We start from the raw sequence: 57,671 nt of genomic DNA on the forward strand, positions 1-57,671 counted from the left end.
TTCATGACGAAAATTGTCGTCGGGTTGAGCGAGCTAGAGGCCGCAGGAGAGATTACGGGCAGTCCGGAAATCGGCAGGAAATGGCCTTGCTTCTCCGGATTGATGTCGACGGCATGATCGATGAGCTCGCCCGCCGGATCGACTAGCAGAGTGAAGGTCACACCCTTTGCACCCGCACCCCAAAGTGCAACCCGACCTGCCGCCCTTGCGGCACTAACGCGATCTCGCCATCTCTCGATGAACGCACTCTTGAGATTGCGAATTTCTGCTAGGCCGCCATCAAGACCCTCGGCATCCGAACTTCCGGCATGTGCTTCAGCCCATAGATATTGCCCCCCAAAGACCCGCTCGACCCGCGGATTTTGAAAGCCCGAGCGACGAAGCGCAAAATCCAGCGCCTGCGGCGTGAAGATCGAGCAGTGCTCGTAGAAGAAATCCTGGATCGCGCCATTCGCGATAATCCACTCCACATCCGGGGTTTCGACGCAGATTGCGGCACTCGAATCGTTGCCTAGCGCGTTGCGTATCGACCGAAGGAAGGTGACCGGATCAGGCACGTGTTCGATGGTGTGACGACTTACCACCACGTTGGGCCGATCCTGCAGCAACCCCGCTGTCGATCGATCAAAGTAATTCTTGTAGAAGCGTGCGGGGGGTGTGACAGGTCCCCGATAGGCAGGATCGAAGCCATTGGCGCTTTGAAGACGTGAGCCTGCCCTTTGCGCAACGCAGGTTAGAAATGTTCCCTGACCACAACCAACTTCCAGATAGCTGACCGGCTCACCTGGCGGCACTGCCTTCAGCACCGCATCGGCACGCGCCAACATATGCTCCCAGAAAACCTTGGAGTGCCCCTGGTTGTTCTCGTAGCTTTCGTCATACTGAAGCTTAGTCGGATCGAAGGCCGCATTCCAGACAAAGCCGCACGAGCGACAGCGGTGAAGGTCAAGTGTAGCTATCTGCGCCCCGCGAGCCTGCTCTGCGGTCGCGTAGAGGCGATGCATCATGACCGGCACGTCTTGCGGATCGAACAACTGCTGATGAATGGAAGACAGGCAGACTGGACATGTGACGGTCATTGAGATGCTCTTCTTTCCTGCCAATAGCTCAATGCATTGCGCAAGCCCTGTTCGAGCGAATGCGCCGGCTCACACCGGACTTCCTGCCGGAGCCGGGCGATGCAGGCCGAGATGCGAGGGGGATCGCCGGGGCGGTCTGGAATTTCGCCGAGTGCAATCAGATCTGGACGCTCCGCAAGCTTGCCGATGGCGAGTACTACGTCCCGAATCAGAACAGCCTCGCCAGAGGCTATATTAACAGGCCCCTCAATGTGTGAGACCGCCAGCCGCGCCAATGCTGCACCGGCATCTCTCACGTCCATGAAATCGCGCATGGCCCATCCGGACGAGCATCGGGCCTTTTCACCGGCGAGCACGGCCCGGCAAACTGAAGCGACAAGCCGCTCAGGATGTTCAGCGGGGCCATACAGGTAAAACAACCTTGCCCATGAAAAGGACACTCCCATCTGGCGCGTGATCTGGGCCAGGACCCGATTGCAAGATGATTTTGCTGCGTCATACAGCGTATGAGTTGCCGTGTTCGTGTGAACCTCGTCGCAATCCCTGTCTTCAGGCCAGTCATACTCGAAGCATGTACCGGCGACACAAACCCGACGTGTTCCGCGTTTCGCCAGCGCGGTCACAAGTTCGACAGTTGCCGACAACCATTCCAGATTGACCAGATCATTCCAGTATAAACCATGACGCGTCGTCCATGCCAAATGGAGCAGCACATCGGCGGATGCGCTATTTGCGATCGCTTCGACCCCACCCGGTGCCAGTAGATCCGCCTTGATCCACTGGCAATCGTCCGACGGGGGACTGCCCCGACCTACGGCGATCACCGAATGACCCAAAGCATGCAGCGCCGCCACCGCCTGCCGTCCGATGAAACCCGAAGCACCCGTGACAATCACACGCATGGCGAGCTCGAGCACATGATCTTTGTCAAAGGCGGATGCCCTTATGGGTTTCCGGGAGCGCCCGATCCCGATCCGAAACCACCATCACTGACGACGGCCACTGGATGGCCAGCGCGGGATCGTCAAATCGAAAGCCCGCGGCGGCGCCGGGCACGTAGGCCGGCGTGATCTCATAGTCGACTTCGGTACCGTCTACCAATGTTTGAAATCCGTGGGCGAAACCCTTCGGGATGTAGAGCATCGTGCGATTGTCGGCACTTAGCCCCTCGCCGTGCCATTGGCCATAGGTTGGCGAGCCGTCCCGTAGATCGACCATCACGTCAAAGATTGCGCCACGCGTGCAGCGCACGAGCTTGGTCTCAAGATGGGGCGGCGCCTGGAAATGCATTCCGCGCACTGTCCCCGCCCGGGCGTTCAATGAGATCGAGCGTTGCACCAAGTCGCTCTCTAGACCTTGAGCGCGAAACGTATCGGCACAAAACCGGCGCGCAAACGCTCCGCGCTCGTCCACAATCGGCTGCGGTTCGATACGATAGGCTCCAGCAAGCTTGAGCGAAGTAAAGATCATAAAAGCTGCAAAGCTCACGATCTCTTGCTACCGGTTTTCCATCGACCGAGATCGACAAAAATCGTGTTAATGTACGTATCGCCGAACGCGAAATAGCCGTTGTCCGACATTAGCTGCGCGATTCGCGTATCCTTCACTTCTTCGCGCGTTTCGCTGTATTGAAGCGTTTCAACACAGATGATCGCCGGTCGGTACTTGTTAAGATTCAGCGTCGACAGCACATCAAAATCGAGACCCTCGACGTCGATCGACACCAATGTAGGCTCCTTGTCAAGAAAGCGATCCGCGAAAATATCGTCGAACGTGATCAATGGAACGGGGAGAACCTTTTCGATACGCTGGGTCCCCATGGCTTCGTATCGCTTGGCCTCCGCTTCCGAGAACGTGTTCAAGGTTCGCGTGCTCATTACAAAGAACTGAGCCACACGCGCCGACGTCACGCCGACGCCTGCTTCTATGCACACGTCGCGCGGCCTTACGCGCTTTATCGAAGCCATCAGTTCAGGATCCGGTTCGACCAGCACTCCCTGAAACCCCCGCCTATAAAACAGATAAGTGTTACTGAACTGGCTAGGATGGTGCGCACCGATATCAAGATACGTCACCTCCTCGATCTGCATCGCTTTGGCAACAAAATCGATAATCAGGTCCTCGCCGGCCTGAGAATAGGAATGCTTCGCGTCGCGCCAGCGCCACGGCTCGAACAGCTCAATCATCGAAAAGCACCGCCAATCGCAAGGACGCGCGCAGTCTCCCCAAATTGGCGCATGTCACGAACTTCGGGTCGCATGATAGCTTCTAAGTGTACGCACCAGCCGCAACAACCTCAAGAGTAGCCTGACTTTTTCCAGGTTCGACAAACGCGAACAGCGCGCAAGAGCGATGGCGGAATGCAAGAAAAATGGCCAAAAGTCTAACCCGTTTTTCTTGGCATCTGCATACTTGACTTCGTACGTGGGTGCATCAACACCGGCACCGTAGAGATTTTGATCGATCGTTCGAAAGTCGTTTTCGAGGATGATGCGAAGGACGACATAACAATCGTAAAAATCAAAATAGCTACCTTTCAGGGTAAAAAGAATCGACCTGCGGGGATGAAGCCCGTAGAAAAGGCTGGGCTGCATGATCGAAAAGTAATTCTCCACGTTCTGGAACACCTTCGCATTTGGCGACAGCTCGGGAATCGGATTCTCTTCGTAAACATTTCGTGCCCTGAAGAGCGTATTGAACTTGGTCATGACAGAGCACGACGGGCTTGCAGCGGCAAGACAGGTTTCGACGAACCTTGCATCCCATTCGTCATCATCGGCCGCCCACATGAAGTATTCTCCCGACGCATTCGCAAGGACGAAGCGGAAGTTAGCAATCGGTCCGATGTTGGCGGGTTGACGGAAATACTTTATCCGCGCATCGACCTCGGAGAATTCTTGAACAGCCCTCTCTGTTTCCGAACCGGGTGAGGCGTTATCCGACACCAGGATTTCGAGATTCGAGTAAGTCTGACCGCAGATGAGCTGCAATGTCCGACGCAGACCCGCCGGCCTATTGAAGGTCGGAATCCCTATGGACACCAGCGGCCTGTTTCCGCCGGACAAATCGACAGCGGAAGAATTTGGGGCCATGACGTAACCCTGCATTCATTTTTCTCGAACGAAATCCCATTCGAGGTCCGGACGAACCACGCCTGGAAATTCCTGAATGTAATCGTTTCTACTTGCGTCAAACAAATCGTCGATGACGTGGAAGCGAAGCGCGTCCCGCTCGAAGAAATGAATAACGACCGGGCTCATTGAGCTCACCGCGACCCCGACAACAAACAGGCCGTTGTTGAGAAAGCGCGGCGGAATCCACATTAGCGATCGATAGATTCCGCGCGAAATTACGTCATTGTTGGGCAGCGAACTCACGAACGCATATTGGTCCTGCAAGAAGATATGGAAATTTGGGACAAGTCGGTGTCCATCTTGCAGGACCTCAAACGTCATCTCGATTCCTACCGGCTCGTCGCGACCTATCGCATCAACCTCATCAAATGTGCTGTTTACAACCCGAGCGCCGCACAGCCGAACAATGTCGTTGCCTGGACGCGCAGTATTTTTCTCGTAACCCAGTGCTGGTCCGCTGCTGGCCCCTTCCGAAAAATACAAGTCGGCAATTTTATGCGAGGGTCCGAGTGCACGGATTTCGCCGTGCTCGAGAAGAATGCACTGACTGCACAAGCTCGTTACCGTAACCATGCTGTGACTGACGAAGACAACTGTTCGCCCATCACTGGTCACATCCCTCATTTTGCCGAGGCATTTCTTCTGAAATTCAGCGTCGCCAACAGCTAGCACTTCGTCAACGATGAGAATTTCAGGATCCAGATGTGCCGCAACCGAGAATGCAAGCCGAGTTTGCATACCGCTGGAGTAACGCTTCACCGGCGTATCGATGAAAGCTTCGACTCCCGAAAAATCGACAATCTCGTCAAACTTGCGAGCGATCTCTGCACGGCTCATGCCGAGAATCGCACCGTTGAGAAACACGTTTTCGCGCCCGCTGAGCTCGGGGTGGAAGCCGGTGCCAACCTCAAGCAGTGTACCGGTGCGGCCGGTTAGTTGCACCTCGCCGGTCGTAGGCGCGGTAATCTGAGCGATGATCTTGAGAAGCGTGCTCTTGCCTGAGCCATTGCGCCCTATAATGCCAACAACCTGTCCTTGCTCGATTGTAAATGAGATATCCTTGAGAGCCCAGAAGGGCTCTACCTCGCGCCTAGCGGGACTGTTTCCCTGCTTTCCGCCGACAAGCCCCCGTCCCCACTCGGTGAGCATCTCGGCGATTCGAGTATGCCCTGCCGAGTGAACACCTCGGAAGTATTCCTTGCTGACGCCGCGCACTTCGATCGCTTTCGTCATGACGTGGAGCCGACCGGTCTCGAAAAGTTAAGTAACGTCCCCTGAGGTCCGGAATCAGATGCGATCAATGAGATTGCCTTCCATTCGTCGAAACAATTCCGAGCCGCCCCAGAGCAACAGGACCGTCAGAGCTCCGAACATTCCAATCCCGATGAGGGATGGAGCATTGGTGCCAAGCACCACCCAACGCATCGTGTTCACCATCACAGCAATTGGATTCAGTTCGTACAGCCAGCGGATGCGTTCCGGAACCAGCGATGCCGGGTAGACGATTGGGCTCATATACATCAAGACCTGCATGATCGATGGTAACGCGATGCCAACGTCGCGATAAACTGCGTTCATCGGAGCGACCCAAAGCGCGATCGCATAACCGAAAAGCCCGACGACAACAATCACGAGAGGTGCGAAGAATACAGTCCAGCTCACATGCGCGCCTACAAGCTTCGCAATTATGACCAGGACCAGGATTGCAATCAGCGCGTCAAGCGCGGCAGCCAATGGCGAGACTAGGGGAATGATCAACCGCGGAAAAGAGACTTTCGTGATCAGCGCGCTGTTCGCGACTAGGCTACCGCCTCCCTCTGCTACAACTCGATTGAAGTATTGCCACACTGCAATGCCCGCAAAGGCGAACAGCGGATATGATTGTTCCTGCACGGGAATACGCACGAACACAACGAATACCGTAGTGAAAATGACCGTGGTCAGCAGCGGCTGCAGCACCACCCACAATAATCCTACGACGGCTTGTCGGTACCGAACCGATATCTCGCGGCGCACCAGCACCATCAAGAGTTCGCGGTGCGCCCAGATGTCAGCCAGATCCTCGGCGAAAGACCGTTCGCTATGCGGCTTGATGACTTTGATTGTCGTAGAGGTCATTGAACTGTCAGCTTCCGTTCCCAGGCGAGCGCATGCCTGACGATTGTGTCGAGATCGTCATAGGCAGGCACCCACGACAACGCCCGCCGGATCAGCGCACTGTCGGCAACAATGGCGGCCGGATCGCCCCCACGCCGTGGCCGCGGGATCGCGGCAAAATCGCTGCCTGACACGCGTTTGACGGCCTCGATGATTTCGCGCACGGAATAGCCGTGCCCGTAGCCGCAATTGATCGTCATGCTTTCGCCTCCGCCGCGCAGATAATCAAGGGCCTTGATATGGGCGCTCACGAGATCGCAGACGTGGATGTAGTCGCGGATGCAGGTGCCGTCGGGCGTCGGATAGTCGGTTCCGAAGATCTCCATTCCGTTCCGGACGCCCAGGGCAGCTTGCACTGCGACCTTGATCAGATGGGTTGCCCCGCGGGTCGACTGGCCGATCCGCAACAATGGATCGGCGCCGGCGACGTTGAAATACCGCAGGATAGCGCAGGTCAAGTGGCTTGTAGACGCCACATCGCCCAGCATTCTCTCCGTCATCAACTTGGATGCGCCATACGGCGACATTGGTTGGGGGATGAGGTCTTCGCCCACCAAGCCCGCCGTGGGACTGCCGTAAACTGCAGCGGTTGATGAGAAAACGAAATGCCGCACGCCACCGCGCACTGCGGAGTCGATCAGCTTAAGCGAATTCACCGTGTTGTTTCTGTAGTAAGCGATCGGATTAGCGATTGACTCAGGTACGACCGAAGACGCAGCGAAATGCATAATCGCGCTGACCCCATGTTCCGCGATGATCGTCGATACGAGACTTTCGTCTCCGACATCGCCGACAATGAGCCGCACCTGCGCCGGAACGGCCTCTCGAAAGCCGGTCGACAGGTTATCGAGTACGACAACCGCGTGCCCCTGCTCGACGAGCCCCTGCACGACGTGGCTGCCGATGTAACCCGCGCCACCCGTTACGAGAATTGTCATTTGCCAAAAAATCCCATGCTACCGCACTCCGGGTGAATCGACTGTCACCCGGATGCTCCGTTAAGGAGCGAAAGACAAACTACGGCGCTCGGGCACCGCCCGATACGCGACCGCTCTTAGAAGGCGGCTACGACCATATCCGCGTCAAGAAGGACGCGGACCTTGCGACCAAGCATCTCGAGCAAAATAGAGACCCGATCACGGTCTGCCATTGCGTTGAACGAGCCAGCACTGTCCAGGAACGCACCGGCCAGCACGCGAACCCTGTCTCCGGGTGCAAAGGCAGGTTGCGATTCCAGCCTAATGAATCCCTGCTCGTCCTCACGCGCCTTGAGCTCAGAGACAACTCCTTCTGGCACCGCTGCCGGGCCGTCGCCATGGCCCACCAGACCTGTCACTCCGTACGTCGACTGAAGCGATCGCCAGCGCTGCGTCGCCATGTCGATCGCGACGAAGAGATAACGCGGAAACAACGGCTTCGCTATGATATCGAGCTTGCGCGCGTGGCGCCGCCGCTTCTGATATCGTGGCAGGTACACGTCAAAGCCCTGACGCAAGATGTGCTGCGCGGCCTTATGTTCACTATTGACCTGCGTCTGAACGACATACCATCGAATCCCGGGCGCCCGGCTCATGCGCGACTCCCCGTTTCAGCGGACGATCGCAGGCCAAGTAGAGCCGGCACCATGACTCGATCCGCGCCACAGGCGGCGACCGCATCGTCGAACGCCGCTTGCGCGTCTGTCAGATCGGTCACCAACACTGCGTCGAATTCTCCCAAGATATCCGCGTAGGAGCGGATCAGATCGACTCCCGCAAACTTGCCGTCCTCGCCGCCCCGATCGACGATAGCGACGACGGTTACGGCAAGCTCCGCGGCACAAAGAATGGCAATTTCGGCAAGATCGGACCTTCCAGCAAGCACAACACGGTTGAAATTATTGGTCCTAGCTGTTGCCAAGGCGCGGGCACAATCCTCTTTGGCAAGGCGAAAGAACGAAAACGAGTCTGAGAGATACTGGATCGTCAGCCGCGACTTCTCGGCAAATCCGGTCGGAGTTAGATAATAGACGTAACGCCTGGCTGGCGCATTGTGCACCTTGACCAGTCCCTTCTTGATGCAGCGCTTCAGGTACACGTTGACGAGGCCGAGCGCGACACCGAGTTCGGCCGCGATGTGACGCTGCGATTGCTCGCCGTTCTGGTGAACGGAGGTTAGAAGATTGAGCAGTATGCGCTTGTTATCTTGTTCGCTGTGCAGCAAGCGGTCCATCGTCGTCTCTATCGGGCCATTGGAGATACTCGTACCCTGTTCACGGCGTGAACGTCAAGGCCCTCGTTCACGGAATGAACACAAGCATCTACTTGTAAATGCTTGGTTTTTGCCTCGAACAGAGGACCTCACCTTTCGCACGAGGCGCGTGAGGCCCGAATGCGTGAGGCCGTGAATGGTGGTCGCGGGCGCCGACTTCGAAATTTGACGAGAGTGACCTTGCCCCAGTCTTATCCAGTCCTGAATTCGTGCTGGCTGTTGGAGTTGCCCGGCTGGGCGGTGGCTGCCTCGGGAGCTGACGCGAAGCCCTCGATATCCGTACAACTGCCACAGCCCACAAATTGCGGCACCGAGACTTGCTGGCGCGACATCCCTCATCAACCTCTTTCAATAGCATTCCTTGCTACGCCGGTACCTACGTGCTGTCCGGACCGCTCTCGAACCATTGCTCGGACGGCCGACAGTGACTAAGAAAGCGACCGACGCCGTCCTTTTCGGTTCCAGTCTCTCGTCAAGCTACCTCGATGCCCCCCGTGTACACATGACCGTTGGCTGCGCCACTGATCCGCGACGTATATTGTACGTTACAAATGAGGACTGGGCTTTCTTGCTGGGCCGACTACTCATGGCTCGTGCGGCGAAGAAAGCTGGCTTCGAAGTTCATGTCGCAACGCGAACTAACGAGCATGGTCCCGCGATTGAGGCAGAGGGCTTCATTTTGCACAGCATTCCATTCAGCCGTGGGCGACTGTCTGCGATTGCTGCAATCCGGACAATCTTGGCACTACGACGCCTTGAAGGCGACATTAGACCGGACATCGTACACCAGTCTGGGTTGCAGTGCTGCTTCTACGGTACGATTGCCGTGATTGGGCGCAGCATCTCACAAGTGAATGCGTTCACTGGACTTGGGTATATCTTTACGTCGACAGCTCGGAGGAAGCGCATTCTAAAGGCCATCATCGGCTGGATGCTGCCTCCGCTCCTGAACCGCCGAACCAGCGTAGTTTTGGTTGAAAATTCGGATGATCGAAAAGTTCTCGCCGATCTAGGAGTGGACGAGAAGCGCCTTGTCGTCATCCCCGGATCGGGCGTAGACACCGATCTCTTTCAGCCGCTGCCCGAGCCTGAAGGACCTATCACCTTCGGCTTCGCAGGACGATTGTTGGCCGATAAAGGCATTCGAGCCTTGGTATCGGCTCACCAAATTCTGAGGGATCAAGGACACGACTTCAGGCTCGTGATTGCCGGCAAGCCAGATCCTGCGAATCCTGCATCAGTCTCTTATGAGGAAGTCGAAGAATGGAGTAGACGTCCTGGGGTCACTTGGCTGGGACACATCGACGACATAGCCTCGCTTTGGAGGCGCTGCCATTTCGCAATACTGCCGTCCCACCGAGAGGGCCTGCCCGTTAGCCTTTTGGAAGCAGCCGCGTGTGGCCGAGCACTGATAGCAACAGATGCACCAGGTTGCCGCGAGATCGTCATTGACGACGATACCGGATTGCAAGTGCCCGTTGAGAATCCTGCAGCGTTAGCGAACGCTATTCTGCGCCTCGCCAACTCGGCACAACTCCGAACACGGTACGCTCGGTCAGCCCGCAATCAAGTAGTATCCAAACATTCGGCAAAAATCGTGGGAGCTTCGATTGTGGAGCTTTACAACGAACTTACACTTCCGGCGCACGGTTGAGCTGCACGGCGTTGCCATTGCCCCACAAAAATCTCGGGTTAACCCAACTGCATCTCGGACCATTTCCGCCAAGGATCGCGCGGGCTCTTCCGGGACGCATGCGATGTTCGGTAGCTCGTACCCTCTTCGTCAACGGATAGATGATCCCGTCTCTTACGTCGAAGTTGTAATGTGGCATCGCTTCATTCCAACTTGCCCTGGCAGGTCGGGATATCTCACGCGGAAGCCCCTGTCACTGGAGATGATTGTTCCGTGAGCCGGGCAGCGTAGCCTAGGAACAGGAACAGCAGGCCGGACGATACCAAACTGCCGTAGGCAAGGTCGTTCACCAGCACAAAAACCAACGCGCTGAAAACAAAGGCGCCTTCACGGTCCATTCTCGCTACCGTCCAGATCCGGCGTAGCGCAAACACAATCATCAGCACAAGCGCCGCTCCACCGAGCCAACCGAACTCGACCGCAGCCTGCAGGACAACATTATGCGGGAACATCTTCAGGCATGACGTGCGCTCGAACGAAGAGAGGCCGTGTCCGAACAAACCAGCATCCGGCATCCTTGAAACCGCGGAGCGCAGCAATGTCTTTCGCATCTCGACCGTGTTATAGGACTCAGCACATTCTTCCGCTTCAGATCGCGTGTGACCGTTGAACGGATCAATCGCGGCGCGAAGGGATCCCATCGAGGTTTGATGCCGTGCGGCAAACCCGATCGTGCCCGCCAAGACAAAGATACCAACGATGACTGAGACGGCCACCCGCTGCCTCGACCGAGCCACCAGTAACGACGCCAGCAACGCAATCAACAGCGCGACGAATACAAATCGAACCTGCGCCGCAGCGAATATCACGATCGGACCGCAGGCAATGGCACATGCGAAAATCGCCCGGTGGATTGTCAGTTTTTCCGACGTGGCAATCACGATCAGCAGGAAACCGAGTGACATCAGAAAGACCGTCGGGGCATGCCCGAAACCGAGTACGACAGGACGCCCGCGCAAGTCTACCGCCGCCCCATAGAGAGACCCCGCGACCACAATCGCCCCAAGCAGAACAATCGAAATCGTTATGGCTGAAAAGGCCCCGAACGGCTTACCTAAGGGCACGGCACGGCAGGCCGGATAGGCGGCAAGTGAGAGCGCAAACAACGCTGCATCCCGCGCCGGCGGCAGACCGTTGAGCGCCACAGAGACCGCAACAGTCGCAACAAAGGCCGCAAACAGAACGTCGATCTCGCGGAGCACAATTCCCCGGTAACGGCCGAACAGCCCGATCACCGCCGTCGAGCCAACCAGCACGGCCGCCGTCAAAACCGGGTTGCTGGTCGAGCCCAGCGCCCCGTTGATCAGGGCGAGGATCGGGCCGCTCGAAATCAGAATCGCAAACGGAATTCGCCACGTCATGCCACAGCCCCGGTTACCCCATCCCGACCCGTCGGCAGTTTTGACAGTCGCCTCATGAGTAATATTGCAGCGCCGCAAAGCAATAAAGGAAAGTGACCAGGCTATCCAGATTTGATTTTGTTCCTCGATCAGGCGCTTTTCGACAAACTGTCACTCGATCTCAGTCAGGTTGGTTTGTAATAGGTTGCGGTAGCGCTGAATGGCGGGGAACATGAAACGCAACAGGGAGGCGCTGGCCGCACATGCTCACCGACTGTGGCGATGATAACAATGGGCGCGAGACTTCGGTCCCACGCCTGATTGTTGGCCGACGCTTGGCCTAGTCCGACCCCATTCTCGACACCGTCCTGGGCAAAGCTTGTGCCGAGTGACGGAGGGGACGATGTGTAACAACGCGGAAGAATATCGCCGGTGGGAGCGCGTTTGTCTGGAGCAGGCCGAGCTTTGCCAACAACCGGAAGCTCGGGCGGCCTACCGGAGCTTGGCCGGCAACTACCGCCTCGCGGCCGCTAAGATCGAGGCCCAAATCGCCAGCCCCATAAGTTTGTGGTCCAAAATTTGGAGAACACCCTATTTCTCAAGATTGGTAGGCCGAAAGGACTACGTGTCCCGCACTCTACCTATGTAGTGGCTGCGCATCGACTTGACCGCTCGCTGCGAAGCGTCACCGCAGAGAGGCCTGCATCGCACGCTGAACCGTATTGCCAAAATCCGCCGCAAAGGCCGCCACGCGGTCGTACTGATACGGAACCAGGTTTCGAATTATTGAAACTTCTGAATCCTGCGATACCCGCATCAGGTGATCGGCGAGGGTCGCGGGATCATCCGTCCCGAAATAGCTCGCCGTGTCGTTGGTCTGTTCGCGGTGGACGTCAAGATCAGACAGTATCATCGGCACGCCAAACGACTTCGCTTCCTCGACGGTTGTGCTCCATCCCTCCGATCGCGACGGATTGATCAGCCCGGTGCACGCCCGAAGCAACGCGTAAACGTGCGAAAGCGGAATCATTCCCAGATGACGGAAGCGTTTTTCGAGCCCCCGACTTCGGACCCCCGCCATGACTTCATCGAAATAGCCTCGCTCGCGCCGATCTTCGGTGCTGCCCGAGGCGCACACGACCGCATCGAACCCTCGCTCCGCCAGGATGGCCAGCGCATCGACGACCACCTGGTGATTCTTGTGCGTGTAGAACTGATTTGGCAGGTAGAAATATTTTTCAGGCAACTGATACTGCGCAACGATCTCAGCCGGATTTGCGCTCAGGAACGCCGGCGACGGCCCGGTCGCGAAACGAACCACACAGACCTCGTTCTTCGCTCCGGGATAGAACTTCCGGAAGTCGCGATGCGAGCTTTCGCTGCTCAGCATGACGGTGCGCCCCGATGCGATCTGCATTCGGAAGCCGGCTTCGCGACGCCACCGCGCCGCCGCCGGAAAAAGCTGCGGCAATCGTCGATGCTGAAAATCGGGAAACCAGGCAATTGCGGGATAAGGCAGTCGCCAACCAAAGAAGCGGGCAGCTTCGAAGATGGCATCGATGCGGTGCGTCCGGAATTCGGCCACCGCCTCCCGGTCCAATCCCCATGCCAGCGCGGCAGCCAAACCGGCACGGCCGTCGAACGCCGCCGATCGCACCACCTCCACACCAGGTATCGCGGCAAGCGGCGCAAGATCGGCGTCATCGCCACCGGCCCCGGCAAACAGGATGGGCGCAAACTCGCCGCTGCGGAACTTGCTCAGCGCCTGAAATAGATTGCTTTGATAGTTGTAACCGCCAGCCCAGAGCCTGCGGGGAATATGCGTAAAGGCGAGACGCAGCGGCGACCCCTCGTTCACCGGCTCTGACCCTTGAACCACGAGACATAGTCCGCAAAGCCCTGTTCAGCCGAGATCGTCCAGTCGAAGGTCAGAGCGCGGAGCGTTGCGTCGTCCGCCAGCAGACTTGACGGATCGCCGGCGCGTACAATGCCTGAAAAGTGTACCGATACGCTTCCGCCCCAGCATTCTGCAAGCACGGCGGCAACCCGTGCCACGGTCGTTCCAAGCCCGGAGCCAGCGTTGATCACTTGAAAGGTCTCCGCCTGCGGCGTTCCGCCGATCACGGCCAACAGCCGGGCGACGTCGCGAACGTCGGTCCAGTCCCGCACCTCCGCACCTGTTCCTCCCAACACCAGGTTTCGCTCACCAGCTTGCAAGCGGGAGCAGATGTCCCATGGCAATTGCTTGCGCAAGTTTGGGCCGTAGACCGAGAACAGCCGCGCCACCGTGCTGCGAATGCCAAAGGTGACGGCATAAGTTCGGCAAAGCTGCTCCATCATCAGCTTGTGCTGCCCATAGGGCGACATCGGAAGCGTTGCGGCATCCACCGCAATCGCTCCCCCATGACCGTCTCCATAGACTGCCGCGCTCGACGCGACAATCAAGCGACAATCCCTGGCGGCCCCGCGGAGCCACTCCAGCAGCCTGGCCGTGCTCGTAACGGTGCGCGAAAAATCCTCAAACGGCTGCGCGATCGACAACCCGACCGACGACCCGCCGGCCAGATGGAAAATCGTCGACGGCATCCCAGAGTGCTCCACAAGCGCGCTGAGATTGGCCGCATCGATCTCGCCGTTCAGCCAATGCCCGAGACCGATGCGACCCCGTTCGGCTTCGCCGATCGCACCGTGACCGATGCCGTGAACGCGATAGCCCCGATCGGCCAGCACTCGAACGAGATGCCGGCCAATGAAGCCATTGGCCCCGGTAACCCAGATGCTCATGATTGTGCCTTGTGACAGACAAATGAGTAGAGCCGGCCGGGCCGATGATCAAAGCGCTCTGCCATCGAAAGCAACGATGTGAAAACGCTCCTGGAAGCGAGCGCGGCGCGCCAAACGGGCTTGACCGGGATCTTGTCCGTCAATCTTTCCACGACGGTCGCCCGCAGCGTCTTGATTGTATGGGGAAACAGATTGATCGGGCTCTTGAGCGGCGAGAGCACCTCGATCGCAGCAAATCCCGCATTCCTCAACGCGCCGGTATATCGATCGAGAAGATACGCGTGCTCGCCGCCATAGAGGTGATGCAGGGGATGTTGATCGAGGAATGCCCCGAGATCGGATTCCCTGCTGATCACGTGTTCGCGCGCGGCAATGAGCATTCCTCCAGGGCGAAGCACGCGGAACATTTCCCGGCAGGCGCCGTCGAGATCGCGCATATGGTGCAGCACGGCCCGCGCGAACACGACATCGAACACGCCGTCAGCGAACGGGAGACGCTCGGAAAACTCCTCGACCACCTCGATCGGCAAGCCAGCCTCGGCCGCAAGCCCGCGGATCGCCGCCGTCCCGACCACGCCGCTGGGGTCAGGCTCGAGCGCAGTGACCGCAAATCCGCTTCGCGCCAGCGCGTAGCTCGCAATTCCGCGCCCGGCGCCGACGTCGAGCGCCTTGCCGGTTCGATTCTCCAAAAACTTAGAAACCGCCTGCCATTCGGCACAGGCAAAGTAACGCTCGGCCGCATCGATCAGAGGGTCGTCATAGAACGCGTCGAGCACAAGCTGACGCTGGTCCGGCTGATTGCGCAGCCAAACCACGGCATCTTCCCATGTCGTGAATGGCTGCTCCACCATAAGTTAGCTAACCCAGCGCGCCATTCAGATCAGATCCTGAAATTTCGCCCATTGCAGTTGTTTGCTATAGCGCTCTTTTACCATGGCGCAACCCGCCTGAGCGATGGATCTGGCCAGGATTTCATCTCTCATGAGCTTGTCGATCAATTCCGGTATTTGTTCGGGCGCGGAATATTGCAGCATGGTTTCGCCATTAACGAAGCCTTCCGGATAGCGCCCCGCGTCGGTCAGAAGGACGGCTCCGCACCCCGTCGCCTCAAAGCATCTCATATTGCCGCGATCCTCTCCCGCCATGTCCACGGCGCCGTTGAAAACGATCCGGCTCTTGGCGATCGCGGCATAGGCATCGCGGCCATACAACGGATCGGCGCGAATCTTCCGAATTTCGTCCGGATGACGATATGAGCGCAGCGCCGGCAGAGGGGGAAGAAAATTTGCCAATCGGGTAAGGCGCGAATCTTCGAGATAAAAGCGTGCCCGCACATCGGGCGCTGCAGCCGCCGCCCGAAGGGCCCGGCTGCGCTTGACGTGATGGCGCGAGAATCCGCCGATGAAGATGAGATCGAGTTCATCACTTCGAGCTGCGCCATAGGCATCCATCACCGGATCGTGCGCCGGGAAAAAATACGCGACTCGACAGCCCTTTTGACGCCAACTCTCGAGAATTGAAGGAAAGTTGCATACGATCAGGTCGTATTTCGACAGGTCTGCGTTTCCGGATGGCGCAGCGCGCCAGCCAACCGATTTCTTCACACAGCCCGGCAATTTCGCGACAAACTCGCTGCCGTAACGGATCGGGTCAAGATTGTAGAACACTTCGGTGCGATGTTGCTCGATCTGCGCGAGCAGAATTTGCTCCAGATTTTCTGTCTGCAGACCGTTCTCTTTCGCCCAGAGCAGTTGCAGGTCCTTGTCGTCTCCGTTGGTATAAAATGCATCCGGGCCGTTAGTCAGTACGGGCAGAAGGATATGGGATGCCGTAAATCTGGTATCCAGAAACTGCGCTCGTCCGGCGGCGAAACTTTGATACGGCAAGCGGCGACGATGGGCCTGGAATCCGCGAGACAAGCCGTTGTTCTGGAAGACACGCATGACACTCAACCCTCGGCACTTGCATCTGGCGGGGAGCTTAATGTCCGGATCACTCTAGCCGGATTCCCGGCAGCCAACGTGTACGGCGGAACATCCCGGGTGACGACCGAACAGGCTCCGATTGCGGCACCCTCTCCAATCGTGACTCCCTTCAGCACACTCACGTTAAATCCGATCCAAGCCCTATTGCTCACCACCACTGGCGCGTGCGCGATCTTCTCCCAATCTTTCCGGCCGGCACTCCATTCGCGAACGTCGTTCCGGCGGTCTATCCAATCGATGCTGTGGGAATCGTGGTCCACAATCGTAATCCCCCATGACATGATGACGTCGTCGCCGATGGAGAGGCTTCGATAGCAGACCAGGTGGCTTCGTCCGATAAATGTGCGGCTTCCGATCTGAATTTTGCCTCCCGTTTCCTCGAAACTGATATCAGCGTGGACGATCGAATCTTCTCCTACCGACAAAGCGTTGCCTGCCGCGCGCCTGATGCGGCGCCACGCGATCGTCGACCCACGTCCGATACTTACGGCCCCGGAAAGCCGGCTCTTCCAGCCAAGGATGGCGTCGATTAGGCCTATCAGGATGCGCCGCATGCTAAGACCTCGCCAGCATCCATTTCATGTTCAGATACGGCCAGATGCGGCCGACCGATTCCCAATCCCACTGTTTCGAGGAGGTCAGATGGCCAACGGTCCGGCGCAAGCGTTCCTCATCCACCAGCTCGGCAAACGCCGGCACCTTCTGGTCGAGCAAACCCGCGGTCCAGCCGGCCAGAGGTCCGTTCAACCATTCGGGCATCGGCGAATTGAATCCGACCTTTCGGCGTCCCATCCGGATGGATTCCGGCATCAGGTTAGCCATCGCCTTTCGTGCAATGACCTTGGTATAGCCATTCGATGACTTGCTGGATTCCGGCAATGCCATCGCATAGGTGACCAGACGCCAGTCCATGAACGGCATGCGGACCTCAATGCCGTGAGCCATTGACAGGCGGTCGAAGTTTCGCAGGATGGTCGGCAGCACGGTGCTGTGAAACATCCGGTAGAGCCGTCGGTTCAATGCACCCCAGTCGCGCGGCAGCACATCGTCTTCTCCGACCAGCGGGAGCTCCGCCGGCACGTCGCGCAGACCGTCACGCAGGAAATAGTTTCCCTGGCGTCGGATCATCAGCGCGCGCAGCAGATCAACACCTCGCCTCGCCAGCGCCGAACTTGAGCCAAGTGCGGCAGCCGCGTTTCGCATCCAGAACGCCCCCGATTGCCCCTCCTGAAGATAGGCCCCCATCAACTCGTCCGCGCCATGGCCGTCGAGCGACACTGTCACGTTGTGACGTCTGAGTTCTCGATAGATCAACCAGGCCGCGCTCGGAAGTCCGATATAGACGTCATCATTGTCGTCGAGGATCTGGTCGAGTTCGGTTAGTGCGTCGGCCCGCCCAATCTCCAGGAATGTCGGCACGACCTCCGCCCACGCCGCCGCCTCCTCAGCCATCGGCCGCTCGTCATTCGAGGCGCCGGGAAAGGTCGCCACAAAAGCGTGGCGCCATGAGGTGCTGTCCCGCGGACCCATACCGGCCTTTTCGTGCGCGGCCATGGTGCTGATCACAGCCGACGAATCGAACCCTCCCGACAGGCAGGTCCCGATCGGCACGTCGCTGCGCATCCGAAGCGCGACCGCGTCCTGGAACAGTTCGCGAAAGCGCTCCACCCGTTCGGCTTCAGTGTTCGGGACCACCGGCAGGTGATCCACCGTCCGCCACCAACGCCGGACCTCCAGTTTGCCCTGGCGCAGCCACATGCAATGTCCGGCCTGAAGGCGGCGCACCTCCCGGCAAAGGGTCCGTTCGCTTCCTTCGACTCCGAAAGCATCAAGCATAAGTCGCCGCGCCACGTCGATATCCAGCGACACGTTGATCAGGCCGCTTCGCGCCAATGCGCGCTGCTCGGATGCAAAGACAAAGCGTTCCGATGTCAGCGCATACAACAGCGGCTTGATGCCGAAGCGGTCGCGCGCCAGAAACAGTTCTTCGGTTTTGGTGTCGAAGATCGCCAGCGCCCACATTCCGTTGAAGCGCGTCAGCATGCCTTCCCGCCACGCTTGCCATGCGGCCAGAATGACCTCGGTATCGGACTGGCTGCGGAAGATTGCCCCCTGCGCCTCAAGCTCGCGCCGCAGTTCGAGGAAGTTGTAGATCTCGCCGTTGAACACGATCACATGGCGGCCGTCGCCGGAGACCATCGGCTGAAAGCCTCCCTCGCTGGGATCGATGATGGCGAGCCTGCGGTGGCCGAACGCCAAGTTGCGGTTCGCGCTGAACCAGCTTCCCTCGCCAAAGGGTCCGCGATGCGCGAGGAGATTCGTCAGTCGTGAGATTTCCGACGGTTCGACCGCGTTGCCGCGAAGGTTTATGATGCCCGCAATTCCGCACATTCGTCAGATCGCCTTGAGGGACAGGAGGCGGCCGGCGATGACGCGGAGATCCCGCCAGCAGGCCGCGCCGTAGGGACCGGCGCGTGCGATCGCGACCGCGACGACGAAGATGATGCCAGCCGCCAGCAGATAACAGCTCCCCACGTACCACCAGCCAATTGCCTGGTCGAGTTGCGCATTACGGAAGCCATATCGCAACGCCAGCGCGGTTGCGATGCCGACGCCAATCGGCATCAACACGAAGTGGGTCAGACGCGACCGCATACCGGCGAGGCCGAAATGCCGGCGCAGCAAGATCACGACGGTGACCATTTGAGCGATCATGCCAATGCAGGCGCTCCAGCCCGCCGCCTGCCATCCGAAATACGGCAAAGCGATCGCACTCGTCGCTACCGTGAACACGCCCGTGAGCAATGAGATCACGGCATTCGAACTCGACCGCCCTTGCGCCAGAAGATAGAAAGCAAAGACATTCGAGCTCGACCCAAGGATGCCGGCGATCGACAGTATCACCAGCACACGCTGGGCCTCGGCAGCCACTTCGGCGTCGGTCCACAGATGAAGCAACGGGCCGGCGACGGGGATAAGGCCGCCAAGCGCACTCGCGGCGAGCACATTGAGTATCCAGGACGAGCGGAACAGGAGATCGGCCTTGCGATCGTCAGTCTCCTTCTGTAGAGCGCTGAAGAACGGGAAGAGGATTTCGCCGACCTTCAGGACGCCGATATACACCGCCTCCTCCAGCCGCTGCGCAATCGTATAAAAGCCGACGAATTGCGGCTGCAGCAAAGCTCCGAGCAGGTAACGATCCGCCTGTGCGGCAATGAGCGCGCCACTCTGTGCGGCCAGTTGCCAGCCACCCAGCTTGACGAGGTTGCCGAGCGACCCGCGATCGATCGTCGGGCGCGCGAGCCACTCGCCTACGACACGTCGGGACCATCCGAGGGCCAGAACAAGGCTCGTTGCAAAACCCAACGCCTGACAGCCGAGAAACGTCGAGGCTTGAGGCCAGCGCGGAATCAACAACAGCATGGAGCTTGTTGCGACCACGGTACTGATGATGCTGATCGAAGCAACCCTTCGATAGTCCTGGCGCGCCGTGAACAAGGCCAGGAAGACAGCGGACAGGCACTGGCACAACCATCCGGCACTGGCCAGCACAAATGCGAGTCCCAGATCATCCGCGGACGGCCCGCTCAGGTGAAATCCAAGCCGCGCAAGCGGTGCCCCGGCCAAGGCGAAGATCATCACAATCGCGCCGCCGGTTGCCAATGCCAGCATCAATGCGGTTGCGAATAAGCGTCGCGCATCGTTGCGCTCGGACGGCTCCAGCCGCAGGGCGAGCTCCCGCGTCGCCGACAATGCAAGCGCGTTGCTGAACGCCAGCGCGGGCGCAACACATGCGGTCACCAGACCAGCGACGCCGAACGCTGCGACACCGAGGCGAAACACCACGAACGGAAGGATCACGAGATTCAGTGCTACGGCCACGACAAAGGCGATCGCGTTCCAGGCAGAATTACTCAGTAGATCGGTCGGACTTTTTCTCAATCCCATATTAGCTATCGGGCCATCGCACTTTGCTTAGCTTGCTCGTCAGATCGACCGCCAACGTCCTCAAGGCATCGCGACATCGATCAGCAAATGAGCTCAGCTACCCGATGACTGAGGAGCTAGGCCGTGCCGCGAAGAACAAGAAGCGCACGTGCTGCCTAGTTGAAGAGCGGACAGAGAGCGATCGCGGAGTGTTTGGTTTACCCTGCCGCTGTCTATCTACAGGAGCTGCTAAGCGGCCGCAATGCAGTCCCCGTAAACCATTGAAATAGCAGGATTTAGCACTATCGCTCATAAAGGCGGTCAAAGTGCCATTCCGATTGAAGGTCAACAGCGCCCGACGTCTGGACGAAATTGATGTTGGCGACCTCGTGGCAGGCGTTCAGCGGCGATCGTGCAAGGAACCGTTCGGCGGCCGAACATCGTGTCGCTCCTGATCGGAGCGTTAAACAGTAGCACTACTTCTGCACATTCTCTTGGAGACGATAATCCAGAGCCGGACGGCTTTTTCGATAGGTCAGTGATCGGGCTCGCGCAATGCCCGTCTCAGCCCCTCATCGAGCGTGATCGGCGGCCGCCAGCCCGTCGCATTGGCCTTGGAAAGGTCAAGCTCCAGGGAACCGAGGAGGCTCTCTTTGACTTCCTTGCGGCCGCTGACCCTGAGCAGCGCGCTCAGCAGCGGTCTCGGGATGTGAAAAAGGCGCGCCGAACCGCCCGCCGCGTGTGCAAGCCGCGTGATGAATTCCGGGGTGGAAACCTGCTCCTCATCCGCTAGGAGGAAAACCTCGAACTTTTGCTCTCGGCGCGGAAGCCGATGTAGGATAAACGACGACAGATTGTCTACGGCCAGGAACGCACGACGATTGTGAATCCCCGCAAACGGAAGCGGGATGCCAAATCCGACCGCCTTCTGCAGCAGCGCGAAATTCCCTTTTGCGCCGGAACCGTAGATCAGCGGCGGTCTGATGATGGTCAAGGACATCTCGACGCCTTGCGCCAACGTCTTCAAGCCGGCTTCGGCGGCTGCTTTCGACATTCCATAAAGGCCGCGCGGCATCAGATCGTCGTCCTCGCGAAACGGGGCGCGACCATCACTGCTGCGGCCGTGCACCAGAATGGTGCTGACAAAGATGAAGTGGCGCACACCGGCGTTCAATGCGCTGCTCGCAAGGTGCAGCGTCCCTTCAATGTTGACATTGCGATAGACTTCGACTGCGCGCTCTTCATGTGGACGGTGGACATGGGCCGCAAGGTGAACCACGGCGTCTACGCCGGCAAGCGCGTGTTGCCAATTGGTCGTGGCGTCGATCGATTCGACCACGACTTCGCCCTCGCGTCCTGATGGCTTGCGAACGCCGCGGCGCACAACCCATCCATCGCGCGCCAGCGCGAGCGCCAGATGCCGGCCCACGAAACCGCTCGCACCGGTTACCAGGACGACGCCTCGCCCATCCGTCATGACATCGACCCTGCTCGTTTCGGATTGCGCAAAGCAGCCCCTAATTCAATATGGCATAGCTCGTCAAGGCGCGATCGAGACTGAGGTTGCCGGCGATCGCAACCGCGCGTTCAGCCGTCGAGACATCTTGCGACAGACACGCAGCGCGTATCGTCTTATCAATTGAATTTGGCATGGCCTGTGGGAGTTCAATAAACGAAGGCCTTAATCCACCTGTCCATGATCAATCGCAAGCACTATCAATCCCGTTTCGGAAACCGATGGCGGATGATGCTGAAGCTTGACCGTGGAAGTGCGTTTGGTTTCCCCAACAAGGGCAACGCCAGAGACCATCATGTTGGCCAGATCGGCATCGATCTCGGTATGATCATCAACGCCACAGACCGGGAGTAAACGTGGCGAAGGTCGCATGTGGAGTCTGACGATCGCTTGCCGTGAATGGACAAAGGCCCAGCTCGTCCAGCTCAGCAGCCAAGCGATCGACACAACAGCTACTACAGTGACCTGCGCTGACTTGCTCAACTTAAAGTTTGCTGATATTGGTCCCACTCGGATCGAGGAAAGGACCTGGCATGAAGTTCTTATCGTCCGCGTTCCAACGCATGTTCGCTCCAGGTGATCCCGATGCGGCGATCAAGGCAAACCCACGTAATATTTCCGCGTGGATCAGATTGATCGACACGCGTGCCCTGTCCGGAAGCTTGAGCCCCCACGCTATGGCCCTGATCAAATCCCATGACCTTTATCCGACTGGGCATGCGGTCAACTATTTCGCAGCAGATATTGCCAAGAAAGGGGGAGAGGCCCTTGAACGCCTGGCGGCCGATCCGACCAAGAATGTGGAGCCTGCGATCGAGGAACTCGTAAAGTGGAAGACGGCCATCCAGTGCGGCCACTCGCACGACGTGTCCAAGGGCTACTTCATCGATGCAGAGCCGGCTATGGAATTGCAGTGGAATCAAATCATCTTCCCCTTGATTAGGGATCTCGATTTTACCACGGTGCTCGACCTCGCCTGCGGACATGGCCGCAATTCCGAGTTTCTACGCCGACACACCAAATTCTTGCACCTCGTCGATATCAACCAAACGTGCATCGACGCCTGCCGCACGCGGTTCGGTGACACCAAAGACGGGACGCGGTTCTATTATCATGTCACCGACGGCAATCATCTCAAGATGATCCCGAACGACGGCATCACTCTCGTCTACACCTGGGATTCGATGGTTCATTTCGACAAGTTGATCGTTCGCGACTATCTGCTCGACATCAAGCGGGTTTTGAAGCCTGGCGGATCGGCGTTCCTACATCATTCGAACTTCGGTGAGATGGCTCCCGACAGCAACTGGGCCACAAACACCGGTACGCGGTCCGACATGTCCGGCAAAATCATGCGGGAGTATGCTGCTGCACTCGGACTTGATGTCGTGCTTCAGAAGATCCAGGGCCGCGCGGAAGGTTGGGGTGAGGACGGACTCGATTGCGTCTCGATCCTGCAAAAGAGGGGCGTTTAGTGACGAGTTAAAATACGGCCAACAGTTGCGACGTAAAGTGTCTCGAAAGATGGCCAGCCTTCGGCATACCGCAGAACGTCTGCGCTTCGCGGCTTCGCAAATTCCGCAACTCCGAATTTTTCGACTCGCCCCCTCCCCGTTTGCCGGATTCCGCCGCGGGCGCATGGTATCCATCTAAATAAACTGAAAATCGGAAGCGTGCAGATTGGAGAGGAGCACGTTGTGCAGCGTCACCAGATTCTGTGCATCTTGTGCTATCATCACGTCAGGCCCGAACTGCTGCATGTGGCTCTGCACAGCACCCATTTCGGCAAAAGCCGCGTGATCGAACTGGATCGAATTCACGCCGGCCGCGAATCCGTTGACGGTGTTTGATCCGAAGTCGGATCGAAAAACGAATATATCGGGGCCACCGCCCGCGTTTAGAATATCGTTGGGGCTGCCGATTAGCGCTGTTGGGCCGACCCCGCTTGAAGTGAGCGCCTGACCGCCGAGGTGCCCGTCCAACACATTGGCAAAATGGCCGGCTACGCCGTCGCCGTTGAGGTCTTGCTGGAAGCTGAGCTCGAGGTTTTGCAAAGCATAGTTCGTGCCGGACACGTGGCTCGTCAGGCCGTCGATATTCGAAACGTAGTTGCCGTTGTTGTCGGTGTTCCAGGCCGTGTACAGACCGGTGCTGGCATCCTTCCAGGCCACCTGATAGCCCGTCGCCGTCTTCTCAGCGCCGATCGGCGCCCAAGCGCCAAATTGCCCGTCCACAAAATCCGCACCGCCATACTTCAGCGAGGGACCCGCGCCGCCGCCGTCATAAAGGAAATAATGATCGGCAGCATGGGTAAGAGCAGTTGAGCCTTGCGTCTCGACCGCTGTCGTTACCAGCCCGATCTGCCCGTCACCGTTGAGATCCTGATGGAGGCTCGTCTCGAGCGACTTAAGGGCATAGTTCGTACCCGACACGTGGCCGGTCAGGCCGCTGACATTGGAAACGTAGTTGCCGTTGTTGTCGGTGTTCCAGGCCGTGTACAGACCGGTGCTGGCCTCCTTCCAGGCCACCTGATAGCCCGTCGCCGTCTTCTCCGCACCGATCGGCGCCCAGGCGCCAAATTGCCCGTCCACAAAATCCGCACCGCCATACTTCAGCGAGGGACCCGCGCCGCCGCCGTCATAAAGGAAATAATGATCGGCAGCATGGGTAAGAGCAGTTGAGCCTTGCGTCTCGACCGCTGTCGTTACCAGCCCGATCTGCCCATCGCCATTGAGATCCTGATGGAGGCTCGTCTCGAGCGACTTAAGGGCATAGTTCGTACCCGACACGTGGCCGGTCAGGCCGCTGACGTTGGAAACGTAGTTGCCGTTATTGTCGGTGTTCCAGGCCGTGTACAGACCGGTGCTGGCATCCTTCCAGGCCACCTGATAGCCCGTCGCCGTCTTCTCAGCACCGATCGGCGCCCAGGCGCCAAATTGACCCGCAGCCACTGCCCCGCCAGCATATTTCAACTCAGAGCCAGTCCCGCTGCTGATGTTATTGAGATAAAAATTACTGCCAACCTCCACCAGGCTGGTCGATCCAATCGCCTCGATCACAGTGGGAGCCGTGACAATTCCATTCAAACTGGCGGCGCTTATAAGGACGTTGCCCGAAAGGTCGATGGCAAAGTCGGCGACACGATCTCCGTTGGTGTCGCCCTGCAGCGTGGTGACCCCGAGCGAGCTGTTATAGAAGTAATTGAGTTCTCCGGCGGCGCCGTCGAAGGCGCCGGTCGCGATAAATCGGAAGAGGTCATATCCGCCCGTGCTGCTTATCGCATCGATCCCGCTGAGATCGATGTGATCCAGGCCAGAGACGAAATCCGTAATGCGGTCATGCTGCCCGCTGGCAGCCGAGCTTTCGCCAAACGCAAACACGAACGTATCGCCGCTGCTGCCCCCTGTCAGATTGTCGATGCCGGCGCCGCCGATCAGCTTGTCGATCCCAGCTCCACCAATCAGCGTATCGCCGCCACCGCCACCGGATAGCGTGCAGCCGAAGCCGCTTGCGATCAGCGTGTCATTGCCGCTGCCGCCGATGGCCTTCTCGATGATCGCGCTGAGCGCGATGCCGATGTTGTTGACGAGGCCGCCAACCGAGGAGAAGGCGCCGGAGTGCAGGTCGATGGTCTGGGCCGACGAATAGCCGGAGCAATCGAGCGTGTCGTTGCCGCCGCTGTCGTAGATCGTCAGTGCCGGCGCCGAAGCGTAGTTGCCGAAACTGAATACCGCGCCCGCATTGCTGCTGAAGCCATAGAAGGTGTCGCCGGTTCTGGTCGAGGTCGCCGCCCCGTAGATCGAAGCCATGGCGTAGATGTCCGCCATCTGCGGCGTGACCACGTAGCGGTACGAGCTCCCGGAATAATTGTGCTCGCCGAAATACGACATGATCGAATATTGCCAGGTGTCGTTGGCATAGATCGCATTGGTCGAATACGACGCGCTGCCGTTGTACGGCCCCTGGTGGCCAAGCCCGAGCGCATGGCCGATTTCGTGGACGTAGGTCTGGTAGGCGTAGCTATCGATGCCAGTCTTGCCGTCGTTGGCGCCGCCGTCGGTGGTGACCCAGTCGGTGCTGATGTTGATGATCTGGTAGGAGATCGCGCCGCTCCCCGACCACTGGCCACTGCTATAGGCCTCCATCGTGCCGTTGTGGGTGAACGTGATGTTCGCGGAGCCGGAGGTTTGGACGAAGCTGATGTTGGCAACGTCGGACCACGCCTGCAGTGCCGATAGCGCGAGGAACTGCTCCGCCGAATTCAGGCCGTTGATGTTGTAGGTGATGATGTTGGAAGCAAAGTGATGGGCGACGTTGTTGTTGTATTGCCAAAAGCCATTGACGAGGTAGTCGGCGAGCGTCGCGATCGACGCGACCGGCTTCGCCGCATACACCTCGCCGCTGGACACGCTGGCGGCATCTAGTGCCAGCGGGTAAGGCTCGCCTTCGTCACCGAACTCCTGGTCCTGCATCTCGTCAGGTTGAAGCGCGCGGTCGCCGGCCCCGGACGCGAACGGCTGGAAGGCCCAGATCTCATCGGAAAGCAGATCATTCTTCTTCATCGATCGGGCCTGTCAGCAGGTCGTTCGCGCGAGAATCGCAAAAGCACACGGAAGGCTAGAGTCGCCTTCATTAACGCTTGTTTACTGGCCGGCTTTGTCGCCTCCCTGCTTTACGCTGCATTACGGCGAAAAGCAGAATCCGCGGTCCCGCCCCCGTAGTCTTCCGGGGGTGGGATTCCGGCTCTTCGCGCCAGCCGTCCCGCCGATCCAATAAAGGAACCTTGCTGCTGCCAACGATTGGCCTCGCCGGGCGCCGAACAAGCAGTTGGAAATCAGCGCGAGATTTGTTTAAGTCGGATCGGGCTGCTCCCTCCCAACGCGAAAACCAAAAAAACAAGGTTTCTCAATGCCTTTCCCACGCGCTTCGCAGGCCCTTTCCCGCTTCACCGTGCTCGATCTGACCCGCGTCCGGTCCGGGCCGACCTGCGTGCGGCAGTTGGCGGACTGGGGCGCCAACGTCATCAAGATCGACGCGCTCTTGGAAGATAGCGGCGGCGAGCAGCCGGGCGGCCCGCGCCATGGCTCGGACTTTCAGAATCTACACCGCAACAAGCGGGCCATGACACTGAACCTGAAGGACCCAAAGGGCCTCGAAGTGTTCAGGCGCCTCGCCGCCAAGGCCGATGTGGTGGTCGAAAATTTCCGCCCCGACGTGAAGGCAAAACTCGGCATCGATTATGAGAGCCTGCGCCAGGTCAACCCGCGCCTCGTCTATGGCAGCATCTCCGGCTTCGGCCAGGATGGCCCCTACCACAAGCGGCCGGGTTTCGATCAGATCGCCCAAGGCATGGGCGGGCTGATGTCGGTCACCGGCGCGCCGGGCCAGGGCCCGATGCGGGTCGGCATCCCCGTCGCCGATCTCACGGCCGGGCTGTTCTGCGCCCTCGGTATCCTCACCGCGCTGCTGGAGCGCGATGTTTCCGGCGAGGGTCAGTGGGTGCAGACCTCGCTGTTGCAGGCCCAGATCTTCATGCTGGATTTCCAGGCCTCGCGCTGGCTGATGGAGAAGGAAGTCGCCAAGCAGGCCGGCAACAACCATCCGACCTCGATCCCGACCGGCGTCTTCAAGACCTCCGACGGCTATATCAACATCGCGACCACAGGCGGGCGGATCTGGGAACGCTGTGCGCAGGCGATCGGCGCCCCCGAACTGATCACCAACCCCGATTACGCCACCGCGCCCGCGCGCTCCAAGAACCGCGACGCGCTGAACGAAGCGATCGGCAAGCTCACCGAAAAGAAGTCGACGGAAGCCTGGGTCAAGGAATTGAACGAAGCCGGCGTGCCCTGCGGCCCGATCTATTCCATTGACCAGATGTTCGAGGACGCCCAGGTCAAGCACCTCGGCATCGCGCAACACGTGCCGAACGACGAGAACCGCCACATCCAGCTCGTCGGCCAGCCGGTGACGCTGTCGCGCACGCCAAGCAGGATGGCCGCGCGCCCGCCGGAATTCGGCGAGCAGACCGAAGAGGTGCTGGCGGAGTTCGGCTTCGGCAAGGACGAGATCGCGGATCTCAGACAGCGCAAGGTGGTGTAATCCGCCCTACTTTTACTTCAGCGTTGCCGTCGCGAGCGCGTGCTCCACGCAATTGTTCACGTGCGCGCGCAGCGTCTCAGTCGCGGTCTCGGCGTCGCGCTTCAGCGCGCTATCGAGCAGCGCCTTGTGCTGGGCGGCGGGCTCGCTGCCGCGGTAACTGAACGCCACCATCTGATAGCGGAAATATTTGTCGAACACCAAGGCGTGCGTCTCCATCAGCGTGCGCGAGCCGCAATTGGAGATCAGCGCCTGATGAAATTCACCGTCATAACGCTTCCACTGCTCGAGCTCGCCCAGGCCGGTTTCCATCAACCGCTCCGTTGATGCCAGCTTGTGATGTGCGGAAACCACGCGCCCTTCCCACTCGACATCGGCATTGGCGAATGACACGCCCATCGCGTGCTGCTCTAGCAGCAGCCGAAGCTCCGCGAGCTCGCGGAGGTTTTCGGCCGAGATCGACGCCACCTCGAAGCCGCGCCTGCCCTCGGCCAGCACAAAACCTTCCGCCGTGAGCCGGTTGAGGATTTCGCGCAGCGTAGAGACGCTGACGCCGTAGTCCTCTTTGAGACCTTCCAACCTGAGCTTCTGCCCCGGACGCAGGCGGCCGAACACGATGTCGGTGCGGATGCGGCGATAGCCGTCATCCCCGACCGCTTCCTGCTCTTCCGTTCGCTCGACCAGTGTCATTGCCAATCCATGCGCCAGGCAGCCAACCGGCAAGTGCCACGTCAGCCGATTCCGCTCAAGTGCTGCGTTCTATCCTATATATCACATTTCATATGATAATTTAGAAATTATACTTTGACATTGTATTTCTCATATGAATACTCCCCATCGCGACGTTCAAAGATCGCGTACCAACGGGGAGAAACCGCCATGCGGATCGGATTGCTGTGCGCTGCTGTCAGCGTTTGCGCGCTCTTGGGGACACCGGCTTCCGCCCAGGTGCTGGAACGCACCATCCGCTGGGGCCATCTCAACAACACCGATCATCCGATCAGCTTTGGCGTGAAAAAATTCGCCGAAGTGCTGGCCGCGAAAAGCGGCGGCAAGCTGAAGATTCGCGAGTTTCCGGCCTCGCAACTTGGCAACGAGATGCAGCAACAGTCGGCGGTGCGCGGCGGCACGCAGGAAATTCTCTCGGCGTCGACCACCTCGCTCGCCGGCGTCGTCAAGGATCTCGGCCTGTTCGACTTCCCCTTCACCGTCAGCACGTTCGAGCAGGCCGAGGCTCTGGCCCAGGGCGCATTCGGAAAGGCGATGCTGGAGTTGCTCCCCGAGAAGGAACTGATCGGGTTGGGCTACTGGGGGCTCGGCTTCCGCAACGCCACCAACAGCAGCCGCCCGATTGCGAAGGTCGAAGATTTCTCAGGGCTCAAGCTGCGCGTGATTCCGAACCCCGTCTATCTCGAAACCTTCAAGGCGCTGAGGGCAAACCCGGTGCCGATGGCGTTCGGCGAATTGTACACCGCGCTGGAAAACAAGACGGTCGACGGCCAGGAGAACCCCTACAGCGTCATCCTGTCGAACAAGTTCTACGAAGTGCAGAAATACGTTTCGGCTACCAACCACACCTTCACCCAGAACGTCATCATCGTCAGCAAGAAGTTCTGGGACGGGCTGTCGGCGGAAGAGCAGAAAATGCTGCGCGACAGCTTTGCCGAGACGCGCGAATATCAGCGCGATCAGACCAAGCTCGCCGCGGAGAAAGCGCTGGATGAACTGAAGGCCAAGGGCATGCAGTTCAACGAGATTGCGCCTGCCGAATACGCCCGCATGCAGGACGCCACCAAACCCGTCGTTGAAAAATTCTCGGCCGAATATGATCCCGCCCGCGTAAAGCTATTCACGAGCGAAGTCGCGCGCATCCGTGGCGCCAAGTAGGCCCGTCATGGGCACCATCGAGCGGCTGATCGACCTTTACTGCCGGCTGCTCAAGCTCGCGATCGCTATCTGCCTCGCTGCGATGGTCGTGCTGGTCTTCACCAACGTGGTGCTGCGCTATCTCTTCAATTCAGGGATAGCGACGTCAGAGGAACTGTCGCGCTGGCTTCTCGTCTGGCTGACCTTCCTCGGCGCCATCATGGCGCTGCGCCTGCATGCCCATCTTGGCGTTGACACGCTGGTCCGTGCGCTCCCGCCGCGCGGCAAGCTCGTTTGCTTCGTGGTGAGCTATCTGTTGATGCTCTACGTGGACGCGCTGCTGACGCTCGGAAGCTGGAAGCAGGCGGCGTTGACCTTCGGCGACAGCGCGCCCGCCTCAGGCATTTCGGTCGGACTGTTCTTTTATTCTTCCGGGCTCGTATTCGGCGTGTCGGCCGCCGTGATCCTGCTGCTCGATCTCGTGCGGGTGATGAGCGGATCCGCGTCGGAACAAGATCTGATCGCTGTGAAGGAAAGCGATGAGCACACCTGATCATCCTTCGATGGCGGGGAGCCGGGCATGACGCTTGCGGTCTTCACGTTCTCTTTGCTCGGCGCGATGGCGCTGGGCATGCCCATCGCCTTCGCGCCGATCGTCTGCGGCGTCGCGCTGATGCATTCGCTCGACATTTTCGACTCGCAGATCGTTGCCCAGAACATCATCAACGGCGCCGACAGCTTTCCCCTGATGGCCGTGCCGTTCTTCATGCTCGCCGGCGAGGTCATGAACCGCGGCGGCCTCGCTAGGCGGATCGTCAATGTCGCGCTCGCGCTGGTCGGGCACGTCAAAGGCGGCCTCGGCTACGTCGCCATCCTCGCCTCCTGCGTGCTGGCGTCGCTGTCGGGCTCGGCTGCGGCCGACGCCGCGGCGCTGGCGGCGCTGCTCGTCCCCATGATGGTCGCGGCCGGTCACCGCAAGATGTATGCGGCGGGCCTCGTCGCCGCCGGCGGCATCATTGCGCCTGTGATCCCGCCGAGCATCGGCTTCGTGCTGTTCGGCGTGGCCGGTGGCGTCTCGATATCGAAACTGTTCCTCGCCGGCATCTTCCCCGGCCTCATGCTCGGTGTCGGATTGTGCCTCGCCTGGTGGTGGGTCGCGCGCGGAGAAAATATCGAAAGCCCGCCGCGCAAGTCGCTCCGCGAGATCGTCTGGGCCTTTGTCGACGGCTTCTGGGCCCTGATGCTGCCCGCGATCATCATCGTGGGCCTGCGGTTCGGCGTGTTCACGCCGACCGAAGCCGCCGTTGTCGTTGCCGTCTACGCGCTGTTTGTCGCGACCTGCATCTACCGCGAGCTCAAGATCGGCGAACTCTACGAAGTCTTCGTCTCGGCTGCACTCAGCACCAGCGTCGTCTTGTTCCTGGTCGCGGCGGCGCTGGTGTCGTCCTGGCTTATCACCGTTTCGGAAATCGCCACCCAGATCGTCGACCTTGTCCGTCCCTTCATGGGTAACCAGACGCTGCTGATGCTGGCGATCATGCTGCTGGTGGTCATCGTCGGCACCGCGCTCGACATGGCCCCGAGCATCCTGATTCTCACCCCGATACTGATGCCGATCGTCAAGCAGGCCGGCATCGACCCGGTCTATTTCGGCGTGCTCTTCATCATCAACAACGCGATCGGCCTGATCACCCCACCCGTCGGCGTCGTCCTCAATGTCGTCTGCGGCGTGTCGCGCATCAGCATGGAGGACATCGTCAAGGGCATCTGGCCATTCATGATCGCCCAACTGATCGTGCTACTCCTGATGGTGCTGTTTCCATCAATCGTCACCGTGCCGGCGAAATGGTTCGCCGGCTGACATGTTGCCGCGATCGGCTACACTGCCCCGTCATTATCCCGTGAAAGGCATTCCATGCGCATCATGATCCTCAATGGCCCGAACCTGAACATGCTCGGCATCCGCGAGCCGCATATCTACGGCTCGACCACGCTCGATGCCATCAAGACCTCCTGCGAGGAGTTCGCCGCCTTCACCGGCACGCAACTGGCGTTTCACCAGTCGAACCACGAGGGCGAGCTGGTCGACCTGATCCAGTCCGCGCGGACCTCGGCCGACGCCCTCATCATCAATCCCGCTGCCTACTCCTTCACTTCGATTGCGATGTTCGACGCCATGAAGATCTTCGAGGGGCCGATCTACGAGGTGCACATCTCCAACATTCATGCCCGCGACGAGCTGCACCGCCACTCCAAGCTTTCGGCAGCCGTGAAAGGCGTGATCGCGGGCCTCGGCCCCTATGGTTACATCGTAGCGATGCAGGCCGCACTGCAGGGGGCCGGCCAACTGCCCGCGGCCCTTCCGGCCGCCATGCGCATCGGACCAAAGTAAGGGAAGCCCGACATGCAGGGATCCGGTTATCTCGCGATCTGGAGCGATCTGACGCCGCAGAACGAAACCGACTGGGCGCACTGGATCACCCGCGAACACGCCGCCGAGCGCGTCGGCATCAACGGCTTCCTGGCCTGCCGCATCTTCCGCGCGCTGGGCGCATCGGTGAACCGCTACTTCATCCTCTACGAACTCGAGGACGAGCGCGTCGTCGGCGGTCCGGACTATCTGGCGCGGCTGAACGCGCCGACGCCATGGTCGCAACGCATCATGCCGCGGCTCGGCAATTTCGCGCGCGGCGGCGGCCGTGTCGCGGCGTCTGCCGGCACGGGCCAGGGCGGCATCGTCGCGCCGCTCCGCCTCGACACCGCGCCATCCTGGGATGCCGCCACGCTTGTCGCTGAGCTCGCTCGCCTCGACAGGATCATTGCCGCACGCGTGCTGCTCACCGACATCGCGCAGACCTCGATCAAGACCCGCGAGAAAGGCATGCGAAGCAACGACGGCTCGTTCGCCGTCCTGCTGCTGATCGAGGGACTGGACGAGGCTGCCGTCCGCGACGCCCTTCATCACCTCCGCAAGAAGCTTCCAGCCGAGGATCACGGTGCAATCGACAGCCTGCCGCTCTACCGGCTGGCGTTCAGCCTGCCGAAGCGGCTCCTGCCGGGTTGAAGAAAAGTGACGAATCGAGCTGACGAACTGCGGGCTGATTTGCCGCTCGCGCAAGCGCAATTCATGCAGCGGCTTGCGACAAGATAACCCGACAGGCAAATCACTTCTGATTTTCCGAAATCGTGTCAAGCCCAGGAATCAAAAATATGCTACGCCTTCGCCGGCCGCAACATGCGCGTGACGCTGCCGAACGCCTTGTCGATGACGGGCCAGAACAGCAACACGATCGCCAGTGTCGTGATCGAGCCGACCAGGCCATTCGACCAGAACACCTTCAAATCGCCGCCGGCGCCGATCATCGACAGGCGAAACGCATCCTCGGCGCGGTTGCCGAGCACCAGCGCCAGCGTGAACGGCGCGAGCGGAATGCCGATCTTCTTGAAGACGTAGCCGACGACGCCGAAGCCCAGCATCAGCCAGATGTCGAAGATCGCGTTCTGGATCGCGTAGGCACCGATCGCGCAGGACACCACGATCATCGGTGCTACGGCGGCGAACGGCACGCGCAGGACGGATGCGAAGATCGGCACCGTCGTCAGCACCAGCACGAGGCCGACGACGTTGCCGAGATACATCGACGCAATCAGGCCCCAGACGAAATCCTTGTGCTCGACGAACAGCAGCGGCCCGGGATTGAGCCCCCACACCATCAAGCCGCCGAGCAGGATCGCCGCGGTGCCCGAGCCCGGGATGCCGAGCGCGAGCATCGGCAGCAGCGCCGCTGTACCGGAGGCGTGCGCCGCGGTCTCCGGCGCGAACACGCCCTCGATGCGGCCCTTGCCAAAGCTGTCCCGGTCCTTGGAGAAGCGCTTGGCGAGGTTGTACCCCATGAAGGACGCCGCAATCGCGCCGCCCGGCGTAATGCCGAGCCAGCAGCCGATGAAGGACGAGCGGAACAGCGTCACCCAGTATTTCGGCAGGTCCTTCCACACCGACAGCACCACGCGCAAGGAGATGCCGGCGGCGTGGCCGCGCAGCGCCAGCCGCTCCTCCATCGTGAGCAGGATCTCGCTGATGCCGAACAGGCCGATCACCGCGACCAGGAAGTTGACGCCGCGTAACAGCTCCGCCGAATCGAAGGTCATGCGCAACTGGCCGGACACGGTGTCCATGCCGATGCCCGCGAGCAAGAGACCGAGCGACATCGAAATGACGGTCTTGTGCTTGGCCTCGCGGCCGAGCCCGACAAAGGAGCAGAAGGTGAGCAGATACACCGCGAAGAATTCGGGCGGTCCGAATCTCAGCGCGAACGAGGAGATCATCGGCGCCAGGAACGTAATCAGCATCACCGCGACCAGCGAGCCGATGAACGACGAAGTGAAGGCCGCGGTCAGCGCTTCCGCCGCCCTGCCCTGCTGCGCCATCGGGTAACCGTCGAAGGTGGTCGCGACCGACCAGGCTTCGCCCGGAATGTTGAACAGGATCGAGGTGATGGCGCCGCCGAACAGCGCACCCCAGTAGATGCAGGACAGCATCACGATCGCCGAGGTCGGGTCCATCGTGAACGTCAGGGGCAGCAGGATCGCGACGCCGTTCGGACCGCCGAGGCCGGGCAGCACGCCGACGAAAATGCCGAGCACCAGCCCGGTCATCATCAGGAGCAGCGTCTTCCAGGTCAGCAGCACGGCGAAGCCGTGCATCAAGAGGCCCAAGGCTTCCATTTACGGGGCTTCCATGGCTTGTGTCCCACCGACCGGTTAGCGGCCGAGCGCCGCTTCGAGCGGGCCCTTTGGCATGATGACGTCGAAGGCGACGTCGAAGGTCACGAACATCGCAGCGGTGAACACGACGGCGGTGAGCAGCGACTTCCACAACGCGATCTTGCCGACCAGACGCATGAAGCAGGAGATCAAAAGGAAGCTTGCGACATAGAGCCCGAGGAATTGCGTGGCGAGGCAGAACAGAACCGTCGGCACGAACACCGCCATCACGCGGCGAAGCTGCGCTTGCGTCACGAAGGATTCGGAGGCTTCCCGGCGCGACAGGAACGCCGCAACCAGGCCGTAGAGACTGGCGCCACCGAGGATAATCGACAGATAGAACGGAAAATAGCCGGGCTGCGGACCGGTGGATTCCCAGCCCGCGCCCGTCCGCCAGTTGTCGTACCCGAGCGTCAGCGCAAGCGCGAGAAGCAGAAGGCAGACGGCCACGTCGACCACCCGAACGCTCGCCCTCTGAGGCGAGTCCGCCTCCGGCGCGGTCGGATCCTCGACGACGATTTCGATGTCGGTATTGGACATGGAGACGGTGCCCCCCGGTACGACAGTCCTAAACGGGGATACGTGCCGATGTCGCCGGCGTCAATGTCCGGCGCTGCGCTCCGGGAATGCGCTCGCAAGTGCAGCACGATCGGGCCGCAGCAGGCCGCGTTCGGTGATCAAGCCCGTCACCAACCGCGCCGGCGTGACGTCGAAGGCGTAATTGGCAACCGGCGAGCCGTCGGGAACCACGCGCACGGTCTCGACGCGCCCGTCAGTGGTGCGGCCGGTCATGGTCGCCACCTCCTCGGTGTTGCGCTGTTCAATCGGAATCTGCCTGATGCCGTCGTCGATGCTGAAATCGATGGTGGGCGACGGCAGTGCAACATAGAACGGCACGCCGTTGTCATGGGCGGCGAGCGCCTTCAGATAGGTGCCGATCTTGTTGCAGACATCGCCACTGGCCGTCACCCGGTCGGTGCCAACGATCGCGAGGTCGACCATGTGGTGCTGCATCAGATGGCCGCCGGTGTTGTCGGGGATCACCGTGTGCGGCACGCCGTGGTGCCCAAGTTCCCAGGCAGTCAGCGAAGCGCCCTGATTGCGCGGCCGGGTCTCGTCAACCCAGACATGGACCTTCAGGCCGCTATCATGGGCGAGGTAGATCGGCGCCGTGGCCGTGCCCCAGTCCACCGTCGCGAGCCAGCCGGCATTGCAATGGGTCAGAATATTGATCGGCTCGCCCGGCTGCTTCGTTGCCGCGATCTGTTCGATCAACGCCAGACCATGCCGGCCGATCCCCTGGTTGATCGCGACGTCCTCATCGGCAATTTCGGCGGCGCGCTGGTAGGCTGCCGCGACGCGTTTCGACGCTGGCAGCGGCCGAAGCAAGCGCGCCATCTCCTCGAGCGCCCATTTCAGGTTGATCGCCGTCGGCCGTGCCGCCAGCAGCGTGGCATAGGCGCGATCGAGCGCCGCATCGGAAGCGTCCGTGCGCATGGCGAGCGCCATGCCGTAAGCCGCAGTCGCGCCGATCAGCGGCGCGCCACGCACCAGCATGGAGCGGATGGCCTCGGTCGCATCGGCGGCGCTCGCGATACGCGCCACCACAAATTCATGCGGCAATCGCCGCTGGTCGATCGCACCGACCGTGCAGCCGTCGTCCTCAAGCCAGATGCTGCGAAAATGCCGGCCATCGACCTTCATGTCCTACGCCCTTCGCGTCGTGCGCTCGCTGGAAGACATCCTCACGACCGTAGCACCCTTCCGGCCACGGCATCGAGCTTGGCGAGCAATTCTGCATCGCGCGCTTCCGGCGCCGTGATCAGGGCGGTGTCCAGCGCCTTGTCCGAGCCGATCGGGCACGGCTCATGCTCACGCGGGAAATCCCGGGCGAGACGCGCGACCAGCGCCTTGGCCTTGCCGGCATTCGAGTTCAGCACGCGAATGATATCTTGCACGGTGACCGCCTCATGATGAGGATGCCAGCAATCGTAATCGGTGACCATCGCCACGCTGGCGTAACAGATCTCGGCCTCGCGGGCGAGTTTTGCCTCGGGCATGTTGGTCATGCCAATCACCGAATGACCCTGCGCCTTGTAAGTCTGGCTCTCCGCGAGGCTGGAGAACTGCGGCCCTTCCATGCAGACATAGGTGCCGCCCCGCACCGCCGCGATCCCCTCAGCCTCGGCCGCCGCCGCCAGATGCACATGCAGCCGCGGCGAAACCGGATGGGCCATCGAGACATGGGCGACGCAACCCTTGCCGAAGAACGAGCTCTCACGGCGATAGGTGCGGTCGACGAACTGATCGACCAGCACAAACGTGCCGGGCGGCAGTTCCTCCTTGAAGGAGCCGCAGGCCGACAGCGAAACCAGGTCGGTAACCCCTGCCCGTTTCAGCACGTCGATATTGGCGCGGTAGTTGATGTCGGAGGGCGAGAGCACATGCCCCTTGCCATGGCGCGGCAGGAACGCGACCGGCAGCCCGGCGATGATGCCGCGCATCAGCGGCGCGGACGGCTCGCCCCACGGGCTGTTGATGGTTTCCTCGCGGACATCCTCCAACCCCGGCAGGTCGTAGATGCCGGATCCGCCGATGATGCCAAGCACGGCACGCGTCATGACTTCTCCCACTTACGATTACACGGAAGATGTTCGACTATACTGCGCCGCAATAATCAAGCATTGTCGCACGGTTGCAAGAGGCCACAAAATGCCGACCAGGAACGACCGGGAAAAACGTCAATCCATCATCGATGCCTGCCTGCGCATGACTGCACTCGGCATCAATCAGGGGACGTCGGGCAATATCAGCCTGCGCCACGGCGATGGCATGCTGATCACCCCGACCAGCACGCCCTACGAGGCAATGAAGCCCGAGCAGATCGTCTACATGCACCTCGACGGCAACCACGATCCCGCCCAGCGGCCATCGAGCGAGTGGCGGTTTCACCGCGACATCCTCAAGGCCCGCCCGGAGGTGCAGGCGATCGTCCATGCCCATCCGCCCTACTCGACCATGCTGGCGATCATGGGCATGGAGATTCCGCCGGTGCACTACATGGTGGCCGTCGCCGGTGGCGACACCATCCGCTGCGCGCCCTATGCGACCTTCGGCACCCAGGAGCTCTCCGAACACGCCGTCCGCGCGCTGGAGGGACGGCTGGCCTGCCTGCTCGAACATCACGGCATGATCGCGATCGGGCCGTCACTGGCAAAGGCGATGTGGCTTGCAGTCGAGGTCGAAACGCTGGCGCGGCAATATCACGGCTGCCTGCAGATCGGCACGCCGCCATTGCTGTCAAGTGCGGAAATCGAGAAAGTCCGCCTCCGCATGGCCGGATACGGCCACGCGGAGGAGTAAGCGCGTTACTTCGCGACGAAGCCCGCTTCCTTCATGAGCGAGGCATTCAGCTTGTCGTCCTCTTCGAGGAATTTCAGCATGTCCTTGCCGGTGAGGAAGATCGGCTTGAGCGCCTGCTTCTCCATATAGTCCTTGTATTCCGGCGTCTGCGTCACCTTCTGGAACAGGTCGACATAGAACGCCTGCTGCTCCGGCGTCACCTTGCCGGGCAGGAACATCGCGCGCAGCATCAGGTACTGCACGTCGAGCCCTTCCTCCTTGCAGGTCGGGACGTCGTTCCAGGACTGCGTCTCCGTGACCTTGGTTTTGTAGGAAATGCGCTCCTTGTCGAACACGCACAGCGCGCGGACCTGTCCGGCGCGCCAGACTTCGAGGTTTTCAGACGGGTTATTGACATTGGCTTCGGTGTGCTTGCCGACAAGCTGCGTCGCCGCCTCGCCACCGGACTTGTAGGGCAGATAGGAGAATTTTGCGCCGGTCTTCTGCTCCATGAAAACCGTCAACACATGGTCCTCGCGCTTGGAGCCGGTGCCGCCCATCTTGAACGGCGAGTTCGCCGCCTTGGCGGCGGCGATGAAATCCTTCACCGTCTTCGGACCCTCGGCATTGTCCCACAGCACGAACTGGTCGAGCGCGACCACCGACACCGGCGTCAGGTCACGCCAGTTGAACGGGATCTTGGCCGACAGCGGCAGCATGTAGATCAGGGAATAGGCGACCAGCACCTTGTTGGGATCGCCGTCGCTGGATTTCATGTACATCAGCGCCTCGGCGCCGGACGCCCCGCCCTTGAGCGACACAACCATCGGCTGCTTCATCAAATTGTTCTTTTGGATCGCCGCCTGCATCATCCGCGCCATCTGGTCGGAGGCACCGCCGGCGCCGGCCGCGACCACGATTTCCACCGGCTTGGTCGGCTCCCAAGCGGCAAACGCAGGGGTGGTTGCGATCAGGGCCGTCAAGGCGGCCGCGGCTTTGAGGATCTGTCCCACGAGTTTCTTCCCTATGTCATTGTTGTATTTAGAAAAATTATCATTGCCCGCCACGCCATTGTGCGGGCGAACCGACGAGAGTTCAAGCTGCACCGCAATGTGCCGCCTATGACTTTTGCATGAGGCGCAAACCCCTCCAGCAGCAGGCTCGTAGCTCGCAGCAGCCGATTCAAGCCCGCGGCTTTTCCGTTGCACGGCTGCGCGTGGGCCCATCTAATGCACGTTACAAGGACAATCAGGAGGAGGAGAGACCGAATGAGAAGGATTTTGATGACCGCCCTCATGGGTGCGGCGCTGACCCTCGCGGGGTGCGGACGGGATCCAGGACCGAAAGGAGATACCGGCCCACAAGGACCGGCCGGGCCACAGGGCGTACAGGGCTTGCAAGGCGTGCCCGGCCCTCAAGGGCAACAGGGTCCCCAAGGGCCACAGGGACCGCAGGGTGTACCCGGTCCGAAAGGCGATCCCGGACCGGCTGGCGCTTCCATCAGGTCGGTTCAGGCCAGCGGCGAGGTCGGCTGCGATGCAAATGAAAACCTGGTGTCGGTGTTCTGTCCGTCAGGCGGTGCCCCCGATGGCGCCAAGTGCGGTACCGGTCCGGCCGTTGGTCTTTGTCTCAAGAAGTAGCGCCCGGTTGCGCTACGATCCGACGAATAATGGTCGGCGAAAAAGCATGAAAGCGTTCGCGATTGGTTTTCTCCTGGCTTGTCTTGCCACCACCGCGGACGCCGGCTCCTCAATAATTGGTGCGGGCTCTCAAACCTGCACGGCTTGGACCAACCGCAAGAAGAATGCGGTCGTCAAAGGAAGCTTTGAATCCTGGCTGGTTGGATTTATCAGCGGCCTGAACATCAGCGGCGAGCGGGACATGGTGGGTGGCGGCGACTTCGATGCGATCATCGCGTGGATGGATCAACGTTGCCTCACCACGCCCTCAGACAGAATAGGTATCGCGGCGCTCGACCTCGGTATGGAACTGGCCAAAAAGGCCGCCAAACCATAGTGCGCGGTTCTGAACGCTTGGTACCCTATTTGCCCTTCCAGTTCGGCGAGCGCTTGTTGAGGAATGCGTCCATTCCCTCGCGGAAGTCTTCGCTCATATAGGCGCGCAGGATCAGGTCCTCGCCCTCGTCACGCGTCAATGTCCGCCGGATGCGGCGCACCGCTTCCTTGGTGACTTCGAGCGTGATCGGCGCATGGCTCGCAACGAGTTTCGCAGTCTCGTCGGCGCGGCGCTGCAACGTTGCGACATCGGGCACCACCTCATTGAGCAGCCCGAGCGCCAACGCTTCCGGCGCCTCGACCAGCCGCGCCTTGAAGATCAGGTCCTTGGTCCGCGCGGGGCCGACCAGCGAAACCAGCCTGGAGATATTGGACATCGACAGGCAATTGCCGAGTGTACGCGCGATCGGAAAGCCGATCCGCGTTGTCGCGGTACCGATGCGGATGTCGCAGCACGCCGCAATCCCGGCCCCGCCGCCAGTGCAGGCGCCGGCAATCGCCGCGATCGTCGGCACCCGGCAGGCCTCCAGCGCACCGAGCACGCGGTCGATCCGCGCCTCATAGTCGAGCGCGTCCTGTGCGGTCTTGAAGGCGCGGAACTGCGAAATGTCGGTGCCCGATGCGAACGCCTTGTCGCCGGCGCCGGTCAAGATCATCGCCTTGATCGAGCGATCGTTGTTGATGGTCTCGCAGATCGCCGCCATCTGCTCGTACATGGCAAAGGTCAGCGCGTTGCGCGCCTGCGGACGGTTGAACGTCAGCCGGGCGATGCCGTCCTCGACGGAATAGATCAGGTCTTCGGTCGAAGCTACCGGAGCGTTCATAGCAGCTCTCTCTATTTTTGTTTCGGTCAAACAGGCTCAGGCAACGGCGGCCTTCGGCATCGCCACGACGTCGCGTCCCTTGAGCACTTCCATCGCCGCCAGCACGCCACCGCCGCGATGCGGCACCTTGGCGAGATCGAGACCCATCTCGACACCCGTCAGCGTGCCCATCAGCATCAGGTCGTTGAAGTGTCCGATATGGCCGATCCGGAACACCTTGCCCTTGATCTTGTTCAGGCCGGTGCCGAGCGACATGTCGAAGTTTTCCAGCACGACCTTGCGGAAGTTGTCGGCGTTATGGCCTTCCGGCATGACGACGCCGGTCAGCGCGGGCGAATGCGCGCCCTGCTCCTGACATTGCGTTTCCAGCCCCCACACCTTGATGGCCGCGCGCGTCGCGGCGCTGTGGCGCTTGTGGCGGGCGAAGACATTCTCGAGGCCCTCCTCCTCGAGCATCTTGACCGCTTCGCGCAGCCCGAACAGCAGGTTCGTTGCCGGCGTGTAGGGCCAGGTGCCCGCCTTGTTGATCGCGATGACTTCCTGCCAGTCCCAATAAGAGCGCATCGCGGGATTGGCCTTCGCCACCGCGAGCGCCTTTTCCGAGATGGCGTTGAAGCCGAGACCCGGCGGCAGCATCAGGCCTTTCTGCGACCCAGCGACCGAGACGTCGATGCCCCAGGCGTCGTGCTCATATTCCAGCGATCCCAGACCAGAGATGGTGTCGACCATCAAGAGCGCGGGATGGTTGACGCGGTCGAGAGCCTTGCGGACGTCCTGTGGATGGGTGACGCAGCCGGTCGAAGTCTCGTTGTGGACCACGCATACGGCCTTGATCTTGTGCGCCTTGTCGGCCGACAGCCGCGCCTCGATCTGCTCGAGGTCTGCGCCATGACGCCAGTCACCGGGAATGAAATCCACGTCGAGCTTGAATTTGTCAGCGATGCCGCGCCACAACACGGCAAACTGCCCAGTCTCCGCCATCAGCACTTTGTCGCCCGGCTGCAGCGTATTGACGAGTGCCGCCTCCCATGCGCCCGTGCCGGACGACGGATAGATGATAACCGGCTGTTTGGTGCGGAACACCCGCTGCATGGCCGCCAGCACGGCATGACCAACCTCGGCGAACTCGGGACCCCGGTGGTCCATGGTCGGCATGTCCATGGCGCGCAGCACCCGGTCCGGCACGTTGGTCGGTCCCGGAATCTGCAGAAAATGCCTTCCAGTATGCACAGTCATGGGCGTCCTTCCCGGTATTGCCTTGGCGTTTCGAGCCGCTCGAATATCACCATTCGGCGGGCTTGTCGCCCGCCGGACGCAGCACGTCAATGCGCAAGGAGCAGGGCTGGAGCGGCGTCGCCGGCAGGCGCGAGGCGCTGGCTAGCTGCCGACGACCTTGAGATGCGCCGGGGAATTGCCTTGGGGACGCTGCTCCAGATACTTCATCGCGGCATCGACCCCGCCGGCCCGGTACGGAATGCCCGCGACCGACAATCCCATCTCCACGCCCGTCAGCGCAGCGAGCAAGGTCAGCTCGTTGCATTCGCCGAGATGACCAATGCGGAATACCTTGCCAGCCACCTTCGACAGTCCGGAGCCGAGCGACATGTTGAAGTTGTCGAGCACCACCTTGCGGAACTGGTCCGCGTCATGCCCCGGCGGCATCAGCACGGCGGTGAGCACTGGGGAAAAGTCCCTTGGCTCCTGGCACAGCACCTCCAGTCCCCAGTGATTGACGGCGGCACGCGTAGCAGCGGCGAGCCGCTGATGGCGCGCGAAGACCTTGTCGAGCCCCTCCTCAAGCAACATCGCAACGGCCTCGCGCAGGCCGTAGAGCAGGTTGGTCGCCGGGGTATAGGGAAAGAAGCCATTCGCATTCGGCTTCAGCATTTCCTCCCAATCCCAATACGACCGCGGCATTTTGTTGGTCTTGGCTGCAGCGCGGGCCTTGTCCGAGATTGCGTTGAAGCCCAAACCAGGCGGCAACATGAACCCTTTCTGCGAGCAGCTCACGCTGACGTCGACCTTCCATTCGTCGTGCCGGTACTCGACCGATCCCAGCGAGGAGATGGTGTCGACCATCAGCAAGGCCGGATGACCGACCCGGTCCATCGCGGCGCGGATTTCGCCGATCCGGCTGGTCGAACCCGTCGACGTTTCGTTGTGGACGACCATCACGGCCTTGAGTGCATGCGATGTGTCGCGCGCCAACCTTTCTTCGATGACCGCCGGATCAGCGCCACGACGCCAGTCGCCGGGCAAGAAGTCGACGTCAATTCCCCAGCGTCCCGCCATCTGGCGCCACAGGGTCGCGAAATGGCCGGTCTCCACCATCAGAACCTTGTCGCCAGGCGACAACGTGTTGACGATGGCGGCTTCCCAGGCCCCTGTCCCCGACGACGGGAAGATCACCACTGGTCCCGAGGTCTGGAAAATCTTCTGGCTGCCGCCGAGCACGGCCCGCCCGAGTTCGGCGAACTGGGCGCTGCGGTGGTCGATCACGGGCATGTCCATCGCGCGAAGAACGCGGTCCGGGACCGGACTGGGCCCTGGAATCTGCAGAAAATGACGTCCTTGCTGCATGAAAACCTCCCACTAGGCCCCGCCTCTTGATAGTGCCGGCCTCATTTTGCATTCATCTTTTATCTTTTCAATGCTAATTTGGCATTCGATCTGAAACGTCGACGCCGCAGATTTGGCAAACTACGGTTATGCAAATGAAATCAATGATTCCCGAAGATGGGGCGCCGATCGCCCAATCCGCGTCCAGCAGCGGCGCCGACCGGCAGGAACCATCACTGCACGGGGAAATTTTGCTGCGCCTTCGCGACCATGTCGTTGAGGGCAACATTCCGGAAGGCGCGCGGGTTCCGGAGCGGCAGCTCTGTGAAATGCTCGGCATTTCAAGAACGCCGCTGCGCGAGGCGCTGAAAGTTCTGGCCGCAGAGGGCCTGATCGAGCTCCTGCCCAACCGCGGCGCGCGGATACGTCAGCTCAGCCAGCGCGACCTGGAGGAGCTTTTCGACGTGATGGCCGGCCTGGAAAGCCTGGCCGGGCGCCTAGCCTGCGAAGCCATCACCGACGAGGAAATCGCGGAAATCGAGCGGCTGCACTACAAAATGTACGGCCATTACCTGCACCGCGACATGCACGGCTATTTTCAGATCAACCAGCGCATCCACGAGAGCATTGTCGCCGCTGCGCGCAACGAGACCCTGCGCACGGCCTACGCCAACTTCGCCGGCCGGATTCGCCGTGTCCGCTACTCCGCCAACTTCGCCCGCAAGCGGCAGCGCTGGGCGGAGGCCATGCGCGAGCACGAAGCGATCCTGGATGCGTTGCGTCGCCGCGCCGGAAGCGAGCTGAGCGACATCCTGTTCGAGCATTTGCGTAACAAGCGGACCGCCGCTATCGAGCACTTGGCTGAAGCACGGGACGCCACCGCAGCCACGGTTGCGGAGGGCTAATCTTGCCGATTATGAATTCATAAGCTAGTTCATTCGATAAAAAAGTGCATAACCGTGTCGAAGGGGTAGCCCCCTCTTGGATCACTTTGGATTTGGGATGAAGAACGCCTCAACGCTCGAGCGACGTTTGCGGTCAAACATGGCGGGCGATGTCCTGTTCGACGCCTTCAACCGCGGCCGCTACGCAACGGACGCCTCCTTCTATCAAATCCTGCCGCTCGGCGTGGTGGTGCCCCGGACCATGGACGAGGCGATGCGGGCACTTGCCATCGCGAAGGATGAGGGCCGGATCGTCACCCCGCGTGGCGGCGGGACGTCGCAGTGCGGCCAGACGGTCAACGACGGGATCGTCGTCGACTTCTCCAAACACCTGAACCGCATCCTGTCGCTCGATGTAGAAAACCGCACCTGCGTGGTCGAGCCCGGCATCGTGCTCGATGATCTCAACCGCCGGCTCAAAAAGCACGGGCTCTGGTTTCCGGTCGACGTCTCGACCGCCTCCCGCGCCACCATCGGCGGTATGGCCGGCAACAATTCCTGCGGCGGCCGTTCGCTGCGCTACGGCACCATGCGCGACAACACGCTGTCGATGGATGCGGCGCTGGCCGACGGCACGCTTTTGCATTTCGGCGAGGTGCCGCGGGATCTGGCGCGGGTGAATTCGCCCCAGAGCGGGCTTGCGCTGTTCCGCGACATGCTCGATCTCGGCGAGCGCGAGGCCGCCGAGATATCCGAGCGATTTCCAAAGGTGCAGCGCCGCGTCGGCGGCTACAACCTCGATGCGCTGGTGCCGCGCAACGCGCGCAACAACATGGCGCACCTGTTGGTCGGCTCCGAAGGCACGCTTGCCTTCACCACGCAGGTTGAGCTCAAGCTATGGCCTGTGATCCGCAACAAGGTGCTCGGCGTCTGCCATTTCGGCAGCTTCTATGAGGCGATGGATGCCGCCCAGCATCTGGTGAAGCTGCGGCCGATTGCGGTGGAACTGGTTGATCGCACCATGATTGCGCTCGGCCGCGAGATCGCGATGTTCCAGCCGATCATTGCCACGGCCGTGCGCGGCGATCCCGATGCGGTGCTGGTTGTCGAATTCGCCGAGGAAGATCAGGCCGAGAATTTGCATCGGCTGAAGCAACTCGGCGAACTGATGGCCGATCTCGGCTTCGGCTGGGACAGGCCACAACGCAAATGGGGCGGCGTGGTCGAGATCACGGAGCCAGGCTTGCAGACCGGCATCGCCGATTTCCGCGCCGCCGGCCTTAACGTGATGATGTCGATGAAGCAGGAGGGCAAGCCGGTCTCCTTCGTCGAGGATTGCGCCGTGCCACTGCCGCACCTCGCCGACTACACCGAGCGGCTCAACGCCATCTTCGCCAAGCACGGCACCCGCGGCACCATGTATGCGCATGCCTCCGAAGGTTGTCTGCATGTGCGGCCCGTCCTCAATTTGAAGCTTGAGAAGGACGTCAAGGCGATGCGCGCCATCGCCGAAGAAACATTCGAGATGGTGCGCGAGTACAAGGGCTCGCACTCCGGCGAGCATGGCGACGGACTGGTTCGCTCCGAATTCCACGAAGCGATGTTCGGCTCGCGCATTGTTGCCGATTTCAGGGAGGTCAAGCAGCGCTTCGATCCGAACAATTTGCTCAACCCCGGCAAGATCGTCGATCCGCCAAAAATGGACGACCGCTCGCTGTTCCGCTATCGGCCGGATTATCGTGTGGCTGAGCTCAAGACCGTGCTCGACTGGTCGGCTTATCCGGGCGCCGGCGGCGGCTTTCAGGGCGCGGTCGAGATGTGCAACAACAACGGCGCCTGCCGGAAGCTCGAGGGCGGCGTGATGTGTCCGTCCTACCGCGCGACCCGCAACGAGAAGGACGTTACGCGAGGCCGCGCCAATACGCTGCGACTGGCGATCTCGGGACAGTTGGGCCCTGACGCGCTGGCCTCCGACGAGATGATGGAGACACTCAAGCTCTGCGTGTCCTGCAAGGCCTGCCGCCATGAATGCCCGACCGGCGTCGACATGGCCAAGATGAAGATCGAGGTGCTGGCTGCACGCGCGGCAAAACATGGTCTTTCGTTGCGCGACCGGCTGGTCGGCTATCTGCCGCGCTACGCGGACCTAGCGTCCCGCTTCGCGTCGGTCGCCAACTGGCGCAACAGCAGTCCGATATTGCGCAAATTGTTCGAAAAATTTGCCGGCATCAGCGCGAAGCGCGCCCTGCCCGCGTTCCGCCGCGACGTGTTCAGGCCGGAAACCGAGATCTTCGGTCCGGCAGATGGCCGCGAGATCGTGCTGTTCGCCGACACGTTTAATCGTGTTTACGAGCGGGAGAATCTCGACGCTGCGCTACGCGTTCTGGTCGAAGCCGGATACCGTGTCCACTTGCCGAGACCGACGGATCGCGCCCGGCCGCTGTGCTGCGGGCGGACCTTCCTTTCGGCGGGTCTGGTCGATCAGGCGCGCAGCGAGTTGAACCGGCTGGTCGCCACCTATGCGCCGTTCGCCGCGCGCGGCGTGCCGATCGTCGGGCTGGAGCCAAGCTGTCTCCTGACGCTGCGCGACGAACTGCTGTCGCTGCGCTCGGACGATGACGCCAAGAGCGTCAGCGCGCATGCATTGCTGTTCGAGGAATTCCTGGTTCGTGAGGCAGAGGCCGGCCGGCTCAAGCTGCCGCTTGGCGCCATGCCGGCGAAAGCGTTGGTGCATGGCCACTGTCACCAAAAATCATTCGGCGCGTTCAAGCCGGTCGAGAAGGTGCTGCGTCTCATTCCCGACCTCGGCGTCGAAACTATCGAGTCCAGTTGCTGCGGCATGGCTGGCGCCTTCGGCTACGGCGCCGACACCTATCAGGCTTCGATGGAGATGGCTGAGCTGTCGCTGCTACCGGCGGTGCGCCGCGCCGATACCGCCACGCTGATCGTTGCCGACGGCACCTCATGCCGCCATCAGATCAAGGATGGCACCAACCGTGCATCACTGCATGTCGCCCGGGTGCTCGCGATGAGCCTCGACAGCGCGCAATCCAACCGCTAATCCTGCCTAATCGCAAAGGAATTCATTTATGGCTGAGCTCACTCTCGACGTCGCCCGCAAGATTCTCGATGCCGCGCTTGCCAAAGGCGTCGAGAAGAAGCTGAAGCCGCTGGTCATCACCATTCTGGACGCCCGCGGCTGCGTGAAGGTCACGGCGGCGCAGGACGGCACCAGCCTGATGCGGGCCGAGATTGCGCACGGCAAGGCCTATGGCGCGCTCGCAATGGGCATGGGATCGCGCGCATTGTTCCAGCGGGCCCAGGAGCAAGCTTATTTCGTCGGCGCGGTGAATGCGCTGGCACAGGGGCGCCTAGTGCCGGTGCCGGGCGGCGTGCTGATCATGGACGGCGCGACGTTGCTCGGCGCAATCGGCGTCAGTGGCGACACGTCCGATAATGACGAGACTTGCGCGATCGCCGGCATCGAGGCCGTCGGACTGAAGGCAAATGCGGGGTAACGGTCGGGCGTCGTCAATTGATCTCATTTAGCTGACGCCTCGCGCGTTGCGAGAACGCTAGCTCACCGCAATCGAAACGACATCGGCTTCCGCCGCACCGTTGCGGATTTCGATCGCGAAAGACCATCCGCACCGGTCATGGGGATTCGGCTTAGCGAGCGAGCGCGGAGTGTCCTCCGCGCCGGCCTCGATCGACACATCTGATGCTACAACGAATGCAGACCCCTGTTTAGCGCCAATATCGATTTCAAAAACTGCGCTAAGTTGTGCCCCGGAAACAAATACCCTTTTATGCCAGCAGCCTGCGCTGCTTCTAGATCGGTGGGCTTGTCGCCTATCAGAATGCTGCGACTGACGTCCACCGGAAAGCGCTCCACGAGATCCTTGATCATCCCTGGTGCAGGCTTGCGTCGCGGACTTACTCGACGGTATCGCTCTATCGCTGCCTCGGGATGGTAAGGGCAGTACTCGAATGCATCTATGTGCGCACCGATCTTGGCCAGGTCATTTTCCATCCACTTATGCAACGCTTCTACGTGAGTTTCCTCGTAAAGACCTCTAGCTACTCCCGACTGGTTAGTAATCACGAACACAAAATATCCAGCACCATTGGCAAGTTTGACCGCTTCGCGCGCTCCCTCAATCCATTTCAGCCGACTAATCTCGAAAACATAGCCGTGGTCCTCATTGAGCACCCCATCTCGATCAAAGAAAATCGCTGGTCTTTTCATTTCATCGCCTAAGAAAAGCAGGAAAGGATTGGTGAAGATCGCTGATGCATTTGTTGATGTTCGAGGACTTTGGCTGTTACCCGAGGGAGCCCCCTCGGGGAATGAGATTTCAAAGCACGATGTCGTTGGAATAGCGAGGTATTATTTCCCATATTCTGAGCGGAACCGGGTCCGGAATTCGACTAATTTCGAGCAAGGAACTTGCGACAATGTTGCATGAGAATCGACACTTAGCCGTCCGCTGCTGCCCCGGTGTTGTCCGTGAGCCGCTATGGAACCGTCCTAATCGCGACAGAAATTCGGCTCAGGTTCCACTTCAATCTGTTCCCGTGCCTACCCTTTCGAGTGCCGACTATGCGTACCCTTGGTATTTCCGCGATCGTCATCGCTGTAGCCCTTGCCACACTTTCGATCATTTTCGTCGGACTGGCTCACGACAATGGGTGGTCGGGTGGCCCCGCCTGCTCGATGGCGGCGAGCCTTTGCCGCCAGCCGTCCCTCTTGGCCATCCCGGTATTGGCGACCATGGCTTGGGGTCTAATGTTGATGACAGAGAAATAAGGCCGCTTCGGTTTGCGGCCTCTTGAGTCCCCTGACGGTCTCAGCCTCCATTCCTTGCGTGCTCGAAGGCGTCAGCTTGCCTTCGCGGACTTACAATCGAGCTATTTGCCGGGCCACGCAGGCTTTCGCTTCTCGCTGAAAGCCCTCAGCCCTTCCTTGGCGTCTTCCGTCATCGCCAATAGCGCAATCTGGCTTTCGGTATAGGCGATGCTTTCGTCGAACGACATCGCGGCGATCGCCCGCATCGCATATTTGCCGCGCCGGATCGCCGTCGGCGACTTGTCGACGATGCGGCTGACCAGCCAGTCGACCTTGGCGTCGAGTTCGGCCGCCGGCACCACGTAGTTCAGGAGCCCGGCAGCCAGTGCCGCGTGCGCATCAAACGGCTCGCCGGTCAGCGACCACTCGCTGACCAGCCGCTTCGGCGCGATGGACTGCAGCAAGCTCAATACCTGCATCGGGAATACGCCGACTTTCACCTCGGGCAACCCGAAGATGACGTGATCGGCAGCGACTGCCATGTCGGTCATGCACAGCAGGCCCATGCCGCCGGCCATGCAGACGCCCCCGACCCGCGCGATCGCGGGCTTGGTGGCATTTTGCGACAGCCTCAGCAAATCAGCGTAATCGACATTCGGCCGCGAATAGTCCATCGCAAAGGCCGCACCACTGTTCTGCAGGTCGGCGCCGGCGCAGAACGCCTTGTCGCCTGCTCCTGTCAGGACGATGACGCGGACGTCCTTGTCGTCATGCGCATCGCGATAGCCGCGGGCGATGCCAGCGACCACATCGGCATTGATGGCATTGCGCTTGTCCGGGCGGTTGATGGTGATCCAGAACGCCTGCCCGCGCTTTTCGTTTATCACACTCGTCATGTCAGTCATTGTCCCGCTCGCCTTTTTGCCGTGGCAAGCATTTGCGGCAGGATGACGGTGGACTGCAAGAGCGATCTAACGCTTGCGCCCACTGGCTGACGTCGCCTTTTTCACCCAGACCTTGTTGTCATGAAACGCCGCGCCGCCGACCGGCGCGACGGCTTCGGCTCCGGTCAGCATGTTGATGCCCTGACCACCGATATGAGCCTTGTTGGGATGAATGGATTCCGCGACCAGCACGCCACGGCGCAGGCCGTCGAATAGCCGCGCGGTCAACGTCGTTTCGCCGCGCGTGTTGCCAAGCATGACGGCATCGCCGTCAGCAATCCCGAGTGACGCCGCATCCTCGGGATGGATCATGACGGTCGGACTGCCCTCGCGCGCGATCGACGACGGGGTTTCGTTGAAGCTGGTATTGAGGAAGCTGCGCGACGGACTGGTGGCGAGCCGGAACGGATGCGCCTCATCCGCCTCCTCGATGACCGTCCAGTGGTCCGGCAGCGACGGCATCTGCTCCCACGGACCGAGGCCAGGCTTGCCGGACGGAGGATTCGCCCAATCGGCCTTGAAGTGGAACTTCTTGTCCGGGTGCGCAAAACCGTCGAGATAATGCGAGGTTCGAAAATCCGGCTGGATATCGCGCCACAGATCCGCTTCCAGCGTCTCGATGTCGCCGTGACCGCTCTTCTTCAGCGTCGCGTCGATCAGTTCGCGCGGCGTCATCTCAAATCCGGGATGCACGGCATTGAGGCGGCGGCCGAGGCCCTGCAGCACCTCATGGTTGGAACGGCACTCGCCGGGCGGATCGATCAGCTTCGCGCCCACCGAAATATGCTGGTGGCCGCCGCCGTAATAGAGGTCATCATGTTCCATGAACATGGTGGCGGGAAGCACGATGTCGGCCATGACGGCCGTTTCGGTCATGAACTGCTCGTGCACCGCGACGAACAGATCCTCGCGCGCAAAGCCCTGCCGCACCAAGGCTTGTTCCGGCGCGACCGTCACGGGATTGGTGTTCTGAATCAGCATTGCCTTGACGGGACCGCCGCCTTTCAAGGCGTCGGCATCGCCGGTGAGGATGCGTCCAATTTTTGATTGGTCGAGCCAGCGGGTCGTGGGATCGATCGCATCGTGGCCTTCGATGATGGATTCGTTGAACTGCCAGATCGAAGCATTGTTGAAGAATGCGCCGCCGCCTTCGTATTGCCAGGCACCCGTCACCGCCGGGATGCACAGCGCCGCATGCATCTGCGTGGCACCGTTGCGGCTGCGGGTGAAGCCATAGCCGAGGCGGAAGAACGCGCGCTTGGTCTGGCCGACCAGGCGCGCAAACGCCTCGATCTCCTCGACCGGTACGCCCGAGATGTTCGAAGCCCATTCCGGCGTGCGCGTCGCCAGATGCGCCTCGAGTTCGTCGGGGCAGTCGGTATAACGATCCATATAGGCGCGATCCGCGTATCCTTCGCGGAACAGCGCGTGCATGACGCCGCAGGCGAACGCGCCGTCGGTCCCCGGCCGAAGCAATATCTTGATATCGGCCTGCTTCATGGTGTCGTTGTTGTAGACGTCGACCGCCGCGATTTTGGCGCCGCGCTCCTTGCGGGCACGTGAGGCATGCGTCATCACGTTGACTTGGGTGTTCACCGGATTGGTGCCCCAGATCACGACGAGATCGGAGACGCCCATCTCGCGCGGATCGACGCCGGCGATCTTGCCGGTGCCGATGGCGAAGCCGACGCGCGCGACGTTGGCGCAAATCGTCGAGTAGAAGCGCGAGTACTTCTTCACATGCGCCAGGCGATTGATGCCGTCGCGCATGACGAGCCCCATGGTACCGGCATAGTAATAGGGCCAGACCGACTCAGCACCGAATTCACGCTCGGCCTGATCGAACCGCGCCGCGACTTCGTCCAGCGCCTCATCCCAGGAAATCCGCGCAAACTGACCGGAGCCCTTCGGTCCGGTGCGGCGCATCGGGTAGAGCAGCCGGCCGGGATGATGAATGCGCTCGGCGTAGCGCGCCACCTTGGCGCAGACGACGCCCGCCGTATAGGTCTGCTGCTTGGAGCCGCGGACCCGGCCGATCGAGCGCCCGTCGATCACTTCGATATCGAGCGCACAGGCCGACGGGCAATCGTGCGGACAGGTGGAATGGCGGATATCGACCTTGGCATGCTGGTTCATGCGTTTCTAGGTAACATCAAACACCTCGGTCGCCGAGAGGGTTTGTCCGACAGTACGTCTGCAAAAACGGCCTTTAGCCATGCATCAGGCGCCCAAATAGGCGCCGCCATTCGTATGGATCGCCTGCCCGTTGATGTAGCGCGCGCCAGGCCCGCACAGGAAACGCACGGTTGCGGCGACGTCTTCCGGCAGTCCCCGATTGCCGCTGATGGTCTGATGGGTCAGGTGATGCGCCGGCTCCGGCTTATCCTTCGGCCGCGGCGTGCCGATCAGGCCGGGAACCACGCAGTTCACGGTGATGCCGTCATCAGCGAGGTCGTGCGCCAGCGCGCGGGTCAAGCCGATGATGCCAGCCTTCGCCGTCACTACATGCGCGCGATTTTTTGCCCCCGTGTGCGCGCTGAGGCCACCGATATTGACGATGGTCCCCGCGCCGGACTTTCGCAACGCCGGCAGGCAGGCCTTCACGCAGTGGAACGCGCCATCGAGTGTCACGTCGAGGATTTCGCGCCACGCCGCATAGCCCATCTCGGCGAATGGCTTTTCGCGCCGCAGCGCGGCGTTGTTGACAAGGATATCGATACGACCGAATTGCTGCACGGCGGCATCCACCATGGCCTGCACTGCGTGAGCATCAGCGACGTCGCCGATATGAACCACCGCCCTGCTGCCGGCGGCCTCGATCTCCTGGGCGACTGCCTCCGCTTCGGTGCGGTTGCTGCGCCCGTTCACCACGACGAACGCGCCGCCTTCGGCCAGCGTCAGCGCGATCGCGCGGCCGATATTGCGGCCTGCGCCGGTGACAATGGCGACTTTGCCGGCGAGTTCTTTGGTCATGAGCCGCTACCCGCGCAATGAGGAAAGATCGATGTGGCCATCATACAGCCCCGCCATCAGCTTCAGCGCCGCGTCGCTTTGCGCGGCGCTCCAGCCGCCATGCTCGGCGTTGAGCAGGAACTTGTCGGTCACGTCCTGCCGCGTCAACGGCTCCTGCGCACCGCCGCGCAGGTACGGCTGCCGCTCTTCCACCACGCTGCCGTCGCGGAGCGTAGCGCGGATGTGGCCGGTGTAGTTGTTCGGATAGGGATTGTCCGGGTCGATCACGAATTTCACCTTGGCGGCGAGCGCCAGCACTTGCTGATCGCGGATCGCGCTTTCGGTGAACGCGGCAAGCCCGACCCCGCCATGCACGAAGCCGGTGGCCAGCAGATAGGGCACGGCAAATTTTGCCGCATAGCCGTTGCGTGGACGCTGCTTGTCGGCCAATGGCTCCCACAGCCGGTGCACCGTGCCTTCCGCCACCTCGCAGACGATCTCGGCCACGTCTTCTGGTTTGATGCCGCGAGCGGCCAATCGGCGCGCGCAATCGATATAGGGCTGCGCCATCGTTCCGCATGGATAGGGCTTGAACGCCAGTGTGTCCGTGACCCAGCGCGTACCGAAATTGCCGGTCAGCGCGCCATAGTCGCCATCGGTGGTGTGTGCGAAGGCATGAAACAAGCCGTGCACACCCTCGAATACCGTGCGCGGCCCGACGAACCCTCCCCGCGCCAACAGCGCCGCGCGGATGCCGGATTGCGCCGCCCATCCGGCATGCAGCCGTTTGGTCCAGGCGCCTTCGGCAAGATATTCGACGATGCCGCCGGCCATGCTGCCGGCAATGCCGAGCGCATCGACGATCTGCCTGGCGTTGAGGCCAAGGACAGCACCGACGCCGGCGGCAGCGCCCATCGCGCCGAAGACCGCAGTCGGGTGAAAGCCCGCCTTGTGAACCGCTTTGGGCACCACGAGACTCAGCCGACACAGCACTTCGGTGCCCACCGCAATCCCGATCAGCGCCATTCGGCCATCCGGGTTGTGCCGCTCGCAGGCGGCAAGCACTGCCGGGACAATCACCGCGCCGGCATGCACCGGACCACCCTCAAAAGTGTCGTCGAAGTCCTCGCCATGCGCGGCGGTGCCGTTGACGAAGGCGGCGCCGGCCGCACTCAGCGTGCGCTTGTGCCCGATCGCCGTGCACGGACCATCATCGTCGCAACCGGCCAGCGCACTTCCGACGTAGTCCTCGTTGCGCGCGGTAACGCACAGGCCGACCACGTCGATCAGCAGGTCCTCGCATTTGCGGACGGCTTCAGCCGGTAACGCGCCAGGCTTCAGTGCGGCGATCCTTTCGGCAAGCGTTTCGGCGACCGAAATCCTGGGCAGTCCGGAGGCCATCCCGGTCAAATGCGAAAGATCTTGGTGTAGCGCGCCTTGATGGCCTCGCTTTCCTTCTCTACTGCCGCGGCGTCGTCCTTCATGGTCTTGATGTCTTTGAGCGGCTTGCGCCCTGCCTTCTCGACGGTTTGAGAATGCACCGAGCGCAGGCCACCGACATCGATGATCAATTGCTGGGCCTCCCGGCTGAGACTGAACGACTGGAACAGTCTTGCCGCGTTGGGATTGGGTGCATCCTTGAAGACACCGTTCGGTCCGATGATCAGCGGCGAGCCCTCCGTGGCATAAATCGGCTCGACCGGACGACCCGCTTCCCTCATCTGGAAGATGTTGTATTCGTTGCCGTCGGCCATCACGGCGCGCTCGCCTAGATCGAGCTTCTTCGGCGGATCGGCCGACGACTGCACCTGCATGATGTTCTGCCTGGCGAGCTTTTCGAAGAAGCTCCAGCCGAGATCGCGCTGCATCTGGTAGGTCGCGGTCATGATGGTGCCGCTATAGCCCGGGTGTGCCTTGACGATCTTGCCTTTCCATTTGGGATCGAGCAGATCGGCAAAGCTCTTCGGCGCGTCCTCCGCTTTCACCAAGTTTGTGTTGTAGGCAATGATGCTGAGCCAGACGCGGAAGCTCGCAAACTGACCGTCCGGATCCTTGTGCTCGGCCGGATAGAATTTTGCGACGTCTTCCGGCACGTAAGGCGCCAGAATGCCGTCACGCTTCCAGACGATGAAATGCGCGGCGTCGGATGAGTTCACGATGTCGACGGCGTGGATGTTGCTGGAATATTCCTGGCCGATACGCTGGAACAAGCGCTCCGCGCCGGTGCGCTCGACACGCACCGCAATATCAGGATATTTCGCCTCGAACGCCTTGGCCAGCTTCTCCGCAACCGGCAAGTCGGTCGAGGTGTAATAGATGACCTTGCCTTCCTTCTTCGCCGCCTCGATCAGCGCGGGTGTGACCGCTTCCGGCGGCGGCGCAGCCGCCATGACGCGCGTGGAAAATGCTGCGCTTGCGAGAACGGCGCCCGTGCCCTTGAGCAGGTTGCGTCGCGAAATCGAATTCATTGGCGCTCCCATCTACATTTTGTCAGGCCTGTTCTGCGGGGCCTTTCCCCGGGCTCGTTCTTGCTGGGTCCGGTACACCGGAGAATACCCTTTATTCCGAAGGCGCGCAGCGACTCTTTCGTCGACAGCTCATTTGCGTTGCAGCTAGACTTGGCGCAACGAACAGAACACAAGTTCGAGGGATGGAGATGACAAGCCCAAGGATTACATTGGCGCTGGCTGCAACTCTGCTCGCAATATCGTCCCCAATCGCGCCAGCGCAATCGCAGGATTATCCGTCGCGGCCGGTGAAGGTGATCGTGCCCTTCGGCGCCGGAGGGCCTGCCGACGTGACCGCCCGGCAGATCGGCAGCATCCTGCAGGAAAGCTTTGGCCAGGCCTTCGTGATCGAGAACCGCACCGGCGCCGGCGGCGTGATCGGCACGCAGGACGTCGTCAAGTCGCCGCCAGACGGCTACACGCTGCTGATGATGTCAAACACCCAAACGGCGAATGAATCGCTGGTGCCGCAACGCAAATACGAATTGATGCGCGACCTCGCGCCGATCGCACCGGTCAACTATTCCGACCTCGTCATCGTGGTTCACCCTTCCGTGCAGGCGAAGACGCTGCAGGAATTCATCGCGCTCGCCAAATCGCAGCCCGGCAAACTGAACTACGCTTCCTCCGGCCAGGGCACGCCGTACCATATGGCAGGCGAGCTGTTCAAAGCCATGGCCGGCATTGACCTCGTGCATGTGCCTTACCGTAACAGCGGCGAGGCGCGCAGCGGCGTGATCGGCGGCCAGGTTCAGATGATGATCGACGCAGTTCCGGCGATGGCCCCGAACGTCGCGGAAAACCAGGTCCGCGCGCTGGCGACGACCGGCAAGACGCGATCGACCGTTCTTCCCAACGCGCCGACGGTGATCGAAGCTGGCATTTCCGGCTACGAGGCCACCATCTGGCTCGGCTTGATGGCGCCCGCAGGCACGCCAAAGCCGATCATAGACAAGCTTGGTACGGCGGTAAACGCGGTGGTGAAACGGCCCGATATCGTCAAGCTCTGGACCCGGCAGGGCGCGGTTCCGATGTCGATGACGCCTGAAGAGTTCGACAAATTCCTGCGCGGCGATATTGTGAAATGGGCGGAAGTGGTCAAGAAATTCGATAAGCCGCCGCAATAGAAGCTGCGAGAGAAGGTTCGATGCCGAGCGTTCGATTTCGCCTCAACGGCGCCGAGACCGAGGTTGACGCCGATCCGGAGCGGTCATTGCTGGACATTCTGCGCGGACAACTCGGTATGACCGGACCGCATTTCGGCTGCGGCGCCGGCGAATGCGGCGCCTGCAACGTCATGGTCGGCGATCGCGCGATATCGGCCTGCGATACGCCGCTCTGGTCGGTGGCGGACAAGGATGTCACGACAATCGAAGGGCTGGGAACGAGCGAGCGGCCGCATCCGTTGCAGCGTGCCTTCATCGCTGAGCAGGCGCTGCAATGCGGCTATTGCGTTTCCGGCATCCTGATGAGCGCGGCGGCGCTGCTAAAGCGAAATCCGTCGCCGACCAGCCGGGAGGTAAAGCAAGCGCTCGACCGCAATCTCTGCCGCTGCGGCTCGCATAATCGCATGGTACGGGCGGTGCTGCGCGCGGCCGAAGAAATGGCGGCCGAATGAACCAGCCAGCGCCCGCTCCCTCCGCGCCCGGCTTGCCGGTAAGCCTTGCGGCGAACCCGAAATTATCGTCGTGGCTGAAGTTCTCGAGCAGCGGAGAGGTGACGGTCTCGCCGGGCAAGGTCGAGATCGGGCAAGGCATCGTGACGGCGCTGGCGCAGATCGCCGCCGACGAACTCGATATCGATCTAGCTCGCGTGCAGATGATCCGGGCGTCGACTGCCGTCAGCCCGAACGAGGGCGTCACATCGGGAAGCCTTTCCATCCAGCAATCGGGCCGTGCGCTGCGTCATGCCTGCGCCGAGGTTCGCTATATCTTCCTTCAGCAGGCAGCCGAACGGTTGGGCGTCGGCATCGACACCCTCCATATCGAGGACGGCATCATTTCGGGCCCCGGCAATGTCAGGACCAGCTATTGGGAACTTGCCGATGAGGTTTCGCTCGATCGCGACGCGACACCCGGCATAGCGCCCAAGATCGCAACGAGCCGTATGCTGGCCGGGCATTCGGTCCAACGGATCGACATTCCGGACAAGGTTCTTGGTCGGCCGCGGTTCATCCACGACCGCGCGTTGGCGGGAATGCTGCACGGACGCGTGCTGCGTCCGGAGCATGCGCGCGCGAAACTCCGGGATTTGAGCGAAGA

Annotated in this window: 52 protein-coding genes (2 of these 52 running past the window's edge); 16 read left to right on the plus strand and 36 right to left on the minus strand. The window is 60.8% G+C overall.

Translation table 11 applies throughout. The annotated features are described in order from the left end of the window. The 10 genes from V1290_RS07750 to V1290_RS07795 all read right to left on the minus strand — a co-directional run. Positions 1-1,103 carry the 5' portion of a class I SAM-dependent methyltransferase gene (locus tag V1290_RS07750; protein WP_334363845.1) on the minus strand. Its footprint begins 76 nt before the window's first position, so only the first 1,103 of its 1,179 coding nucleotides appear in the window; it begins with the start codon at positions 1,101-1,103; the stop codon falls past the left edge of the window. Further along, on the minus strand, positions 1,076-1,981 hold the full coding sequence (locus tag V1290_RS07755; RefSeq protein ID WP_334363846.1) for an NAD-dependent epimerase/dehydratase family protein: 906 nt from the start codon (positions 1,979-1,981) through the stop codon (positions 1,076-1,078). Before V1290_RS07755 ends, V1290_RS07750 begins: the two co-directional genes overlap by 28 nt. 25 nt (positions 1,982-2,006) lie before the next feature. Then, positions 2,007-2,567, minus strand: coding sequence for a dTDP-4-dehydrorhamnose 3,5-epimerase (gene rfbC / locus V1290_RS07760; protein WP_442894972.1), 561 nt, complete (start codon positions 2,565-2,567; stop codon positions 2,007-2,009). Next, a complete protein-coding gene (locus V1290_RS07765) occupies positions 2,564-3,265 on the minus strand; it encodes an FkbM family methyltransferase (RefSeq protein WP_334363847.1) in 702 nt (233 codons plus the stop codon). The genes rfbC and V1290_RS07765 overlap by 4 nt, the downstream gene beginning before the upstream one ends. A gap of 54 nt (positions 3,266-3,319) precedes the next feature. Then, entirely contained in the window at positions 3,320-4,186 is an 867-nt protein-coding gene (locus V1290_RS07770) for a glycosyltransferase family 2 protein (RefSeq protein ID WP_334363848.1), read from the minus strand. Then, the gene (locus V1290_RS07775) at positions 4,187-5,446 is read right to left on the minus strand and encodes an ABC transporter ATP-binding protein (RefSeq protein WP_334363849.1); all 1,260 of its coding nucleotides are present in this window, start codon (positions 5,444-5,446) and stop codon (positions 4,187-4,189) included. 54 nt (positions 5,447-5,500) lie between these two features. Beyond that, positions 5,501-6,331, minus strand: a complete 831-nt coding sequence (locus V1290_RS07780) for an ABC transporter permease (protein WP_334363850.1) — start codon at positions 6,329-6,331, stop codon at positions 5,501-5,503. After that, positions 6,328-7,308, minus strand: a complete 981-nt coding sequence (galE, locus tag V1290_RS07785) for a UDP-glucose 4-epimerase GalE (RefSeq protein ID WP_334363852.1) — start codon at positions 7,306-7,308, stop codon at positions 6,328-6,330. Before galE ends, V1290_RS07780 begins: the two co-directional genes overlap by 4 nt. Before the next feature lie 116 nt (positions 7,309-7,424). Then, a complete protein-coding gene (gene nusG / locus V1290_RS07790) occupies positions 7,425-7,943 on the minus strand; it encodes a transcription termination/antitermination protein NusG (RefSeq protein ID WP_334363854.1) in 519 nt (172 codons plus the stop codon). Beyond that, positions 7,940-8,581, minus strand: a complete 642-nt coding sequence (locus tag V1290_RS07795) for a winged helix-turn-helix transcriptional regulator (RefSeq protein WP_334363855.1) — start codon at positions 8,579-8,581, stop codon at positions 7,940-7,942. Before V1290_RS07795 ends, nusG begins: the two co-directional genes overlap by 4 nt. A gap of 541 nt (positions 8,582-9,122) precedes the next feature. Here V1290_RS07795 and V1290_RS07800 point away from each other — a divergent pair. Continuing rightward, a complete protein-coding gene (locus V1290_RS07800) occupies positions 9,123-10,274 on the plus strand; it encodes a glycosyltransferase family 4 protein (protein WP_334368963.1) in 1,152 nt (383 codons plus the stop codon). Positions 10,275-10,489: 215 nt separating this feature from the next. On the opposite strand, the gene V1290_RS07805 is transcribed toward V1290_RS07800, so the two are convergent. From V1290_RS07805 to V1290_RS07850, 10 genes are all read right to left on the minus strand, one after another. Then, positions 10,490-11,674: an O-antigen ligase family protein gene (locus V1290_RS07805; RefSeq protein ID WP_334363856.1), complete on the minus strand. Its 1,185-nt coding sequence runs from the start codon at positions 11,672-11,674 to the stop codon at positions 10,490-10,492. A gap of 664 nt (positions 11,675-12,338) precedes the next feature. After that, positions 12,339-13,511: a glycosyltransferase family 4 protein gene (locus V1290_RS07810; protein WP_334363857.1), complete on the minus strand. Its 1,173-nt coding sequence runs from the start codon at positions 13,509-13,511 to the stop codon at positions 12,339-12,341. Continuing rightward, the gene (locus V1290_RS07815) at positions 13,508-14,437 is read right to left on the minus strand and encodes an NAD-dependent epimerase/dehydratase family protein (RefSeq protein ID WP_334363858.1); all 930 of its coding nucleotides are present in this window, start codon (positions 14,435-14,437) and stop codon (positions 13,508-13,510) included. Before V1290_RS07815 ends, V1290_RS07810 begins: the two co-directional genes overlap by 4 nt. After that, entirely contained in the window at positions 14,434-15,252 is an 819-nt protein-coding gene (locus V1290_RS07820) for a class I SAM-dependent methyltransferase (RefSeq protein WP_334363860.1), read from the minus strand. Before V1290_RS07820 ends, V1290_RS07815 begins: the two co-directional genes overlap by 4 nt. A gap of 60 nt (positions 15,253-15,312) precedes the next feature. Continuing rightward, entirely contained in the window at positions 15,313-16,380 is a 1,068-nt protein-coding gene (locus V1290_RS07825) for a glycosyltransferase family protein (RefSeq protein ID WP_334363861.1), read from the minus strand. A 5-nt stretch (positions 16,381-16,385) separates the two neighbouring features. After that, the gene (locus V1290_RS07830) at positions 16,386-16,976 is read right to left on the minus strand and encodes an acyltransferase (protein ID WP_334363862.1); all 591 of its coding nucleotides are present in this window, start codon (positions 16,974-16,976) and stop codon (positions 16,386-16,388) included. 1 nt (position 16,977) lies between these two features. Beyond that, positions 16,978-18,813, minus strand: a complete 1,836-nt coding sequence (asnB, locus tag V1290_RS07835) for an asparagine synthase (glutamine-hydrolyzing) (RefSeq protein WP_334363863.1) — start codon at positions 18,811-18,813, stop codon at positions 16,978-16,980. Between the two features lie 3 nt (positions 18,814-18,816). Next, positions 18,817-20,370 (minus strand): lipopolysaccharide biosynthesis protein, encoded by a 1,554-nt coding sequence (locus tag V1290_RS07840; RefSeq protein ID WP_334363864.1) that lies wholly within the window; start codon positions 20,368-20,370, stop codon positions 18,817-18,819. 514 nt (positions 20,371-20,884) lie between these two features. After that, complete coding sequence (locus V1290_RS07845; RefSeq protein WP_334363865.1) at positions 20,885-21,826, minus strand: NAD-dependent epimerase/dehydratase family protein; 942 nt, start codon at positions 21,824-21,826, stop codon at positions 20,885-20,887. Positions 21,827-22,030: 204 nt separating this feature from the next. Continuing rightward, a complete protein-coding gene (locus tag V1290_RS07850) occupies positions 22,031-22,348 on the minus strand; it encodes a hypothetical protein (protein ID WP_334363866.1) in 318 nt (105 codons plus the stop codon). A 50-nt stretch (positions 22,349-22,398) separates the two neighbouring features. Between V1290_RS07850 and V1290_RS07855 the strand changes: the two genes are divergently transcribed. Then, positions 22,399-23,340 (plus strand): class I SAM-dependent methyltransferase, encoded by a 942-nt coding sequence (locus V1290_RS07855; RefSeq protein WP_334363867.1) that lies wholly within the window; start codon positions 22,399-22,401, stop codon positions 23,338-23,340. A gap of 174 nt (positions 23,341-23,514) precedes the next feature. On the opposite strand, the gene V1290_RS07860 is transcribed toward V1290_RS07855, so the two are convergent. Then, complete coding sequence (locus V1290_RS07860; RefSeq protein WP_334363868.1) at positions 23,515-26,427, minus strand: M10 family metallopeptidase C-terminal domain-containing protein; 2,913 nt, start codon at positions 26,425-26,427, stop codon at positions 23,515-23,517. 346 nt (positions 26,428-26,773) lie between these two features. Between V1290_RS07860 and V1290_RS07865 the strand changes: the two genes are divergently transcribed. Then, a complete protein-coding gene (locus V1290_RS07865; RefSeq protein ID WP_334363869.1) occupies positions 26,774-27,967 on the plus strand; it encodes a CaiB/BaiF CoA transferase family protein in 1,194 nt (397 codons plus the stop codon). Positions 27,968-27,979: 12 nt separating this feature from the next. Here the strand turns inward: V1290_RS07865 and V1290_RS07870 are convergent, their stop codons facing one another. Next, positions 27,980-28,654: a GntR family transcriptional regulator gene (locus V1290_RS07870; protein WP_334363870.1), complete on the minus strand. Its 675-nt coding sequence runs from the start codon at positions 28,652-28,654 to the stop codon at positions 27,980-27,982. Between the two features lie 189 nt (positions 28,655-28,843). On the opposite strand from V1290_RS07870, the gene V1290_RS07875 reads away from it, so the two are divergent. Genes V1290_RS07875 through V1290_RS07895 form a run of 5 tightly spaced genes read left to right on the plus strand, consistent with a single transcriptional unit; the run spans position 28,844 to position 32,894 of the window. After that, positions 28,844-29,851 (plus strand): TRAP transporter substrate-binding protein, encoded by a 1,008-nt coding sequence (locus tag V1290_RS07875; protein ID WP_334363871.1) that lies wholly within the window; start codon positions 28,844-28,846, stop codon positions 29,849-29,851. 16 nt (positions 29,852-29,867) lie between these two features. After that, a complete protein-coding gene (locus V1290_RS07880) occupies positions 29,868-30,383 on the plus strand; it encodes a TRAP transporter small permease (protein WP_442895050.1) in 516 nt (171 codons plus the stop codon). A 27-nt stretch (positions 30,384-30,410) separates the two neighbouring features. Then, the gene (locus V1290_RS07885; RefSeq protein ID WP_334363873.1) at positions 30,411-31,691 is read left to right on the plus strand and encodes a TRAP transporter large permease subunit; all 1,281 of its coding nucleotides are present in this window, start codon (positions 30,411-30,413) and stop codon (positions 31,689-31,691) included. 54 nt (positions 31,692-31,745) lie between these two features. Next, entirely contained in the window at positions 31,746-32,222 is a 477-nt protein-coding gene (locus tag V1290_RS07890) for a type II 3-dehydroquinate dehydratase (RefSeq protein WP_334363874.1), read from the plus strand. 12 nt (positions 32,223-32,234) lie between these two features. After that, the gene (locus tag V1290_RS07895; RefSeq protein ID WP_334363875.1) at positions 32,235-32,894 is read left to right on the plus strand and encodes a hypothetical protein; all 660 of its coding nucleotides are present in this window, start codon (positions 32,235-32,237) and stop codon (positions 32,892-32,894) included. A gap of 149 nt (positions 32,895-33,043) precedes the next feature. Here the strand turns inward: V1290_RS07895 and V1290_RS07900 are convergent, their stop codons facing one another. The 4 genes from V1290_RS07900 to V1290_RS07915 are packed head-to-tail and all read right to left on the minus strand — an operon-like array spanning position 33,044 to position 37,215. Further along, positions 33,044-34,555: a tripartite tricarboxylate transporter permease gene (locus V1290_RS07900; protein WP_334363876.1), complete on the minus strand. Its 1,512-nt coding sequence runs from the start codon at positions 34,553-34,555 to the stop codon at positions 33,044-33,046. A gap of 36 nt (positions 34,556-34,591) precedes the next feature. Beyond that, complete coding sequence (locus V1290_RS07905) at positions 34,592-35,134, minus strand: tripartite tricarboxylate transporter TctB family protein (protein WP_334363877.1); 543 nt, start codon at positions 35,132-35,134, stop codon at positions 34,592-34,594. A gap of 60 nt (positions 35,135-35,194) precedes the next feature. Beyond that, positions 35,195-36,298, minus strand: a complete 1,104-nt coding sequence (mtnA, locus tag V1290_RS07910; RefSeq protein ID WP_334363879.1) for an S-methyl-5-thioribose-1-phosphate isomerase — start codon at positions 36,296-36,298, stop codon at positions 35,195-35,197. A 41-nt stretch (positions 36,299-36,339) separates the two neighbouring features. Beyond that, positions 36,340-37,215, minus strand: a complete 876-nt coding sequence (locus V1290_RS07915) for an S-methyl-5'-thioadenosine phosphorylase (RefSeq protein WP_028347262.1) — start codon at positions 37,213-37,215, stop codon at positions 36,340-36,342. Positions 37,216-37,306: 91 nt separating this feature from the next. Between V1290_RS07915 and V1290_RS07920 the strand changes: the two genes are divergently transcribed. Then, entirely contained in the window at positions 37,307-37,957 is a 651-nt protein-coding gene (locus tag V1290_RS07920) for a class II aldolase/adducin family protein (RefSeq protein WP_213284853.1), read from the plus strand. Positions 37,958-37,962: 5 nt separating this feature from the next. Here the strand turns inward: V1290_RS07920 and V1290_RS07925 are convergent, their stop codons facing one another. Then, positions 37,963-38,949 carry a Bug family tripartite tricarboxylate transporter substrate binding protein gene (locus V1290_RS07925; protein WP_334363883.1) on the minus strand — a complete coding sequence of 329 codons (987 nt, stop codon included), beginning with the start codon at positions 38,947-38,949 and terminating at the stop codon, positions 37,963-37,965. A 673-nt stretch (positions 38,950-39,622) separates the two neighbouring features. Here V1290_RS07925 and V1290_RS07930 point away from each other — a divergent pair. Continuing rightward, on the plus strand, positions 39,623-39,952 hold the full coding sequence (locus tag V1290_RS07930; protein ID WP_213253380.1) for a hypothetical protein: 330 nt from the start codon (positions 39,623-39,625) through the stop codon (positions 39,950-39,952). Between the two features lie 25 nt (positions 39,953-39,977). Here the strand turns inward: V1290_RS07930 and V1290_RS07935 are convergent, their stop codons facing one another. The 3 genes from V1290_RS07935 to V1290_RS07945 all read right to left on the minus strand — a co-directional run bounded on the left by V1290_RS07935 (position 39,978) and on the right by V1290_RS07945 (position 43,355). Next, positions 39,978-40,775, minus strand: coding sequence for an enoyl-CoA hydratase/isomerase family protein (locus V1290_RS07935; protein WP_334363884.1), 798 nt, complete (start codon positions 40,773-40,775; stop codon positions 39,978-39,980). Between the two features lie 36 nt (positions 40,776-40,811). After that, positions 40,812-42,011: a pyridoxal-phosphate-dependent aminotransferase family protein gene (locus tag V1290_RS07940; protein WP_334363885.1), complete on the minus strand. Its 1,200-nt coding sequence runs from the start codon at positions 42,009-42,011 to the stop codon at positions 40,812-40,814. A 141-nt stretch (positions 42,012-42,152) separates the two neighbouring features. Then, positions 42,153-43,355, minus strand: a complete 1,203-nt coding sequence (locus V1290_RS07945; RefSeq protein WP_334363886.1) for a pyridoxal-phosphate-dependent aminotransferase family protein — start codon at positions 43,353-43,355, stop codon at positions 42,153-42,155. Between the two features lie 134 nt (positions 43,356-43,489). On the opposite strand from V1290_RS07945, the gene V1290_RS07950 reads away from it, so the two are divergent. The 3 genes from V1290_RS07950 (at position 43,490) to V1290_RS07960 (ending at position 47,736) form a co-directional block, all read left to right on the plus strand. Next, positions 43,490-44,239, plus strand: a complete 750-nt coding sequence (locus V1290_RS07950; protein WP_334363887.1) for a GntR family transcriptional regulator — start codon at positions 43,490-43,492, stop codon at positions 44,237-44,239. 97 nt (positions 44,240-44,336) lie between these two features. After that, positions 44,337-47,279, plus strand: coding sequence for an FAD-binding and (Fe-S)-binding domain-containing protein (locus V1290_RS07955; RefSeq protein WP_334363888.1), 2,943 nt, complete (start codon positions 44,337-44,339; stop codon positions 47,277-47,279). A gap of 28 nt (positions 47,280-47,307) precedes the next feature. Beyond that, complete coding sequence (locus V1290_RS07960; protein ID WP_334363889.1) at positions 47,308-47,736, plus strand: GlcG/HbpS family heme-binding protein; 429 nt, start codon at positions 47,308-47,310, stop codon at positions 47,734-47,736. Between the two features lie 206 nt (positions 47,737-47,942). Here V1290_RS07960 and V1290_RS07965 read toward each other — a convergent pair whose 3' ends face one another. The 6 genes from V1290_RS07965 to V1290_RS07990 form a co-directional block, all read right to left on the minus strand. Further along, a complete protein-coding gene (locus V1290_RS07965; RefSeq protein WP_334363890.1) occupies positions 47,943-48,467 on the minus strand; it encodes a D-glycero-alpha-D-manno-heptose-1,7-bisphosphate 7-phosphatase in 525 nt (174 codons plus the stop codon). 662 nt (positions 48,468-49,129) lie between these two features. Next, entirely contained in the window at positions 49,130-49,912 is a 783-nt protein-coding gene (locus V1290_RS07970; protein WP_334363891.1) for an enoyl-CoA hydratase/isomerase family protein, read from the minus strand. A 66-nt stretch (positions 49,913-49,978) separates the two neighbouring features. Further along, complete coding sequence (locus V1290_RS07975; protein WP_334363892.1) at positions 49,979-52,087, minus strand: molybdopterin oxidoreductase family protein; 2,109 nt, start codon at positions 52,085-52,087, stop codon at positions 49,979-49,981. Between the two features lie 84 nt (positions 52,088-52,171). Beyond that, a complete protein-coding gene (locus tag V1290_RS07980; RefSeq protein WP_334363893.1) occupies positions 52,172-52,924 on the minus strand; it encodes a 3-oxoacyl-ACP reductase family protein in 753 nt (250 codons plus the stop codon). Positions 52,925-52,930: 6 nt separating this feature from the next. Further along, a complete protein-coding gene (locus V1290_RS07985; RefSeq protein WP_334363894.1) occupies positions 52,931-54,304 on the minus strand; it encodes an MmgE/PrpD family protein in 1,374 nt (457 codons plus the stop codon). A gap of 5 nt (positions 54,305-54,309) precedes the next feature. Then, the gene (locus V1290_RS07990) at positions 54,310-55,371 is read right to left on the minus strand and encodes an ABC transporter substrate-binding protein (protein ID WP_334363895.1); all 1,062 of its coding nucleotides are present in this window, start codon (positions 55,369-55,371) and stop codon (positions 54,310-54,312) included. Positions 55,372-55,559: 188 nt separating this feature from the next. Here V1290_RS07990 and V1290_RS07995 point away from each other — a divergent pair, with 188 nt between their 5' ends. The 3 genes in view from V1290_RS07995 to V1290_RS08005 are tightly spaced (at most 20 nt apart) and all read left to right on the plus strand, a layout consistent with a single transcriptional unit that may run on beyond the window. After that, positions 55,560-56,537 (plus strand): Bug family tripartite tricarboxylate transporter substrate binding protein, encoded by a 978-nt coding sequence (locus V1290_RS07995; RefSeq protein WP_334363896.1) that lies wholly within the window; start codon positions 55,560-55,562, stop codon positions 56,535-56,537. Between the two features lie 20 nt (positions 56,538-56,557). Beyond that, positions 56,558-57,028, plus strand: coding sequence for a (2Fe-2S)-binding protein (locus tag V1290_RS08000; protein WP_334363897.1), 471 nt, complete (start codon positions 56,558-56,560; stop codon positions 57,026-57,028). After that, a protein-coding gene (locus tag V1290_RS08005; protein WP_334363898.1) for a xanthine dehydrogenase family protein molybdopterin-binding subunit crosses the window boundary here: on the plus strand, positions 57,025-57,671 show its start. Its footprint extends 1,495 nt past the window's final position; 647 of the gene's 2,142 nt are visible here — the first part of the coding sequence; its start codon is at positions 57,025-57,027; its stop codon lies beyond the right edge, outside the window. The genes V1290_RS08000 and V1290_RS08005 overlap by 4 nt, the downstream gene beginning before the upstream one ends.

Source organism: Bradyrhizobium sp. AZCC 1578 (assembly GCF_036924675.1).
Taxonomy (GTDB): Bacteria; Pseudomonadota; Alphaproteobacteria; order Rhizobiales; family Xanthobacteraceae; genus Bradyrhizobium.

Bases quoted from the DNA above. Each gene is read 5' to 3' on its own strand.
- V1290_RS07755 (WP_334363846.1), bottom strand. From the start codon at position 1,981: ATGCGTGTGATTGTCACGGGTGCTTCGGGTTTCATCGGACGGCAGGCG.
- V1290_RS07765 (WP_334363847.1), bottom strand. From the start codon at position 3,265: ATGATTGAGCTGTTCGAGCCGTGGCGCTGGCGCGACGCGAAGCATTCC.
- V1290_RS07770 (WP_334363848.1), bottom strand. From the start codon at position 4,186: ATGCAGGGTTACGTCATGGCCCCAAATTCTTCCGCTGTCGATTTGTCC.
- V1290_RS07775 (WP_334363849.1), bottom strand. From the start codon at position 5,446: ATGACGAAAGCGATCGAAGTGCGCGGCGTCAGCAAGGAATACTTCCGA.
- V1290_RS07780 (WP_334363850.1), bottom strand. From the start codon at position 6,331: ATGACCTCTACGACAATCAAAGTCATCAAGCCGCATAGCGAACGGTCT.
- galE (WP_334363852.1), bottom strand. From the start codon at position 7,308: ATGACAATTCTCGTAACGGGTGGCGCGGGTTACATCGGCAGCCACGTC.
- nusG (WP_334363854.1), bottom strand. From the start codon at position 7,943: ATGAGCCGGGCGCCCGGGATTCGATGGTATGTCGTTCAGACGCAGGTC.
- V1290_RS07795 (WP_334363855.1), bottom strand. From the start codon at position 8,581: ATGGACCGCTTGCTGCACAGCGAACAAGATAACAAGCGCATACTGCTC.
- V1290_RS07800 (WP_334368963.1), top strand. From the start codon at position 9,123: ATGACCGTTGGCTGCGCCACTGATCCGCGACGTATATTGTACGTTACA.
- V1290_RS07805 (WP_334363856.1), bottom strand. From the start codon at position 11,674: ATGACGTGGCGAATTCCGTTTGCGATTCTGATTTCGAGCGGCCCGATC.
- V1290_RS07815 (WP_334363858.1), bottom strand. From the start codon at position 14,437: ATGAGCATCTGGGTTACCGGGGCCAATGGCTTCATTGGCCGGCATCTC.
- V1290_RS07825 (WP_334363861.1), bottom strand. From the start codon at position 16,380: ATGCGTGTCTTCCAGAACAACGGCTTGTCTCGCGGATTCCAGGCCCAT.
- V1290_RS07830 (WP_334363862.1), bottom strand. From the start codon at position 16,976: ATGCGGCGCATCCTGATAGGCCTAATCGACGCCATCCTTGGCTGGAAG.
- asnB (WP_334363863.1), bottom strand. From the start codon at position 18,813: ATGTGCGGAATTGCGGGCATCATAAACCTTCGCGGCAACGCGGTCGAA.
- V1290_RS07840 (WP_334363864.1), bottom strand. From the start codon at position 20,370: ATGGGATTGAGAAAAAGTCCGACCGATCTACTGAGTAATTCTGCCTGG.
- V1290_RS07845 (WP_334363865.1), bottom strand. From the start codon at position 21,826: ATGACGGATGGGCGAGGCGTCGTCCTGGTAACCGGTGCGAGCGGTTTC.
- V1290_RS07855 (WP_334363867.1), top strand. From the start codon at position 22,399: ATGAAGTTCTTATCGTCCGCGTTCCAACGCATGTTCGCTCCAGGTGAT.
- V1290_RS07860 (WP_334363868.1), bottom strand. From the start codon at position 26,427: ATGAAGAAGAATGATCTGCTTTCCGATGAGATCTGGGCCTTCCAGCCG.
- V1290_RS07865 (WP_334363869.1), top strand. From the start codon at position 26,774: ATGCCTTTCCCACGCGCTTCGCAGGCCCTTTCCCGCTTCACCGTGCTC.
- V1290_RS07870 (WP_334363870.1), bottom strand. From the start codon at position 28,654: ATGACACTGGTCGAGCGAACGGAAGAGCAGGAAGCGGTCGGGGATGAC.
- V1290_RS07875 (WP_334363871.1), top strand. From the start codon at position 28,844: ATGCGGATCGGATTGCTGTGCGCTGCTGTCAGCGTTTGCGCGCTCTTG.
- V1290_RS07885 (WP_334363873.1), top strand. From the start codon at position 30,411: ATGACGCTTGCGGTCTTCACGTTCTCTTTGCTCGGCGCGATGGCGCTG.
- V1290_RS07890 (WP_334363874.1), top strand. From the start codon at position 31,746: ATGCGCATCATGATCCTCAATGGCCCGAACCTGAACATGCTCGGCATC.
- V1290_RS07895 (WP_334363875.1), top strand. From the start codon at position 32,235: ATGCAGGGATCCGGTTATCTCGCGATCTGGAGCGATCTGACGCCGCAG.
- V1290_RS07900 (WP_334363876.1), bottom strand. From the start codon at position 34,555: ATGGAAGCCTTGGGCCTCTTGATGCACGGCTTCGCCGTGCTGCTGACC.
- V1290_RS07905 (WP_334363877.1), bottom strand. From the start codon at position 35,134: ATGTCCAATACCGACATCGAAATCGTCGTCGAGGATCCGACCGCGCCG.
- mtnA (WP_334363879.1), bottom strand. From the start codon at position 36,298: ATGAAGGTCGATGGCCGGCATTTTCGCAGCATCTGGCTTGAGGACGAC.
- V1290_RS07915 (WP_028347262.1), bottom strand. From the start codon at position 37,215: ATGACGCGTGCCGTGCTTGGCATCATCGGCGGATCCGGCATCTACGAC.
- V1290_RS07920 (WP_213284853.1), top strand. From the start codon at position 37,307: ATGCCGACCAGGAACGACCGGGAAAAACGTCAATCCATCATCGATGCC.
- V1290_RS07930 (WP_213253380.1), top strand. From the start codon at position 39,623: ATGAAAGCGTTCGCGATTGGTTTTCTCCTGGCTTGTCTTGCCACCACC.
- V1290_RS07935 (WP_334363884.1), bottom strand. From the start codon at position 40,775: ATGAACGCTCCGGTAGCTTCGACCGAAGACCTGATCTATTCCGTCGAG.
- V1290_RS07940 (WP_334363885.1), bottom strand. From the start codon at position 42,011: ATGACTGTGCATACTGGAAGGCATTTTCTGCAGATTCCGGGACCGACC.
- V1290_RS07945 (WP_334363886.1), bottom strand. From the start codon at position 43,355: ATGCAGCAAGGACGTCATTTTCTGCAGATTCCAGGGCCCAGTCCGGTC.
- V1290_RS07950 (WP_334363887.1), top strand. From the start codon at position 43,490: ATGAAATCAATGATTCCCGAAGATGGGGCGCCGATCGCCCAATCCGCG.
- V1290_RS07955 (WP_334363888.1), top strand. From the start codon at position 44,337: ATGAAGAACGCCTCAACGCTCGAGCGACGTTTGCGGTCAAACATGGCG.
- V1290_RS07960 (WP_334363889.1), top strand. From the start codon at position 47,308: ATGGCTGAGCTCACTCTCGACGTCGCCCGCAAGATTCTCGATGCCGCG.
- V1290_RS07965 (WP_334363890.1), bottom strand. From the start codon at position 48,467: ATGAAAAGACCAGCGATTTTCTTTGATCGAGATGGGGTGCTCAATGAG.
- V1290_RS07970 (WP_334363891.1), bottom strand. From the start codon at position 49,912: ATGACTGACATGACGAGTGTGATAAACGAAAAGCGCGGGCAGGCGTTC.
- V1290_RS07975 (WP_334363892.1), bottom strand. From the start codon at position 52,087: ATGAACCAGCATGCCAAGGTCGATATCCGCCATTCCACCTGTCCGCAC.
- V1290_RS07980 (WP_334363893.1), bottom strand. From the start codon at position 52,924: ATGACCAAAGAACTCGCCGGCAAAGTCGCCATTGTCACCGGCGCAGGC.
- V1290_RS07985 (WP_334363894.1), bottom strand. From the start codon at position 54,304: ATGGCCTCCGGACTGCCCAGGATTTCGGTCGCCGAAACGCTTGCCGAA.
- V1290_RS07990 (WP_334363895.1), bottom strand. From the start codon at position 55,371: ATGAATTCGATTTCGCGACGCAACCTGCTCAAGGGCACGGGCGCCGTT.
- V1290_RS07995 (WP_334363896.1), top strand. From the start codon at position 55,560: ATGACAAGCCCAAGGATTACATTGGCGCTGGCTGCAACTCTGCTCGCA.
- V1290_RS08000 (WP_334363897.1), top strand. From the start codon at position 56,558: ATGCCGAGCGTTCGATTTCGCCTCAACGGCGCCGAGACCGAGGTTGAC.